Genomic DNA, 57,671 nt, shown 5'->3' with positions numbered 1-57,671 from the left:
CGCTCTGCCTTCTTTTTCAATTCATTAACTTCCCGTTCTTTTACCGCCAATCTCGTTTCCAAATCAGTAACCTTCGCGTCTTTTTTGTCCGTCTTCGTTTCTTCTTTTTCAGATGGCGAACGCTCTACCGCAGCGTCAGGAATTAATTTTTCAATGACAGGAACCTTATTCAATTCTTTGGCAAGTATCCCTACCACATTGTAACCGAACATTTGAGCAATGATGGCTGAAAGTACAAGAGTAAATAATAGCGGAATAAAAATGATGTAAAAAAACCATTCCAGCCTGCTATATGAACGCTCTTCTGCTATTTCTTCCATGAAAACACCCCTAGTGCGGCTTCACTCTTTGCCTGTAATACCGAGCCACCGCTATCTCATCCAATTCTTTCTGCTCTATTTGTAGCATTCTTTCTTTATATTTGTTGAAAGAGTGCTCTTTGAGCTTCTCCCATATTTTCTGTTCCATTGCCCGCTCTGATAGGATACCTTGCTTTGTTTCTACGTCTTTTTCCGCTTGTACCTTTGTCTCATTAACCTGTACGATCATACGCTGTAGATGTCCAACGTACTCATAGTTCGTTTTCAGTTCTGCAAGGGAAATGTTTTCTTCTTTCCGCACCATACGTTCCTCTACCTGCTGTTTATTCTTTACAAGCTCAGAGAGGCGCTTTTGTTCACGATGCAACGCCTGCATTGACTTACTATAGCTAATCTCTGCCTGCTCCTTTTCTTTCTCCTTCATATCCAGGATTTTTTGAAAGGAATAAATAAACGACACGGTGATCACCCGCCTAATTTGGAGTAAAGGTTGCCGTCAACGCTTCGATCGATTCCTCAAGATTCGATCGTTCATCCACGCTTTGTCCTGTATACCGCATAATTGTATCCTTATATCGAATTGCCTGATCAATATCACGATTTGCCCCACTCTTATATGCGCCAATATTAATTAAGTCCTCGGCATCACGATACACCGCCATCAACCGCTTTAATTCATTGGCTGCCATATAATGCTGTGGTGTAACGATTTCTTTCATTACCCGACTCACGCTTGCCAGAATGTCAATCGCAGGATATTGTCCTGTATGGGCGATTTTTCGGCTAAGAACGATATGCCCATCCAGAATACCGCGCACAGAATCGGCAATCGGATCGTTCATATCATCCCCTTCTACAAGTACGGTATAGAAAGCGGTAATCGAGCCTGCTTCTGACGTTCCCGCCCGCTCTAGCAATCGTGGAAGCAATGCAAATACTGATGGCGTATATCCACGGGTAGCAGGAGGTTCGCCAATAGCCAGTCCCACTTCCCGCTGCGCCATGGCAAAACGCGTGACGGAGTCCATCATCATCATGACATTCAGCCCTTGGTCGCGGAAATACTCGGCAATCGCTGTCGTCAGCAATGCTCCTTTTATCCGGATAAGCGCCGGCTGATCGGACGTGGCAACGACAACAACTGAACGTTTCAGACCCTCTTCGCCAAGGTCGCGCTCGATAAAATCAGCCACTTCTCTGCCGCGTTCTCCGATAAGGCCGATTACGTTCACATCAGCCTCTGTATTGCGGGCAATCATACTAAGCAGCGTACTCTTCCCGACACCACTTCCCGCAAAAATGCCGATGCGCTGTCCTTTTCCTACCGTAAGCAGCCCATCAATGGCGCGTACTCCCACAGAAAGAGGCTCACGAATTCGCGGGCGGGAAAGCGGGTTAGGTGGCTGGCTATCAACCGGATACTCTACCATCGCATTTGATAGAAGCCCTCCGTTCATTAACTTACCGCTGCCATCCAATACTTGTCCGAGCAACTCCATGCCTACGCGCACAGTTAACGGCTTACCAGTCGCAACCACATCACAGCCGGGACCGATGGCCCCCAGTTCCCCAAGGGGCATTAACAACACCTTATTGTCTTTAAAGCCTACTACTTCAGCCGGAACAGGGATCAAAGATGCCACAGGATAAATATGGCATACTTCCCCGATCTTCACGTTCGGTCCCATAGCCTCTACCGTTAATCCGATGACTTGCGAAACTTTCCCATTAACCCGAAACGGATCTGCCTGTTGCAAAGCGGAAAGATATTTTTCAAACTGCAGCATGATTACAATTCACCTTCATTAGCCAGAACGGCCTGCAACGCTTTTTTGATTTCTTCAAGCTGAACATCCACCCTTGCATCTACACTTCCCATGGTTGTACGGATAACCGCTCCTCCGTCTGTGACGGCATCGTCTGGAATGATTGTTATTTCCACTTGACTGTCTAAAACCTCAAGCAGCTTGGCTCGATTCTCCTGCACATATGTATACGTATCAGGACTCACAGCTACTGTAACTGACTTGTATTCCTGCGTCCGCGACAATGCCTTACGAATTAACGCAATAACATTCTCTTTGTCGAGCATGAGCTGTTCTCCGATAACCTTGCGGGCAATTTCGATAGTTAGGTCAAGAACGAATGGCTCAGCTTCTGCAATCATGCGCCGCTTTATGCTTGGCGCCTCTTCCAAAATTGCAGCGGCTTGTTCAAGGGCCTGCGCATACTCTTCATATACGAGTCGGCGCCCCTCTTCCCTGCCCTCTTCCCTGCCCTGTTCCATCCCTTGCGCATAGCCTTCCTGCCTGGCAAAGTTCCGTGCTTCCTCATCTTCTACACGCTTTTGATTCCACCATGCATCAACTTCTTGTCTGGCTTCCTGTATAACAGCTTCTGCCTGACGCCGGGCTTCCGCGACGATGCGTCCCGCTTCTTCCTCCGCATTTTTAATTATTTCATCAGCCTTGGATATGGATGAACTCTCATCAGCAACCTTGCCAACTTCTTCTGCACCCATCTGTTCCTCAGATTTTTCCATAAGTCGGGTATCTTTTTGGTGCTGAAACTCGATCACTTTCTTATTTTCCATTGTCGAGTAAGAAGCGGATTTGATAATCCTAGACAATGATTTCATCTCCTCCGCCGCGGGCGATAATAATCTCGCCAGCTTCTTCCAGACGGCGAATCGTCGCTACGATGCGAGTCTGTGCCTCTTCTACATCACGCAGCCGTACCGGTCCCATATATTCCATCTCTTCCCTGAATGTATCCGCCATCCGTTTGGACATATTGCGGAATACTACATCGCGCACTTCCTCGTTTGCAACTTTCAATGCAAGCATAAGATCCGCATTCTCCACATCTCGAATAACGCGTTGAATGGACCTGTCATCAAGCACAACAATATCTTCGAATACGAACATTCTTTTCTTGATTTCTTCGGCAAGCTCTGGGTCCTGAATCTCAAGCGTATCCAAAATAACCCGTTCCGTACTCCGGTCAACATTGTTAAGCATGTTGACCACTGATTCGATGCCCCCGGCCTGCGTATAATCCTGTACAACGGTAGAGGATAGCTTCTGCTCCAACACGCTTTCAACCTGGCTGATTACGTCCGGTGACGTACTCTCCATCAGTGCAATGCGCCGCGCCACCTCTGCCTGTCTTTCCTGAGGAAGCGCGGATAGAATAGCCGCCGATTGTTCCGGTTCCAAATAGGAAAGAACAAGAGCGATAGTTTGCGGATGTTCATTTTGAATAAAGTTTAAAATCTGGCCCGGATCAGCCTTACGTGCAAAATCAAACGGGCGAACTTGCAGGTGTGCAGTTAAGCGATGAATAATATCAAACGCCTTTTGCTGACCGAGCGCTTTCTCCAGAATTTCTTTAGCGTAATTAATCCCGCCCTGAGAAATGTATTCCTGTGCCACACAAATTTGGTGGAATTCGGTTAAAACTGACTCTTTATCTTCGCCCCCCACCTTTCGCACATTCGCAATTTCAAGTGTTAGCTGTTCAATTTCTTCTTCACGTAAATGTTTAAAAACTTGAGCGGATACTTCCGGTCCCAGCGAAATTAAAAGAATCGCCGCTTTTTGCCTTCCGCTTAATTCTCTTGACGAACGTGTCATGTACATCCCTCACCCCTATTCGTCTGCTAGCCAGGTGCGCAGCAGGTTGACGAATTCTTCCGGTTTCTCGCCTGCCAGTTTTTCCAGTTGCTTGCGCACGATGACCTCTTCGCCTTCTTCTGCATACTGCAACTCCGGAACTTCGAACGGCTTCGTCTCCGCCGCTTCCGCTACAGCTTGTTCCTCTTGATTTCTCCGCCTGCGCACTACAATGAATGCGACAACAGCAACAATAAGCAGAAGTCCTGCGATGCTTGAAACGATAATAAGAGTCCAATTATTCCCTTCCACTACCACTTCTTGCTTACCATTAAACGCCTGCGCAAACACATTTATCCGCTGGTTAATCTGCTGCTGGGTAAACTCTGTTCCTTGTGAGGATAGGGACGTGCGTACAACGTTGCCGATAATCTGCTGGATATTCGCCTGCACTTCCCGGGTCAAACTTGCCGGATCATTTGCATTTGGCGGTTCCACACCAACACTGATTGAAATATCCTCAATCTTATATGGTTGTCCGACAATATTTTGCTTAATCCGGTTGACTTCCCGGTTTACACGATCCTCTACTTTTTCCGATTCAACGTTTTCGCCGCCAGTAGCGCCTGGATAGCCGGGGATTTGTGTTTCGCCCGTTCCGGCTGTTCCTCCGGCAGATGCCCCTTTACCTGAATATGTCTCCTGAATCTTTTCTGCGCTAATTATGATTCCTTCATTGTTTTCTTTATCTACCGGCTCGACAAGCTGTTCTTCCCGCTGCGTCTTATCAAAATTGAGCTTAACGTACGTATATACGAAAACTTTATCGCGGCCAAGAATCGTGCCTAACATGTTTTGCAAGTTCTTCTGGATATCCGTCTCGATGTCTTTTTTTATTTTGCGTTGCTTCTCATATTGATCCAGCGAATAAGCGTTGTCTCCCTCATCTGCCATCTCAAGCATCTCGCTGTATTGATTCATGATGGCAATTTTATCTTTCGGCAAGTTCGGCACGCTTTTGGATACCAGGTTATACAGCGCGTTAATTTGCTGCGGGCCCAATTGTTTGCCCGGCTCAACATCGACTACAATCGAAGCGCTCGCTGTCTCTCCATTCTCGCGGGCAAACACAGTTTCCTGTGGCATAACGAGGGTGACTTTCGCATTTCGAACGCCATCGACCATTTTCAGCAGATCCGCCAGTTGGGTTTGCATCGCGTCACGCTCAATTACATCAAACTGCCGATCCGTCATCCCCATGCCGATATTCTGGCTAAAAATATCTAAGCGTACGCCGTCGCCTTTCGGTACGCCTTTAGCTGTTAAATCGGCTGCCAGATTATATTTATCCTTCTCAGGCACAAGCACGCTGTTTCCTTGAATTTGATAGTTGGCGTACCCTTTTGCATCCAGCTCCGTTTTAATCTGGGCCACATCCACTTCAGTTAAATTTCCGCTAAAGAGGGGCACATAATTTGGTCTGGAGGCTATATAAATTGCTAAGGTTGCCGATATAATAAGAAACGCGGCAATTGCGCCTATCATCATTTTCTGTTTTTTTGAGAAGCGGTTTGAAAACTCCGTGAGATTCTCCCGCCACTGCTGCAATCTTTCGTTCATCCTCCACCCCGCCAATTGCCTTTAAATTACTAGATTTGCATTCGCATAATTTCTTGATATGCCTCTACAGCCTTATTGCGCACCTGCATAGCCATATCAATTGCTATGCCCGCCTTCTGCGAGGCAATCACTACTTGATGTATATCTTGAACTTGTCCCGCAGCCAAACCCTGGTTCAGCGTGTCACTCGCCTTTTGCAGCCCGTTTACATCCTGAATCGCATTCTTCAAATAGGCCGAAAAAGCGGTGGTCGCTTCATAAGGTGTTGGGGCAACCTGTTTCCCATCTCCCTGTACAACTTCTACCGGAAGACCCATCCCGATTTTTTCTATCATATTCTCGCCCCTTACTTACCGATCTCTAAGGCTTTCGTAGCCATCGCCTTCGCTGCATTAATTGCCGTTACATTCGATTCGTATGCCCTGATTGTTGACATCAAATCCACCATTTCTTTCAGTATATCGACGTTCGGAAATGCGACATATCCTCGTGCATCTGCATCTGGATGCGTTGGATCATACATCCTTTTTGGCTCCGTCCGATCTTCCATAATCCGTGTAACACGCACGCCATTTGTAACCGTTCGGCCCGTTTTGTTGGCGGCCGTCTGAAGGAAATTCTGAAAGCTCAAAGTCTCTTTCTTTGGTTCAATGATTGCTACTTTTCGTTTATAAGGCTGCCATCTGCCGTTCACATACTCGCCACGCGTCGTATTCGCATTGGAGATATTGCTTGAAATAACATCCAGCCGTAACCGGTTGGCCGTCAATGCAGATGCGCTACTATCAAAGCTTCCAAACAATGCCATCGTTACTTCCCTCCTATTACGGTCCGCAGCTTGTTGTATTGACCACTCGCTTGCTGTACAAGTGCGTTATACCACAGTTGGTTTCTTGCCAGGTTCGTCATCTCAAAGTCCAAGTCGACATTATTCGCGGCATTTTGCATAGGTCCTACAGCCTCATCAATCCGCAACTTTGGCCCAACACTCTGAAGAGATGGCATGCCAAAAGATATATGCTTCTCGTTTGTCCTATAAGCGGTAAATGCGGTAGAACCTTTAGCCATCGCTTTCTGAAGCTCATCTTCGAACGCAACAGACTGGGTCCTATAATGAGGGGTATTCACATTCGCAATGTTATTACTAATGGCCTGATGACGCAACGTAGCAGCATCAAGCGCCTTTTCAAAAATTGACATGGTTGGTGTTGAAAGCATATTTCTTCCCCCTTTCATCCTATGTATGAAATGGTTTGAACTATAATGTTCCATATCAGGAAAATCAAATCCTGCCAATTCGACAAATTATGTGTAATTCGTACAACAATCTTTATATTAGCAGATTGTATTAAACGAACAAAGCCCTATCTTAAAGATAGGGCTTTGTTACCTGACATAAAATAGGATTTTACTACGAACAAAATATTTTCATTAGAAAGCTATGAATATTCAACTACGAAGTCTTCAGCTTTTCCAGTTCCGGTAATAGTTTTTCATTCAGGATTTTAATGTACGTTCCTTTCATACCGAGCGAGCGTGATTCGATGACACCGGCGCTTTCCAGTTTACGGAGCGCATTTACAATAACCGAGCGCGTAATGCCTACGCGGTCAGCAATTTTACTTGCAACCAGTAGACCTTCTTTTGCATCCAACTCTTCGAAAATATGTTCTACAGCTTCTAATTCACTATAAGATAATGAACCAATCGCCATCTGCACGACCGCCTTGCTGCGTGCCTCTTGCTCAATCTCTTCTGCACGCTCACGCAGAATCTCCATACCTACTACCGTTGCACCCACTTCAGCCAGCACCAAATCATCATCTGTAAACGTTTCGTTTACACGGGCCAGAACAAGTGTACCTAGACGGTCTCCGCCTCCGACAACCGGAACAATCGTCGTTAGACCTTTCTTGAATAAATCTTTCATCTCTACCGGGAACGCCGTATATGGACTTTCGATATCCAGGTTCGCCGACGTTTCATCCAGACGGAGCAATTGCGTGCTATAATCCCCCGGGAAGCGACGTTCATCAAGCATTTTGCGAATGCGCTCATTATCTACTTCCTGTGCATTCGCATAGCCAAGAATCTTTCCTTTGCGGCTCAACACGAAAATGTTAGCCTCGATAATCTCACTTAATACTTCTGCCATTTCCATAAAGTTTACCGGATGTCCCGCCGTCTTCTGCAGCATACGGTTAATACGGCGAATTTTTGTTAGTAAATCCATTGTTGTAATTCCTCCTTCAAAGTTTACAAAATATAACGACTCAAATCTCGATCTTCTACGATGCCTTTCAATTTATCCCTTACATATTCCGGGGTGATAACGATTTTTTCCAGTGTCACATCGGAAGCTTCAAATGACAGGTCTTCAAGCAATTTCTCCAAAATGGTATGTAATCTCCTGGCACCGATATTATCCGTGTTCTGATTCACCTCGGCTGCAAGTTTAGCAATCTCTTTAATAGCATCGTCAGAAAATTCAACTTTTATTCCTTCTGTCTCCAATAAAGAAATATATTGTTTGATCAAAGCGTTTTTCGGTTCGGTTAAAATTTGGACGAAATCTTCTATACGTAAGCTATCAAGCTCCACGCGAATCGGAAAACGTCCCTGCAGCTCTGGAATTAAATCGGACGGCTTCGCCATATGGAAGGCACCGGCCGCAACAAACAGCACATAGTCGGTTTTTACGGGACCATATTTAGTCATAATCGTAGAGCCTTCTACAATCGGCAAAATATCCCGCTGCACTCCCTCACGCGATACTTGGGCGGAATTCGATTCTTTACCGGCAATCTTATCAATTTCATCAATGAAAATAATCCCGCTCTGCTCGGCCCGTTCTATGGACTCCTGAATAACTTCGTCCATATCAATCAGCTTTTGGGCCTCCTGCATCGTTAGCACCTTGCGCGCTTCCCGAATCGGCAGCTTTCGTTTTTTCATTTTTTTCGGCAAGAAATTCCCCAGCATCTCTTGCATATTAATACCCATTTGATCCATACCTGAACCTGAAAACATGTCAAACATTGGTGGGGCAGCATCTTCAACCTCAATTTCAATCACAGTATCTTCTAATTGCCCCATAGCGAGCTGATGCGCTATCTGGCGCCGCTGCTGTGACAACGAAAGATCTTCCGTGTCATCAGTCGAAGACTGATACGTGTTCTGATTGCCAAACAACATCTCAAGCGGATTTTTATACGCCTTGCCACCTTGCTTACCGGGAACGAGAACATGCACAATGCGCTCATTCGCCATCGTTTCCGCTTTATCCTTTACCTGCTCCGTTTTTTCTGCTTTCACAATACGGATTGCCGTTTCTACCAGATCTCGAACCATTGATTCTACATCGCGACCGACATAACCAACTTCGGTGAATTTCGTAGCTTCCACCTTAATAAAAGGAGCCCCAGTCAACTTAGCCAATCGTCTGGCAATTTCCGTCTTCCCAACTCCTGTCGGTCCGATCATTAGAATGTTCTTCGGTACGATCTCATCGCGAATCTCGTCCGGAAGCAAACTGCGGCGATACCGGTTACGCAGGGCGATTGCGACAGAACGCTTCGCCTGCTTCTGTCCGACGATAAAGTAATCCAGTTGTTCAACAATTTGTTTGGGTGTTAAACGTTCAGGATTTTTCAAGGCATAGCCTCCTCGTCATTCATTGATTTCTTCGACAACCAGGTTGTGGTTCGTATAAACGCAAATATCAGCGGCCGCCGTTAGGGCTGCAGTGGCGATTTCCCGTGCTGTCAGGTTGGAAGCATGCTGTTTAAGGGCACGACCTGCTGCAAGTGCATAGTTGCCGCCCGATCCGATAGCAAGAATGCCATCATCCGGCTCGATAATCTCTCCCGTTCCCGAGATGAGAAGCATGTGCTCTTTATCCATGACAATCATGAGTGCTTCCAGTTTGCGCAGCACTTTATCCAACCGCCAGTCTTTCGCTAATTCCACAGCCGCGCGCTGCAGGTTACCATGGTACTCTTCAAGCTTGGCTTCAAACTTCTCAAACAGCGTAATCGCATCGGCTACAGAACCGGCAAATCCAGCCACGACTTTTCCATGATATAGCCGACGTACTTTTTTAGCTGTCTGCTTCATCACTACTGTATTGCCTAATGTAACCTGACCGTCACCGGCCATCGCCGCATTTCCGTCATGACGGACAGCAAAAATCGTAGTGGCGTGAAAGGTCATCTCCATCGAGTTCCCTCCATTATATTATTTTACGCCCGTGGATGAGCTTGGTTGTACACAAGCCGCATTCTCTCTCTCGTCACATGAGTGTAGATTTGGGTTGATGAAATGCTGGCGTGCCCCAGCATTTCCTGTACGCTCCGCAAATCGGCTCCATTCTCGATTAAATGGGTGGCAAACGTATGGCGGAAAGTATGCGGGCTTACTTTCAGCAGTTCGCTCGCCTGCTCTACATACTTGTTTATGATGCGGCGGACGCTACGATCCGTCAGCGGCTCTCCTCGAACATTCACGAATAAAGCATCATTTTTATTATGTTTGCACAGAAGCGAACGTCCCTCCCGCATGTAATGCTCATACGCACACAGAGCGTGCTCCCCAAGCGGAACGTATCTTTCTTTTGCACCTTTTCCGAATACTAATGCGGTGCCGGCCGACACGTCTACCGAACGTATGGTAAGTCCGATAAGCTCCGATACCCGCATGCCGCTTGCATATAACATCTCCAGAATCGCTCGGTCCCTGCAACCGAGCGGGCGGGTCGTATCCGGTAAGGCAAGCAGCGACTCGACTTCTTTCGGGAATAAAAATCCCGGGAGTTTCTTCGCAAGCTTCGGTGTCGATGCCATAGTAAAAGGATTGTGCTCAAGCATCTCCTCCCGTACCATAAAACGGTAAAAGCTTCGCAAACTTGATAGCTTGCGTGCAATGGAACGCCGTGCATAGTCTCTTTCATGAAGTTCCGTAAGATAGCTGCGTACATGGACATAAGAAACAGCAGCATATTCCGTTACGCCATGCTGCTTCATAAACGCTGTAAAAGCCCGGATGTCCTTCTCATAGTTTGTGACCGTCAGAGGGGAAGCATTCTTCTCAATCTGCAGGTACTGCTTAAACAGCAGAAGCAACGCATCAGGATGCAGACCTTCCATCCGTGTACCTCCTAACCGAGTACCAACGCATACGGGACGCGGCAACACCGCATCCCGTTCGCAATTCTTCCAGCAAAAAGTTTCCTAACAAGGTAACCCCAGCTTTTAACCGTCGTTAGTATATCATACCCTAAATGTCAACTGCAACTTAAATTGTGAACGTTCTGGGAAAAATTCTGAATCTTGTTTAATGCACGTTCAGCATATTGCTCATACCGTTCTTTTTTGTTGCGAATTTTCCTCTCAAGCGGCGGGAACAATCCAAAATTTGCGTTCATCGGCTGAAAGCTATCCGGATTAGCGGTTGTAATATAGTGCCCCATACTACCCATAGCAGTCTCAGCTGGAAATACCAGTGCTTCGAGACCACGTGCAAGTCTTCCTGCATTAATCCCTGCAATGAGTCCTGATGCAGCTGATTCAACATATCCTTCCACACCAGTCATCTGTCCCGCGAAGAACAGTGTACTCCGGTCCTTATATTGATATGTCGGTCTCAATAAGCGCGGCGAGTTGATAAATGTATTGCGGTGAATCACGCCATAACGTACAATTTCCGCATTTTCAAGCCCGGGAATCATACTGAATACCCGGCGTTGTTCAGGCCACTTGAGATGAGTTTGGAACCCTACAATATTATAAAGCGTGCCCGCACTATTGTCCTGGCGCAACTGTACGACGGCAAATGGTTGTTTACCTGTGCGCGGATCGATTAGACCAACTGGCTTCATCGGGCCGAACAGCATGGTCTGTTTTCCTCGCTTTGCCATAACCTCGATAGGCATGCAGCCCTCGAAAAAGACCTGTTTCTCGAATTCTTTTAACGGCACTTCTTCCGCCGTAATAAGCGCTTCATAAAACGCATTGAATTCCGCTTCGTTCATCGGGCAATTTAAGTACGCAGCTTCTCCCTTATCGTAGCGTGAAGCAAGAAATACTTTTTCCATATCGATGGTTTCTTTTTCGATAATCGGTGCAGCTGCATCATAAAAGTAAAGATATTCCTGTCCGGTTATTTTCTGCAATTGCTTCGATAAGTCCGGCGATGTCAGCGGGCCGGTCGCAACCACTACAATCCCATCGGGAATTTCTGTAATTTCTTCGTTGCGCACCTCGATGCGTGGATGATTGCGAATGCTATCTGTCACCGCATCGGCAAATTCATGCCGATCTACCGCAAGCGCCCCTCCCGCAGGAACCGCACAATTATCCGCAGCCCGGATAATAACGGATGAAAGGTGGCGCATTTCCTCTTTTAAGATGCCGACCGCATTAGTCAGCGAATTGGCGCGAAGCGAATTACTGCATACTAGCTCCGCAAATTTATCTGTATGGTGGGCTGGGGTATTGCGTACAGGACGCATTTCATATAGGATAACATCTACGCCCTGTTCGGCAATCTGCCAAGCTGCCTCACTGCCAGCCAAACCGGCTCCAATCACTTTTACTTTTTCCATGGCTCCATAAAGCTCCTTCTTACGATGTTTCTTCCTGATAGTCACATTCCGAGCAATGGACTACAGGACCTTTATTCTTACCCTTGCCTTTTTTCTCAACAAGCATCTTGCCGCATTTCGGACAGGCCCGGGGCAACGGTTTATCCCATGAGACAAAATCGCAGTCCGGATAGTTATTGCACCCATAGAAAAGTCGGTTCTTCTTACTCTTACGTTCCACAATCTCCCCGGTTTCACATTTCGGGCATTTCACGCCGATTTCTTTCACGATAGGCATCGTGTTGCGACAATCCGGGAATGCAGAGCAAGCAAGAAACTTGCCATAGCGCCCAATTTTGTATACCATGTGGCTGCCGCATTTATCGCAGGTCACATCAGAAACTTCATCTTTAATCTCCACTTCCTGCATATGCTTCTCCGCCACTTCTAGGCGCTTGGAAAAACCTTGGTAGAAATCATTAAGTACCTTAACCCATTCAGCTCTGCCTTCTTCAATATGATCCAGATCATCTTCCATCTTGGCTGTGAATTTCGTGTCAAGAATTTCCGGGAAGAATTCTTCCATTAACCCAAGTACGATTTCTCCTAACTCAGTTGGAATAAACCGACGATCCTGCAGTGCCACATAGCCTCTCTTCTGAATCGTATCAAGCGTCGGCGCATATGTGCTGGGTCTGCCTATCCCAAGCTCTTCAAGCGTTTTTACCAAGCGTGCTTCCGAATAGCGTGGCGGCGGCTGGGTAAAATGCTGCTTCGGATCCATTTCCGCAAGCGCTACCTCCTGCTTCTCTTCAAGCGGTGGCAGCATCTTGTCATCCTCTTTCTGAACATCATCGGTGCCCTCTACATATACCTTCATAAAGCCTGGAAATTTCACTTGTGAGCCGTTGGCACGGAACAGGGCATCCCCGACCGTAATATCTGCTGTTACCGTATCAAGCACCGCTGCAGCCATTTGGCTCGCAATGAAGCGCTCCCATATTAGGCGGTACAGCTTCATCTGATCTCTGGACAAATATTCCTTCAGCGAAGCAGGTTCTTTGGCTACAAGGGTCGGACGGATCGCTTCATGCGCATCCTGAGCCCCTTCCTTCTTGCTGAACTGACGCGGTTCACTAAGCGTATACTCTTCCCCATACGCTTCCGCAATATACTTTTTCGCTTCTTCCTGCGCTGTCGGCGAAATACGAGTCGAATCCGTACGCATATACGTAATCAAACCGACCGTACCTTCTTTACCGATATCGATTCCTTCGTAGAGTTGCTGTGCAACCATCATCGTTTTGGCTGCACGGAAGTTCAGTTTGCGGGCTGCCTCCTGTTGCAGTGAACTGGTTGTAAACGGCGCAGCTGGATTTCGTCTTCGCTCCCGCTTCTTAATCTCGTTAATTACATACGCTTTGCCTTCGATCCTATGCAGAAGTTCCTGTACTTCCGATTCGGTTTTCAGCTCAACCTTTTCGTTTCCGTAGCCGTAAAACTTAGCTTCGAATACTTCTTTATCGGACTTCAAATGCGCGGTTACTGACCAATACTCTTCTGGAATAAAAGCGTTGATTTCCTTTTCACGATCGATAATGAGCTTTACAGCCACCGATTGTACGCGCCCGGCACTCAGGCCCTTTTTTACCTTTTTCCAGAGCAATGGCGATATATTGTAACCGACCAGCCGGTCAAGAATACGCCGTGTTTGCTGAGCGTTCACCAGATCCATATCGATTTTACGCGGATGCTTAAACGCCTCTTTCACCGCTTGCTTCGTAATTTCATTAAATACGACACGGCACGCTTGTTCCTCGTTTATGTTTAAACTATGTGCCAGATGCCAGGCAATGGCCTCGCCTTCACGGTCGGGGTCCGCTGCCAGGTAAATGTTTTTTACCTTCTTAGATGCATCCCGCAGTTCTTTCAATACGTCTCCTTTGCCGCGAATGGTGATATATTTCGGTTGAAATCCTTTTTCAGGATCGACTCCCATTTGACTTTTCGGTAAATCCCTCACATGGCCCATCGATGCTTTTACAATATATTTCTTACCGAGATATTTCCCGATTGTCTTCGCCTTTGCGGGAGACTCCACTATTACCAGTGAATCTGCCAAGCATGTTTCCCCCTTTTCTGAAAGAAAAGAATTCCTCCTATTATTAATTACAAAACTTGCGTTTGTCAAACATCTTTCTTATTTCCCAGCCGGATAAAAGCAGGTCCGGGCAATTGTGCAATTTGCTGTTTTACTTGCAAAGATAACAAAAGATAGTGTAAATAGCCAGAGGAAAACGAAGTTCGACATAAAATGTCTTCATATGACATCGCATCCCACCCAATGACGGACAATACACTTTTCTCCTCTGAGGTAAGAGAAGGAACAGTTGTATTGTCTGCATAGATTGTATTTTCATTTGTATCCGAAATTAAACCTGTATATTCGCTTAGTATATCATGAGTATTTTGTACTAATTTTGCTCCCTGCTGAATCAGCCAATGACAGCCTGCGCTCCTTGGAGAAAAAATCGAGCCCGGCACAGCGAAGACATCCCTTCCCTGCTCAGCGGCCAAATCGGCTGTAATGAGCGAGCCGCTGCGCGAGGCCGCCTCGACAACAAGTACGCCGCGTGCAAGTCCGCTAATAATGCGATTTCGTTCAGGGAAAAATCCCCTCATCGGCTCCATATCCGGAGGATACTCAGACAAAATCGCTCCCTTGCGTCTCAGTTCCGCAGCCAAGACTCGGTTCTCGGAAGGATAAACAACATTCACGCCACATCCAAGTACGGCTACTGTGGCACCATCAGCGGCTAAAGCCCCTCTGTGAGCTTCACTATCAATGCCCCGTGCCATGCCAGATACAATCATCACATCTCGCTCTGCTAACGTACGTGCCCATTGTAGGGCGACGTTTTTGCCATAGGTCGTAGGCCGACGCGCACCTATGACTGCAATAGCAGGTCGATGTAAAAGCTCCTTGTTACCAGTTATGTATAAAATCTCAGGCGGGTCAGGAATTTCTCGCAACAGGTTAGGATACTCGGAATGATGCTGGGTAAGTATATCAATTCCTTGCGCTGCCCATTTCTGTGCGCGCATTGCAGCATCTTGCAAACTAAATTTATTCTTGATATGCTCTGCTACCTCTGGTGTGACCTCTAGCATCTTTTGTATATCCCTTAGGGTACAACAAGAGAAATCTACCGCCTCTCCAAGCAGACGCGCAAGACGAAGTGTACGGCGCCCTACCCGGTTAATATGTGATAAAGCCAATAGCATATACGCTTGTTTTTCCATTCTTCCTCACTCCTTCATATTCTTACTAATGAATTTCGAGGTAAAATATGGAAAATCCTTCCTTGTAAGTACGAATTATAAGAAAAAGGAGCGCTTATGCAGCGCCCCTTTTTTATACACTTATTTAATTGTTTTGCATACTTCAAGCAGACCATGGGCTTTGAGTGCTTCGATCATTGTCTCGCCCATAACAGCAGGTGTTTTCGCTACACGGATGCCGCAAGCTTCCATCGTCTTGATTTTTTCCGCAGCTGTTCCTTTACCGCCGGAAATGATGGCACCAGCATGTCCCATACGCTTTCCTGGAGGTGCAGTTTGACCACCGATGAAGCCTACAACTGGTTTCTTCATGTTAGCTTTTACCCATTCTGCCGCTTCTTCCTCTGCTGTACCACCAATTTCACCAATCATGATAATCGCTTCGGTATCCGGATCTTCGTTGAAAAGCTTGAGACAATCAATAAAGTTCGTGCCATTAACCGGGTCTCCACCAATGCCTACGGCAGTGGATTGGCCGATACCGTTCGTTGTAAGTTGATGAACCGCTTCATATGTCAGGGTTCCGGAACGGGATACGATCCCTACTTTACCCGGTGCATGAATATAGCCCGGCATGATGCCGATTTTGCATTCGCCTGGTGTGATAACGCCTGGGCAGTTCGGTCCGATAAGACGGGTTTTGCTGCCTTCCATGTAGCGTTTTACTTTAACCATATCAAGTACAGGGATACCCTCAGTGATGCAGATAACCAGATCAAGTTCTGCATCCACAGCTTCCATAATCGCATCTGCTGCGAACGGCGCTGCAACATAAATAACAGATGCGTTCGCGCCTGTTTCTTTCACTGCTTCATTTACTGTATCAAAAACGGGGAATCCGTCAACTTCTGTGCCACCTTTTCCTGGTGAAGTACCGCCAACCATTTGCGAACCGTATTCGCGGCAACCTTTTGCATGGAATAAACCAGTAGCACCAGTAATACCCTGAGTGATTACTTTTGTATCTTTATTGATAAGAATACTCATAACTCTCCAGTCCCACCTTTCTTATTTCACCAAGGAAACGATTTTTTCCGCGCCGTCTGCCATCGATTCTGCCGCTACGATATTGAGGCCGGATTCGTTAAGGATTTTCTTGCCAAGGTCTACATTTGTGCCTTCAAGACGCACAACCAGCGGACGGTCAAGACTTACTTGTTTTGCCGCTTCTACTACACCCTCTGCAATAACATCACACTTCATAATACCGCCGAAAATGTTAATGAAAATACCTTTTACATTTTCATCGGATAGAATCAGCTTGAAAGCAGCCGTAACCTTTTCTGCAGTAGCACCGCCCCCAACATCAAGGAAGTTCGCCGGTTCGCCGCCGTAGAATTTAATAATGTCCATTGTAGCCATCGCAAGACCAGCCCCATTAACCATGCAACCGATGTTACCACCAAGTGCAATGTAGTTAAGGTCATAGTTGGAGGCTTCGATTTCTTTTGGATCTTCTTCATCAAGATCACGCAATTTCATCACATCTTGGTGACGATAAAGTGCATTCGAATCGAAATTCAATTTCGCATCGAGCGCCATAACATTACCGTCGCCTGTTACAACAAGCGGGTTAATTTCTGCGATCGAGCAATCTTTATCAACGAACGCCTGATATAAGCCCATCATGAACTTCACAGCTTTATTTACCAGTTTGCTTGGAATGTTAATCGAGAAGGCAAGTTTGCGTGCTTGGAAAGGCAGAAGTCCTACAGCCGGATCAATCACCTCTTTGAAGATTTTTTCCGGTGTTTTTTCTGCTACCTCTTCAATTTCGGTACCGCCTTCTTCAGATGCCATCATTACTACGCGGTTCGTATTGCGGTCAACAACAAGTCCTACATAGTATTCTTTTTGAATGTCGCATCCTTCTTCAATCAGCAAACGCTTTACTTCTTTGCCTTCCGGCCCTGTTTGATGTGTAACAAGGACCTTACCGAGGATTTCCTGCGCATATGTACGAACTTCGTCCAGGTTTTTGGCGATTTTAACTCCACCTGCTTTACCGCGTCCACCCGCATGGATTTGCGCTTTCACTACATATACGTTCGTATCCAGTTCCTTCGCCGCTTCTACCGCTTCGCTTACCGTGAACGCTACTTTTCCATTCGGTACGACAACGCCGTACTGCTTAAGTATCTCTTTGCCTTGATACTCATGGATATTCATTCTCCATCCTCCTAACCACATTTTGCATAAAATAAACGCATCAAGCTTCTCTCTCATAAGCTCGTCTGCGCAATACAGTATAGCTTATTCGGCACGATTCGGCAAATACCTGCATGCTTTCTTTAATTTTTCTGATTTTTTAACATGCTTTTTGTCCACAAAAAAAGCAGATGTAGGGCATCTGCTTGTCAATGAGGCGGTACATGTAAGTCCCGCTTATTTATTTCTTCCATCAAAAGTGCAATAAATTCCTGTTCCAGACCAAGGTGCGTCGCTTTCACATAGGCATCAAGCAACGCTTCATCCGAAAGTAAGTGCATAGACGCTCCTCCTCGTTTTCTACCATTTTCCATATTGTAACATTCGCTTTTTTGCGGAACAAGCGTTCTGTTATCCACAACTCCTTGTGAATAAGTTGTGCACAAACATTCAGACTCATCTTGAAACCTGGCTTTTTCTTGTAGATATTGTTATCCACAGAGATTTATGTCGAAAAATTTTTATTATATTTCCTCTTTCCATTGCTTCTGATCAAGAGCTCGGTACTGAAAAGCCTCGGCAACATGTTCTTCACGGACATGTTCGCTATCTTCCAAATCAGCAATCGTACGGGCCAGTTTGATTATCTTATCATAGGAGCGATTGCTTATGCCGCTCGTCTGATACAGTGCAGAAAGCCACGCCTGCACCGTATCAGAGAGAGGAATGTAGTGTGTAAGCCACCGTCCCGATACTTGTGAATTAACCTGGATTTGTGTTCCGGAATAACGATGTGCTTGTCTCTCTCGTGCCGCCTGTACCCGCTCACGCATCATATCCGTCGTGATTGACCCCGCTTTTTGCATATCGTCGATGCGTACTCTTGGAACCTCCACTTGAATATCCATGCGATCAAGCATCGGACCGGACAGTCTTTTCCAATATCGCTTAATCTCATTTACCGAACACTTACATGGTTGACTCTCTGTTTCAAAACGATAAAACCCGCAGAGGCACGGATTAAACGAGCTGACAAGCAGCAGGTGGCAAGGAAATGAAAACTTTCCCTCCTTGCGTACGAGTGTAATATGTCCGTCCTCAAGCGGCTGACGCATCGCTTCCAGTACATTCCGTGAGAATTCAGACCATTCATCCAAAAATAATACGCCCAGATGCGAAAGGCTCATCTCTCCCGGTATGGGAAAAGCGCCTCCTCCAACCATGCCTGCACGAGTGATGGAGGCGTGTGGAGCACGAAACGGAGGATACGGTGTTTGCTTCCATCGCTCTGAAAGCAACCCGCAGGCACTGTAAATTGTGTCAACAATAAGCGACTGTTCCTCATCAAGCGAAGGCAAAATGGCAGGAAAGCGACGTGCCATCATCGTTTTCCCCGTACCGGGCGGTCCCACCATCATTAAATGGTGCAAGCCGGAAGCGGCTACTTCCATTGCCCGTTTAACATGATACTGTCCTTTCACATCACTGAAGCAAGCTACCTCCATGATTTGTTCCGTCTGACTGAACCGCCTTCTATTCTTTTCATGGGAATGACAAAGCGCTTGCAGTTCATCATTCGACAGTGAACAGCATGCTACGCATTCCTGCAATGTAGCAATTCGCACAATCGGCAGCTTTGCCCGTTCGACATCCTCTTCACATGAAGCGGGAATAACTGCACCTGCAAAGCCAGCCTGTTTAGCAGCGAGAATCATCGGAAATAATCCATGCAACGGACGCAACCTTCCATCAAGCGACAGTTCCCCAAGAAATATCCAGTTAGCAAGCTCATTTTGAATGGTTACCTGCCCACTGCCAAGCAAAATACCAATCGCAATCGATAAGTCCAGCATAGAACCTGCTTTGCGAACGTCTGCCGGTGCGAGATTCACTGTAATACGCTGGAGAGGAAATGAGTATCCGCTGTTTTTTATCGCCGATTTAACTCGATTACGCGCTTCACGTACGGACGAGGCGGCAAGTCCGCTAATTTCGAAGTAGGGCAATCCGTTGGCGATATCCACCTCTACCTCTACATCTATCCCTTGAATTCCTAAAACTGTAGCGCTATATACTCGTGCGAACATCCTTCCCACTCAACTCCTTTTTGTAAAAAAATACCATATTATTTTTCGAATAGCTAGAGTTGATTTTTCTCCCTTTTTCTGTAATTAAATACCGCAATAAAAAAACACCTGCAAATTGCAGGTGTTTAAAAAGGAGGTGTTACACATCGAGTACACTATACTATATGCACAAAGGCGACATTTCATGTGGACAGGTGTCATGGGAAGATTGTTTTTCCGCTGCCTATTTATATGTCTTCAACAAGTGTGGTATGTCTCACTAAAAAGCATGCAAAATATGCATGACTTCCGGCTCGGAAAATGAAGCAGCCACCGTCACCACGATAACGTCAAATCGGATCGGAGGAACAGTCTGCTTTCCGTAATATTGCTGCAAATACTCAAGCGCTGTTCTGCGAATCGTGCGCTGTTTTGTAGCAGTAACTGCTTCACTGCCATGACCGTATATGTTGCTGGTCCGCATCTTAACTTCAATAAACACAAGCCATTCTCCATCATGCATGATTAAATCAATCTCTCCGGTACGCGTGCGGAAATTTTGCTGTGCAAGCTGGTATCCTTTCTGCTCCAAATAACGGCACGCAAACAATTCCCCGTCCTCACCCTTTTGCTTATTCGTTTTACGCGGTGGTATCATTTCCGTCCGCTCCGTTGATCTGTTTGATAGACAAAAGCGAGAATTTCCGCCACAACCTGATAAAGTTCCACTGGAATCTGTTCATTCAGCTCCAGACTACTCAACACTTCCACCAATGACGGATCCTGTTGAACCGGTACACCATGTTCTTTGGCCTGTTCCATAATCTTTTCAGCTATATGGCCCTGGCCTTTTGCGATGACACGGGGCGCTTCTGCCTCACCAGGTGTATAACGCAGAGCAACCGCACTTTTACGCTGATACGGCCGTTTCATACGCGGAAATCAACTCCTTTGTAATAAGCCACGCTTGAAGGCGGTAATGAAAGCGAAGAAACAGCTGTACTGCTCTCTCCTCCCTTGTTTTCCGGTACGGCTAACACACGCAGGCCCGATAAACGGTATCCTTGCTCAGACAGGCTTCGTTCTAATGAAGCACGCAAAGCACGCACCAAATCACCAAACCCCTCCTGGTTATTGTAAATTGTGACAGATAGAATCTTATTCACAATAGACACATCCAGCATGGTTTCACCTATATTCCGCATAGATAGATAAAAAAACATGCGGCAATTGTCAGGATCCAGTTCTCCTCTACCTTTCTTCCGTGATTCGATTTGGATAAGCGTGTTCTCCCCATTCTCCTGACCGGGCGCCGGAAGTTGGATAGCCACCTGGACGAAAGCATTATCGCCTGCTGGGCCTGCCATCATAAGCTGCTGGCCTGTTACTTGTTGCACAAACTGCTGCATTTGTTCGCGCAAAGGAGCAGGCAGCACTTCCGCTTTCGGGTGCTGCAACAAGTGAAGCAGCGTTGATTTAATATTTTCTGCTTCCGTGGTTACAGCTTTCTCTCCTCCTATAAGACCCAACGCTTTCTCATGGTTTAGCCCCAGTCGATCGAACAAATCTACAATCGCCTGTTTTATGCCAGAAGCCGGAAGGTTTTGTTTTTGCAGAGGAGATTGGGAAGGAGGCTCCTCCCTCTGCGATGCTGAGATTGAGGGAGAAGGCGAGACAAATGAGTTTTTCACCTGTGCCAGCCCGTCTCGAACACCTTCTATCCGAGCCACAAGCTGATGTAACCTTTCTTTTATATCTACTGGCAATCCTTCCGCTTGTACTATCGCCTGTTGTGCCAGGCGAGAGAGTTTGTCCATCTCACCTTCCAGACTGGCGTTACCCGCAAATGCACGCAGAGCGAGTACAGTCTCTTTTGTAAGGGGAAATCCTTTTTTTGCCGCTAGTATCATTGCATCTTCGATTGACGGGTCTGTTCCCACTTCCGCAACGACACGTTCAAACGCATGCAAAGATTCTGCACGCAACGGAATCCCCGCATCTACCGCTTTATTTAACAGGGAAAGCGACTCTTTTGTTATGGGGGCACCAAGTGCCTTTGCCAGCCCTTCCATGCTGGCTTCTGATGCCTGGTCTGGCTGTCCAGGCTGATTAATCACCCTGAGCGTCACAGGCTGTCCGCCTGGTTGTACTTGCAGCCACGTTCTTTGGCCGAGTTCAAGAGGTGTTTCCAGACGGGCCGTTACTGTTAAGCCTCCCAGTTGTACGGTTGCCAGATTATCGGGAAATAATTTCAGCACTTTGCCCTGAAATACTTGACCCGGCATCAATTCAATAAGAGACGCCTGTCTATTATTGAACTGCTGAAGGATTTGACTCGTCATAAACCCTTGAATCATATGTTTGCCTCCTTTCCTATGAATCGAAAGTTTAACATTAAGGAACCAACACGCCCCCAAAACTGCGGCGATGAATCCGACAAGGCCCCTGAACGCGCAGGGCGGCCAGATGCTCTGCCGTGCCATAGCCCATATTCGATGCAAAACCGTATCCAGGGTACTGTGTATCATACTCTTTCATCATACGATCCCGCTCAACTTTTGCGATGATAGAGGCAGCAGCAATGGAGATACTCTTACCATCTCCACCAATAATCGGTCGCTGTTCCACGGATAGCTGCGGAATGGTTACTGCATCATTCAGTGTAATGTCCGGTACAATGGACAGATTTTGCACGGCTGTTTGCATGGCCCTCAATGTTGCCTGAAAAATATTAATTTCATCAATTAGTGCAGCATCGCTTAACGAAACCGATACAGCCACCGCCTGTTCCATTATCTGTTCGTACATTTCCTCCCGTCTGGCAGCGGGTACTTTTTTCGAATCATCCAGACCGGGCAGATAAAAATCCGGTGACAGAATAACGGCCGCCGTAACAACCGGACCAGCTAACGGTCCGCGTCCTACCTCATCTACACCAGCGATATGTGCGTATCCTTTTTCCCACAACTCCTGTTCATGCGTGCTCATATCAAGCCAGCGCTGATGCAATTGTTGTGCCTTCTCCATGCGCCGGTGCCACTGTTTATACGCCGCCTGTACACCGCTTCGCACATCGGCCGCAAATAATGCTTGTGCCTCTTCCGTTAAGCTCTTGCATGTCAGCAAAAATTCTTTTACTTCTTTTATCGTCATTTCATGTGGATTCAATAAGAACTCTCCTTATATTCACTTTAATATACCAGCACCTTTTTATAACTGTAACCACAAGTCAAACAAACAGCATGTATAACAAAAACGTGCAGCTCTGGCTGCACGTTTACGTTATGAAAATATAGCAAGGCTTATTTTCTCTTAATACGGCGTAATTTCATCCATGCTTACGCGCGCCATATCAATCGTAAATCTGTCATCAGGACGTTCAAGCGAAATTCGGCCCAATTTTCCGCCGCGTAGCTCCCGCAGAATCAATTCAGCGACCTTGTCATAATCGATATGACCACCGCTTACCAGACACCCACGCTTACGTCCAATTTCGTCCAGGAGCGCAAGCTTGCTTTCTTCCAGATTGGACAACTGATATCGACTTTTCAACGCATCTTTATAGTGCATACGCAAGTAGGCGACCACAAAAAGCGCCACTTCCTGAAAGTCGATAATCTCATCTTTAATTGCGCCACTCGCAGCCAGGCGCAAGCCTACTAAAGGGTCTTCAAACCTCGGCCATAAAATTCCCGGCGTATCCAACAGTTCGAGCACTTTGCCTACTTTCACCCATTGTTGAGCTTTCGTTACCGCCGGACGGTCACCCGTTTGCGCTACTTTACGTCCTGCCAGCCGATTCATCAATGATGACTTGCCGACATTCGGAATACCAATAATCATTGCACGAATGGCTCTGTCCTGCATTCCTTTGGCACGGCGCTTTTCCATCATCTCTTCCACCAGAGCCTGACATTCTAGCGGCAGTTTATTTACTCCACGACCGGATAGTGCATCGATTGGCAACGCTGTAACCCCATGGCTAGCAAAATATTGTACCCAGGCCTTCGTTACAGCTTCATCAGCCAAATCAGATTTATTCAATAAGATTAGACGCGGCTTGCCGGAAACAATCTCATCGATCATCGGATTGCGGCTTGATAATGGAAGCCTTGCATCGAGAAGTTCGATGACAACATCGATGAGTTTCAGTTTCTCCGTAACCTGCCTGCGCGCTTTGGCCATATGACCGGGAAACCATTGAATCGTCATATGCCTCACCTACATTTCTTTATGAATTCAAGCTAGTTCAAGCGAATTTTGTCATATGGCCAGATAATAAGCTCTGAACGTCCTACCACATTCTCCACCGGTACAGGACCGATAACACGGCTGTCCGTGCTGTTACGGCGATTATCTCCCATCACAAACACTTCGCCTTGCGGTACTTTCTCAGGACCGAAATCATCCGTCAGCACATAGCCTTCCGCTTTCGCTTCTTCTTTATACTGTTTCAAATACGGTTCAGCAACCGGCTTTCCGTCTATGTATAGCTGGTCATCCTTCATCTCTACCGTCTGATTCTCCGTTGCAATCACCCGTTTAATATAATCCTTCTCCTTTGTCGCATGGAAAACGACAATGTCACCTGGCTTCGGCTCTTGGATATAATAAATCAGCTTGTTTACAATCAGACGCTCACCGTTCTCAAGCGTTGGCATCATCGATGATCCGTCGACAAGAAACGGCGCAAACAAAAAGGTACGGATAATGAGTGCAAGCACTACGGCAATGCCAAGCGCTTTAATCCATTCCCATGCCTCATTTTTTCCCTTCTTCTTTTTGGTTGGTTCAGAGGAGGTTTCGTCAACCATATACTTTCCTCCCTACAATGATGGACTTATCCTTTTTTAACCTGCAAAAAAAGGAGCTTGCTACCAAGCTCCCTTTCTCTCGCATTAACGGCGAATTTCTTTAATGCGTGCTGCTTTACCCACACGATCGCGCAGATAATAGAGCTTCGCACGACGAACTTTACCGTGGCGTACTACTTCGATTTTGTCGATTTTTGGAGAATGAAGCGGCAGCGTACGTTCAACGCCGACACCATAAGAAACTTTACGAACTGTAAAAGTTTCGCTAATGCTGCCTCCGCGACGTTTGATTACAACTCCTTCGAACACCTGAATACGTTCCCGTTGTCCCTCAACTACTTTTAAGTGTACACGTACAGTGTCACCGGGACGGAAGCTAGGAATGTCTTGTTTCATGTTCGCTTGAGCGATTTCACGAATAACTTGTTGCATAAGTTTTCCTCCTTCCAACAGATGTTCATTCCATATGGGAAGTAGACGGCTTTATTCATAACCGCAACCTCACAATAGGAAGAGGACCATCCTAATCCGAACCAAGCTGGCTCACGAGAAATATCATATCATAACCAAATCCAGGTTACAACTCTTGTTTCAACTCTTCTACCATTTTTTTTATTTCCGGTGTTTGCTCGATTTCATTCAGCAAATCTGGCCGACGCTCCAGCGTACGACGCAACGATTCCTTTAGCCGCCATTTCTCAATGTTTTCATGGTGACCGGACAGGAGGACTTCCGGTACATCCCAGCCGCGAAACTCCGCCGGACGCGTATAGTGGGGATGCTCCAGCAATCCTGTACTATACGAATCTGTTACTGCTGATTGTGCATTGCCGAGCGCTCCCTCTTGCAGACGCACCACGCTGTCGATAACGACCATAGCAGGCAGCTCTCCGCCTGTTAACACATAGTCACCAATAGAAATTTCATCCGTTACCAAATGCTCCCGAATACGTTCATCGTAGCCTTCATAATGACCGCAAATAAAAATCAAGTGTTTTTCCTGCGCCAATTCTTCAGCTAGCTTCTGACTATAACGCTGCCCCTGCGGACAAAGCAAAATGACACGTGGACGACTTGTGAGACTTTCTTCTGCTTCCATAGCCGACACAGATTCTACCAAAGATTCCACCGCACGAAAAATCGGTTCAGGTTTCAGTACCATTCCCCCTCCCCCACCATATGGCATATCATCTACTTGACCATGCTTATTTTCAGAAAACTGGCGAAAATTTACGACTCGAAACGAAACAAGCCCTTTATGGTTGGCTTTTCCGACAATGCTCGCACCGAGCACGCCTTCAAACATCTCAGGAAACAGCGTTAAAATATCGATTTTCATGCTGTAAGCGAGCCTCCTAAATTAATCCTTCAAGCAACTGCACCGTAATGCGTTGATTTGTTATATCAACATGTTTAATGACTTCATCAATATATGGAAGAAGAATATCTTTTCCTTTTTCCGGCTTGACCACCCATACATCATTGGCCCCTGGTTGGAGAATTTCCTTGATAATGCCTAAGCGCTGTCCTTCTTGGGTGAATACTTCGCAGCCGATAATATCCTGAAAATAAAACTCCCCTTCAGGCAGCTCTCCGCGGTCTTCTGCTCGTACTTTTAACACGCCACCCTTATACTTTTCCACATCCTGCATATATGGATGGTTTTTAAAAGTCAGCAGGTGAAAGTTTTTATGCTCACGTACCGATGCGATGGTCAACGGCACCGGCTTTTTCATCGTCGGATGAAACAAATAGAGCACGTTGCCTTCCTTATATCGCTCCTCAGGAAAATCAGTTTCCGAAACAACACGCACCTCTCCCTGGATACCATGCGTATTTACCAACTTACCTACGGTAAAAAATTCTCCGCTCACGCCTTTGTTCTCCCTTCACGAATTTCTTTTATTATACCGTCCAATAATACAATTTCCGTTCCTTCCATTACTTTTCCCCAATTGTCCCCTACACTTACTTCTACTTCGCTTTCAACCGTCGTATAATGAAGCTCGCTGCCAAGCGGCAGATTCGCAAGTTGTTCTAATTGAAAAGAAATTCGGGAGATTTTTTCCTCACGCGCCTGCCTCTCCTGTGCAAGGCGACGCTGGACGACGTCAAGTGCTTCCCGCCCCTTACGCTGCGCCTCCTGCAAAAGTTTCTTTGCTTGGAAATTCAGTTGCTCCAGCTCTAATTCATAACGCTTATGCATAGCACCGAACTCTTCCTTCATCTCCTTGCGCGACGATTCAGTCAGTATCATCATGACATTTATTTTGCGCTTTATCTTCAGCATTACGAAAGGCTCCCTTCCTCTCTTCCGTTCTTTCTTCTCTCCAATGTTAAGAAAAGCTGGGATACATTCTCCCAGCTTTCTCATTACTTACTATACGATTTCAATTGTTACGCGCTGGTTTTCTTTTGTAGCCATTGCGCCTACAACGGTGCGAAGAGACTTAGCAATACGACCCTGCTTTCCGATTACCTTGCCCATATCATCCGGATGAACGGACAGGCGATATACAGTATTCCGTTCCTGCAGCACCTCTTCGATCGAAACAGCATCAGGATGGTCGACAAGAGCCTTGGCAATCACTTCAATTAATGATTTCACCTGCTAGTCCTCCCGCCTGCATAAAATAAATTATTTCTTGCTGTTTTTTGCTTCGTGGAATTTCTGCATCAGACCTTGTTTGCGGAACAGGCTGCGAACAGTATCTGTTGGTTGAGCACCCGTAGTAAGCCATTTTAACGCTTTTTCTTCGTCAATTTGAACTTGTGCCGGTTGTGCTACCGGATTATATGTTCCAATCTCTTCAATAAAGCGACCATCACGCGGCGCGCGAGAATCTGCTACTACTACACGATAGAAAGGGGCTTTCTTTTGACCCATGCGTTTTAAACGAATTTTAACTGCCATTTGTTATTCCCTCCATGTTGTGTTTTACACACTAATTAATTATTTTAACAAAGTCATCCATAAATGAAAAGACTTAGTTTCAAACACTTATTGGTTATCCAAGGAACGGAAATTTAAATCCGCCACCCTTTTTCTTTGCTTTATCTGTCATCTTCGTAAACTGCTTCATCATCTTGCGCATATCTTCGAATTGCTTAATGAGACGATTTACTTCTTGAACGCTCGTTCCACTACCTTTGGCAATTCGCTTACGACGACTGGAATTAATGATTTCCGGTTGCTGCTTCTCTTTCGTTGTCATAGAACGAACAATAGCTTCAACCCTATTTAAGGCACCTTCGTCAACTTTTAAATCCTTCATTCCTTTGACCTTGTTCATACCTGGCATCATATTGAGCAATTCATCAAGCGGTCCCATTTTACGGACCTGAGCCATTTGTTCCAGGAAATCTTCAAACGTAAACTCGGCGGTACGCATCTTGCGCTCCAGCTCTTTGGCTTTCTCCTCGTCTACATCCATCTGCGCTTTCTCAATGAGCGTTAATACATCACCCATTCCAAGAATCCGGCTGGCCATTCTATCCGGATGAAAAGGCTCAAGCGCATCCATTTTTTCGCCCATCCCGACAAATTTAATCGGTGTGCCAGTTACAGACTTGACGGAAAGCGCAGCCCCACCTTTCGTGTCGCCGTCCAGCTTGGTAAGCACTACGCCTGTCAACTCAAGCTGATTATTAAAGCTTTCCGCTACATTGACAGCATCCTGACCTGTCATCGCATCTACTACAAGAAGAATCTCATTCGGCTTTGTAATTTCCTTGATTTCCTGTAATTCGCCCATCAAAGTCTCATCGATATGCAGACGACCGGCAGTATCGAGCAATACGTAGTCCAGATGCTCCTCTTTTGCATGTGCGATTGCCTCTTTGGCAATTTCAACCGGACTCACTTTATCTCCCATAGAAAACACAGGAATATTCAGTTGCTTACCAACGACCTCAAGCTGCTTAATCGCAGCCGGGCGATAAATATCGCAAGCTACAAGCAACGGTTTGCGGTTTTGCTTGCCACGTAAATAATTGGCTAGCTTCCCTGTTGTCGTCGTCTTCCCCGCACCTTGCAGCCCCACCATCATTACGATCGTAGGGGGACGAGTAGCGGCCGCAAGCTTGCTTTGGCCTCCGCCCATCAGTTCCGTCAATTCGTCGTTTACGACTTTGATAACCTGTTGTCCCGGTGTCAGGCTTTTCAGCACATCCTGACCAATAGCCCTCTCCTTAACTCGGTTCACAAACTCTTTTACAACTTTGAAGTTCACGTCCGCTTCGAGCAAAGCAAGACGTACCTCGCGCATCGCCTTGGTAACGTCTTCTTCCGTAACTTTCCCTTTGCCGCGAAGCTTGTCAAACGTGGATTGCAGTCGGCTGGCTAAGCTTTCAAACGCCATGGTCCGCCTCCTAATCTATTTCCATTTCTAGCGCAAGAAGTTCATGCGTAAGCTTCATCGCACGTGAATCTTGCGGCGCTTCCATAGACAATTCCCGCTGTAGCTCTTCGAGCAGGGCGTGCCGCTTCTCATAACGGGCCAGTAAACCCAGCTTGCGTTCATACTCTTCTAACGTTCTAGCAATCCGTTTAACCTGTTCGAATACCGCCTGACGGCTGATATCTTCAATTTCGGCAATTTCGCCGAGTGACAGGTCGTCACGGTAATACATTTCAAAGTATTTACGCTGCCTATCTTTCAGCAGCCTTCCGTAAAAGTCGTACAGTAAATGCAGACGTGTGGTTTCCTCCAGCATGGGTTCTGTCCCCCGTGTACGGAAATTCGTGTAAAGCTTAAATCCTTTACAGGAAATAATCATACAGAAGCATTGCGTATGTGTCAAGCTTTTTCTCTTTACTCTTCAGCTTTTTCCACTTCTTCTTTTTCGATCGATGTCGCAAACAATGCATGAACAAATTGTTCAGCATCAAACGGCTGTAAATCATCCATTTTTTCCCCAAGGCCAACAAATTTTACAGGAACTTGTAATTCATTGCGGATGGCAATAACGATACCTCCTTTGGCTGTTCCGTCCAGCTTCGTCAGCACGATACCGGACAGCTCGGCAGATTGGCTGAACGCCTTTGCCTGACTGAGTGCATTCTGGCCAGTCGTCGCATCAAGTACGAGCAAGGTCTCGTGGGGTGCATCTGGAACTTCGCGAGAGATGACCCGTCTGATTTTTGCCAGTTCCTCCATCAGATTGACTTTATTCTGCAAACGGCCGGCAGTATCACATAGCAGAACGTCCGCTTTTCTCGCCCGAGCGTTATGGATGCCATCGTAAATAACAGCAGCCGGATCAGAACCCTGTTGCTGCTTCACAACTTCCACCCCGACGCGCTCACCCCACACCTCAAGCTGATCAATTGCTCCTGCGCGGAATGTATCGCCTGCAGCCAGCAGAACCTTTTTCCCCTGGTTTTTGAACATATGTGCCATTTTACCGATAGTGGTTGTCTTACCGACGCCATTCACTCCGACAAACAAAATGATGTTCAAGCGCCCTTCTTCGATATTAAGCGACGTATCCTCCTCCTTTTCTTGTAGGAGGCCGACCAGCTTCTCCGAAAGGATTGGTTGCAGGTCATGCGCATTCTCGATTTTCTGTTTACGCGCTTCGCTACGCAGCTCGTCTACCAGTTCCATTACTGTATTTACACCGACATCAGCAGAAATCAAAATATCTTCCAATTCCTCATAAAATTCATCATCAATCCGTTTATAACGGCGTACCAAATCTTCTACTTTCTCAAACGCTCCTCGCGTTTTCGTCAAACCTTCCTTAAACTTGTTTGTAATCGTCTGAGTCTGACCGGATATTTTTTCTTTCAGCTTTTTAAAGAAACTCATGACACGCTTCCTTTCCTCCTAAAATTTATCCCGATTTAATGAGCGGTAAGCTCTCAATACGTGCAACTAATCATCAGTGAGAATGAGCCCTCCACTGATAGAAATTTTACTTTACGATACCATCGTCTCGTCTTCTAAACGAACGGATACGAGTTTTGATACACCGGATTCTTGCATGGTCACACCATACAGAACATCCGCTCCCTCCATTGTACCGCGCCGATGTGTAACGACAATAAACTGTGTGTTGGCGCAGAATTCCCGCAAATATTGGGAGAAACGATTGACATTCGCCTCATCCAACGCTGCTTCTACTTCATCCAGCACACAGAACGGCACCGGTTTGACACGCAAAATGGAAAACAATAGTGCAATGGCGGTAAGCGCCTTTTCTCCGCCCGAGAGAAGTGCCAGATACTGCAACTTTTTCCCTGGCGGCTGCGCCACAATTTCAATCCCAGTCTCAAGCAGATTGTCCGGATTAGACAGCTGTAAATCTGCTCGTCCGCCACCGAATAACTGTGTAAAAACGGTCTGGAACTGTTCACGGATCGCCTCAAACGTATCCTTAAAGCGGCGTGACATCTCAGCTTCGATATCAGAAATAACATGGTAGAGCGTTGCTTTCGCTTCGCTCAAATCACGATGCTGGGACAGGAGAAACTCTTGCCGCTCATGCAAACGTTCATACTCTTGGATTGAACCGAGATTGACCGTACCAAGCGCGGCAATTCGCTGCTTGATGCCCTTCACTGTTTTTACGGCTTCATCGATATCATCCGGCGGCGAATAGCTCTCCTTCGCCATTTCATAGCTCAGCTCATATTCTTCACGCAACTTGTGCAACAGATTATCCAGTTCGACGTCCATCCGCTCTACTTTTACTTCGTGCTTATGAAGATTGTCTTCTATTTCTTTGAGCTGGCGGCGCATCTCTTTCGTTTCCGCTTCCTGCTGTGCCAGACGTGCCTGCACTTCCTGGCGCTTTTTGCGCTGCTCCTGGATATGCGTACCGTACCGCTCTTTCTCAGCCCGTAGCGTGCGAATTTCCAGATCAAGCTTCTCTTCCTCTTCATCGCTTGTAGCACTGCTAGAGTCAAGCATTAGCAGCGTTTTGCTGGTCACTTCCAACTCTGTAGTAACCTCTTGTAGATCTGTATCCAGACGGGCATATTCTGTCTGCCGCGCTTCGTATTGCTCCTTGCGTGTGGCGAGCTGAACCTTCAGTTCGGTGATGCGCGCATTTAGTGCTTCCTTGTTCGTTTCCTTCTCTTTTTTGCTGTTCTCTGCAGCCTCAATTTCCTGCTGCTTTTCCTGTTCTGCGATCGTTAATTCTTCAAGCTCTTCTTCCAATGCGGCAATGCGATGCTTAGCCTGCTTGCGTTCTTTATCAAGCACGGACTGATCCTGCTGGAAGAATTCCCATCGTTCCGCAATTGTTTTCTCTGCATTATCGAGCTCACGTAATAATCCTTTTATCTCCTGCTCTTTTAAACGAAGATGCTCACCAGCCGCCCGCATCTCTTCTTGTTGATGCTCCCACGATTCTTCTTCCACCGCCAGCGCTTCCAATCGGGTATAAATATCCTCATTCGCCCGTTTTTGCCGTTCGATTTCTTCTTCAAGCTGCTCCAGCTGACGCTGGCGGCCTAGAAGTTGATTCGATTTCTGTTGTACCGATCCGCCACTCATAGATCCGCCCGGATTTACAACATCACCTTCCAGCGTCACAATCCGATAGCGATATTGCAGAACCCTTGCAACTGCATTGGCCTGCTCCAGCGTTTCAGTAACCACCACGCTTCCCAGAAGGTTGTAGATGATGTTCCGGTAGCGTTCCTCATAATGAATTAGCTCCGCCGCAATGCCAACGACACCCTTCATCTCGGACACACGGACACGCTCGCCCGGTGGCAATTGGCGCGGTTTAATAACATCGAGCGGAAGAAACGTCGCTCTGCCGGCCCGGCGTTGCTTTAAAAGGCCTATTGCCTGGCGTCCTACTGTTTCATTCTCTACTACCACATGCTGTAGGGCACCCCCTAGCGCAATTTCAATCGCAGTCTCATGCTGCTTTTCGACCGATATTAATTCAGCCACAGCGCCTTCTATCCCTGCAAATCCATGCTCACGGGCTTTAAGGATTTCCTTTACGCCTTGCATAAAACCGGAAAAGTCAGCCTGCATCTCCCTCATCACATCGTGTCGTGAACGAAGGCTATTCAACTTGTGCTCACCTTCACGCAGCGCCTCAAGCCAGCGTGATTTTTGTTCAGCCTTTTCTTTTTGCGCGGCCATCTGCCTTTTAAACGAATCGATGCTTTCAAGAAGCTCGGCTGATACTCTTTCCAGCTCTTGTGTAAGCTCTGACCTGCGTTCCGTCAAGCTCTCCTTCTGCTCGATGAGCTGCTGATTGCTTGCCTCAAGACGCTCCCATCGCTGCCGATTGGTTTCGATCGCTTGTTGATGATGACGAATTTCATTTCGCATTGATGCCATTTGATTTAGAATATCGAAATAATCGGCCTTCAAACGCTCGATGTCTCCATCGGAGAACCGGGCAAAGTTCATATATCGCTTCTGTTCAAGCTGAAGCTCTTTTTCCAGTCTTGCCACTTCTTTGCCCGCAACTTCTACTTGTCGCCCAGCCTCTGCAATAGCGTTGCGCAATGCCTCCTGCTTTTGGTTGAGCGCTACTGCTTTGCCACGTGCATCTTGCTTGTTCTTGCTGTAATTGCGCAGACGCTCACGTAATACTTCACGCAGGCCTTCTTTTTTCTCCCCTTCTTCGGTAACATCAAGCAAACGTTGTTGTAGCTCTTCAAGCACTTGATCCTGCTCGTTCGCAAACGCGCGCAGGTCAGCGGTCTTGGCATCCATGCTATTAATACTTGCGGAACGCTCAACCTGCTCGCCTTCCAGCTTGTCCACGAATGCCTTCATCTCTTCCCACTCGCTATGCAACAAATCAAATTGCTTAACGTATAGACCGATTTCATGTTCAGCAAGCGTTTCCTTCAGCGAGAGATATGACCTTGCCTTTTCTGCCTGCTCTTCAAGCGGCTGGATTTGTTCTTCGATCTCCCCCATAATATCCTGCACGCGCACCAAATTCTGTTCTGTCTCATCCAGCTTCTTTACGGCTTCTTTTTTGCGTGCTTTATATTTCACGATTCCGGCCGCTTCTTCAAACAATGCACGCCGATCCTCAGAGCGGGTACTTAGAATCTCTTCGATCCGACCCTGGCCGATAACCGAATACGCTTCCTTGCCAACACCTGTATCCATGAATAATTCTACGATATCTCGCAATCGACAGCTCTGCCGGTTGATGGAATATTCACTTTCACCGGAACGATAAACTCTACGAGTGACAGTAATCTCAGAGAAGTCCATCTTAATCCGTTGGTCGGTATTATCAAGCGTTAAAGACACTTCACAGAAGTTCACAGGCTTGCGTGAATCGCTTCCCGAGAAAATAATATCTTCCATCTTCGCACCGCGCAGTGATTTTGCGCTCTGTTCGCCGAGCACCCAGCGGATAGCGTCAGAGATATTGCTTTTGCCGCTACCGTTCGGTCCGACAACAGCTGTTACGCCCGGCACAAATTCCAATTCTGTGCGGTCAGCGAACGATTTAAATCCTGTAATTTCGAGGCGCTTTAAATACATAGATTCACTCTCCATCCTCCCTGATCACTATATGTAAACAGGTCATCCTTGCCATGAACGTTTTTTCTATATAAACCGATAGTAACCTACTGATATATTATCGTTGTATTCTTTCATCACACACACCAACATAGCACATAAATATTTATATAAAAAATGTATCATTGTCCTGAGAGGATGTCACTACACGCTGAAAAAAGAAAAAACGGTTAAAAACGAGGCCCTGGCATAACCGGTAAAGATGTTCGTCCCCAGGTGTCCAGGTGGCCTCGTTTTTCCCCGTTTCAAACCGGCTGCAAGCCGGATACTTTATATACACATTACAGGTCAGTAAAAGCAAGGGATTGTACAGGCCCCTCTTCCATCTGCCATCTCAATTGCCTGCGGGGAAGACTTCTGTCTAGCATCAAGGAAGCTTTACCGCCCGCATCCACAAGAACGGAAATGGCCTGTTTCCAGCTTTCACCTTTGCGGCCTCGCAACGCGGTCTCATCTGCCGGATGAATCGAGACTTGAAGCGAAGCTGTTGAACCGTACATAACCCTCTCCATCATTCGCTTCAGCAACCGACGAAACAGCTCCTCTTCCACCAATTGGCGAAACGAAGGATGGAACGGACCAGCCAATACAGTACCTTCCCCCCGCAAATCGTCCGACGCATGCAGCCCCATACGGATAACCGGAATATCGGCTTTCAACAACGGCAGCCAAATCTCCGCTGTCCATCGCACCGCTTCTTCTATCGATAATGGCTTATATTGATGTGTTGCGTATAACCACTCAAGCTCCGTACCGGAAATGACTAACGCAGGATAAATACGCGTAAAATCAGGCGCAAGCTCCACGATCGCTTCAGCAGTACGCACGCTTTTCTCAAGCGTATCTCCTGGAAGACCCGGCAAGATCTGCAAGCCCAGCTGTACGGACGGATACTGCCGAATGACCCGGACCGCTTGCTCTACTTGTGCTGCCGTATGACCTCTTTTAGACAAGTGGAGCACTTCATCATCAAGCGATTGACAGCCAAGCTCTATCGTAGTAACTCCGTATGAGAGGAGATATTCCATGATATGTGGCGCGATGTAGTCTGGACGCGTGGACAAACGAATGCCATGTACCCGGCCCGCCACCACATACTCTTTTGCTACCGTCAACAGCATTGTCTGATAACTACGGGGCAGGCCGGTAAAGCTCCCGCCAAAAAACGCGATCTCCGCTTCCTGCCCGCTGTGCACAGTGGTTAGCTGCTCCTCAATTGAACGCCGCACCGCTTCTTCCGTTAGCATGTTCTCCCTCTTCCGTCCGGTAATCCGGGCTTGGTTGCAAAACACGCAATCTTTTGGGCAACCTTGATGCGGCACGAACAATGCAATGTTTATATGCTGTTTCATATCGTTTTTGTCACCTTCATTACTTTACGGCAAGATGCTTCATAGCCATAGCGGCCGCATGCTGCTCGGCTTCTTTCTTCGATCGGCCTGTACCTTGACCAAGCACGTTACCATTCAGCATTACTTCGGAGACGAACTCGCGGCTGTGCGCCGGACCTTTCTCCTGTACGATCCTGTACTGGATTTCTCCGAGGCCATCGCGCTGTACGTATTCTTGCAGTTGACTTTTATAATCTGTAACCCGGGTAAATTCTCCATTATTGATTCGCGGATATACATATTTCTCCAAAAAACGGAACACAATGCCCAGCCCTTGATCAAGATACAGAGCTCCGATAAAGGCTTCAAACACGTCCGCAAGTAGCGCAGGACGAAATCTGCCCCCGGTTAACTCCTCCCCCTTACCGAGAAGAATAAGCTCACCAAATTTAAGCTGATTCGCGAACATAACCAGAGACGGCTCACAAACGATGGCGGCTCTTAGTTTGGTTAACTCCCCTTCGGACATTTTGGGAAAATGGGTATAAAGAAATTGGGAAACAGTCAACTCCAGCACCGCATCGCCGAGAAATTCAAGACGCTCATTGTCCTGAAACAGCTTGCCTCGGTGCTCGTTTACATATGAAGAATGCGTAAACGCCTGTCGGAGAAGTTTTTCATTTTTAAAACGGACCCCAATTTCCTGTTGGAATCGTTCAAAATCCACTGCCTTATTCACCACCAAAAGTGTATCAGTCTATATACTTTTTAAAAACAAGGGTCGCGTTATGTCCACCGAAACCAAGTGAATTAGACAATGCCACGGTAACATTCATCTTTCTTGCTTCGTTCGGCACATAATCAAGATCACATTCAGGATCCGGTGTTTCGTAGTTAATAGTCGGAGGTACAATTTGATCGCGAAGGGCCAGTACACAGGCAATCGCCTCGATACCGCCAGCGGCCCCAAGCAGATGACCCGTCATCGATTTAGTAGAGCTAATGGCTACTTTGTATGCATGGTCCCCCAGCGATTTCTTAATAGCCATCGTTTCAAACTTATCATTATAATCAGTGGATGTGCCATGTGCGTTAATGTAGCTTACTTCTTCCGGCGCTATTTCTGCATCCTTGAGAGCTGCCGTCATCGCCCGTGCTGCACCTTCACCGCCCGGAGCAGGTTGGGTTAAGTGGTATGCATCTGCACTCATACCGTAGCCGATGATTTCAGCGAGAATGTTCGCACCACGCTTTTTCGCATGTTCCAATGACTCAAGCACAAGAATACCTGATCCCTCTCCCATAACAAACCCATCACGCTCATTATCAAACGGACGACTCGCTTTCTTCGGAGCATCATTGCGTGAGGAAAGGGCCTTCGCATTGGAGAAGCCAGCCACCGCCATCGGACGAATCGAAGCCTCTGTTCCTCCGGTAATCATAACATCAGCAATGCCACGTTCGATGATTTTAAATGCATCACCGATCGAGTTCGTCGCGCTGGCACACGCCGTAATCGCTGCACTGTTCGGTCCCTTAGCCCCAAGAACGATCGATACCTGGCCAGATGCCATATTCGCTATCATCATTGGCACGAAAAAGGGGCTTACGCGCCGAGGACCTTTTTCCATAAGGAGGGTATGCTGCTCTTCCCACGTACCCAGGCCGCCAATGCCTGAACCGATATATACGCCTATGTTTTCGGCGTTTTCCTCAGTAATCTCAAGACCTGCATCCTCCACCGCCATTCTTGCTGCAGCAATCGCAAATTGCACGAAACGGTCCGTACGCTTAATGTCCTTCTTATCCATATATTCTTCCGGGTGGAAGTCCTTTACTTCAGCGGCAAATTTCGTCGAAAAGCCTTCTGTATCAAACGCGGTAATGTAGTCCACACCGGATTTACCCGTAAGCAACCCTTCCCAGAATTCCTTTACGTTATTGCCGAGCGGTGTGATGGCTCCCACACCTGTTATTACTACACGATTTCTCATGGTTTCACCTCGGAATATGATAACAATGGAATAAAGCAGCGTCTTTTTTATAGGAAGCTGCCACATAACCCACAATGAGGAGAAAGTCCCGCATACATATACGGGACTTTTCCTGAAGCTGCGTGCTTCACCTTACTTGTGGGCTTGTATGTATTTAATTACATCACCCACAGTCGTGATTTTCTCTGCGTCTTCGTCGGAAATTTCCAGATCGAACTCATCTTCAAGTTCCATCACTAGCTCTACGACATCAAGAGAGTCTGCGCCGAGATCGTCTTTGAAAGAAGCTTCCTCTTTAATCTCAGATTCGTCAACGCCGAGGCGATCCACGATGATTTTTTTCACACGGTCAAATGTATCTGCCACTGCTTTCACCTCCTCTCAAGCGGTGATCATTTGTTTATTATACGCTGTCTTACATGTACATGCCACCATCAACATGGAAAACTTGGCCTGTAATATATTCAGCTTTTTCTGAAGCAACAAAGGCTACCATATTAGCGATATCCTCCGGCTTGCCAAGACGGGCGAGCGGTATCTCACCAAGCAATGATTCTTTCGTGTCTTCGCCAAGCACAGAAGTCATATCTGTTTCGATAAATCCCGGAGCAACTGCATTCACGGTAATGCCGCGGCTGGCCAGTTCACGGGCAACTGACTTCGTCATCCCGATGACACCTGCTTTTGCTGCCACATAATTCGCCTGTCCTGCGTTACCCATAACGCCGACGACCGAAGAGATATTGATAATACGGCCGGACCGCGCTTTCATCATTGGGCGTGTTACCGCTTTAATACAATTGAACACTCCCTTTAGATTGATGGCAATAACCTCATCAAACTCCGCCTCTTTCATGCGCATTAGCAGATTATCCCGGGTGATGCCCGCATTGTTTACCAGGATATCCAGTTTGCCCAGCTCATCTATTGTTTGCTTCACCATCGTTTCGACTTCGTCTGCATCCGCTACGTTTGCCTTTACTACAAGAGCACGTCGGCCCAGCCTGGCAATTTCGTCCGCTACGTCCCGGGCAGCTGCTTCATTGCCTGCATAATTAATGGCTACATCTGCGCCCTGGCGGGCCAACTCAAGCGCAATCGCGCGCCCAATCCCTCTGGAAGCACCGGTAACGAGCGCAACTTTTCCTTCAAGCATCCTCTCTCCCCCTTATTTCTGTACCTGTAACTGTTCAAGCGCTTTTTCTAGTGTCACCATATCCTGAATGCTTATCGTCCGTACCTTGCGATCAACCTTCTTAACCAATCCGGATAATACCGTACCTGGTCCAATCTCGATAAACAAGTCAACGCCTTCATCCAGCATAAAGCGTACACTATCTTCCCACAGTACCGGAGAAGCGACTTGCTTAATCAAGGAGGCCTTAATTTCTTCTTTCGCCTGTACAACATTCGCAGATACGTTAGCTACTACCGCCACCCCGGCATCTTGAATCATATATTCGTCGAGCTTACGAGAAAGCTTCTCCGCTGCCGGTTCCATCAGCATAGAATGAAACGGGCCGCTTACATTTAACGGAATGACTCGCTTAGCACCGTTGGCTTTTGCCACGTCCCCTGCCTGTGCTACCCCTTCCGCACTGCCGGAAATAACGATCTGTCCTGGGCAATTCAGATTGGCAAGCTGTACAGGATAGCCTGCTTCTGTAGTGCTTTGGCATATTTCTGTCAAAGCTTCACGATCCATGCCCATAACAGCAGACATGGCCCCCTGTCCCGCAGGCACAGCTTCTTCCATATATCGTCCGCGTGAACGTACAATTTGTACAGCATCCGCAAATGATAATGCCCCCGCCGCCACTAACGCTGAATATTCACCCAGGCTATGACCGGCAACATAATCGGGAGTCACGCTCGCTTTCTCTTTCAGCACGTTAAGTATAGCGATGCTGTCCGTCAGAATAGCTGGCTGCGTGTTAGCCGTCAAGCGCAATGTATCTTCCGGTCCCTCAAAGCAGAGAGCGGATAGTGAAACGCCTAGCGCTTGATCCGCTTCATCAAACACCGCCTTCGCAGCCGATTCCTGCTCGTATAAATCCGCCCCCATACCTACATATTGCGATCCCTGCCCGGGAAAAATGAACGCGATCTTGCCCATTATTCCCCCTCCTTTTTTTCCTTGGTCGACCATTTTATAACCGAGGCTCCCCATGTTAAACCGCCGCCAAACCCTACAAGCACTAGCGTATCTCCATCTTTGATCCGCCCTTCGCTAACCGCTTCGTCGAGCGCGACCGGGATCGATGCAGATGACATATTGCCGTAACGGTTCAGGTTCACGACTACCTTGTCATACGGCAGGCCTAAACGTTTGACCGCCGAATCAATAATGCGAAGGTTCGCCTGATGCGGCACTAGGAAGTCGACATCCTCTTTTGTAATGCCAGCTTTTAGAAGTGCCTGGTCAGATGCAGTATTCATAGCCCGAACCGCAAACTTGAATACTTCTCCGCCTGCCATGTGAATGTAATTCTCAGGGCTGCCCGGCTTTACTTTCGGAACCGGAATACGCGATCCCCCTGCTTCAAGCTTCAACAGTTCTGCACCGCCGCCATCTGCTCCCAATTCAAAGGATAGAAACCCATTTCCTTCCTCCACAGGACCGATAACAGCCGCACCCGCTCCATCGCCAAAAAGCACACATGTACTGCGATCGGACCAATCAACAATTTTGGAGAGCGACTCTACGCCAATGACCAGTGCGTAACGGTATGTTCCACTGGAAACAAATTGCGCTGCAACAGATGCACCGTATAAAAACCCGGAGCATGCGGCAGATAAATCAAATGCAGCTGCACGTTTGGCTCCTAGCTTTTCCTGTATAATGCACGCCGTAGATGGAAAGAACATATCCGGGGTAACTGTCGCCACAATGATAAGGTCGACTTGTTCAGCAGCAATACCGGCTTTCTCCAGCGCCTGCCGCGCGGCGGCCGCTGCCATATCAGAAGATGTTTCATCCGGGCGAGAGATTCTTCTCTCTTTAATCCCTGTGCGGGATACAATCCATTCATCTGATGTTTCCACCATCTTCTCCAGATCGGCATTCGTTAACACTTTCTCCGGCAAATAACGCCCCGTCGCCAAAATGCCTGCTGTCCGACTTGTCTTAAACATGGTTATCCCCGCTTTCTCCTTGAATTTCTCGCGCGATAAGACTGTTTACGTCCTGCTCTACAAATTTCTTTGCTTGCTTGATAGCGGTATAAATAGCACGCGCATTAGAAGAACCGTGCGCTTTGATACACGTACCCTGTACCCCCATAAGCAACGCTCCGCCATATTCTGCATAATCCATCTTCATTTTCATGCGCCTAAGTCCCGGACGCAACATCATCGCCGCTAATTGGCTAGTAACTGTACGTGTAAACTCTTCTTTCATGACAGACATCATCGTCTTCGCCATGCCTTCCATCGTCTTAAGTAGAATATTTCCGGAAAATCCGTCACAAACGACAACGTCACATACATGCTCCATTACATCTCTTGCTTCCACATTGCCAACAAAGTTTAGCGAACTTTCCTGTAGCAAGCCATACGTTTCTTTCGTCAGGTCATTCCCTTTTCTTTCTTCTGTGCCTACATTAAGCAAACCAATACGAGGTGATTTTACACCCATCACTTTTTCAGCATATATACTTCCCATAATTGCATACTGCAACAAATTTCTCGGATGAGCATCCATATTAGCACCGGCATCAAGAATCATCGCGCCCCCAGTGTCTATCGTCGGCACAATCGGGCTTAACGCTGGACGGTCAATGCCTTTAATACGACCGGTAATCAAAAGGGCCGCTGTCATAAATGCACCGGTATTACCAGCGGAGATAATAACATCCGCTTCTTTATTTTTCACCATGGTTACGCCGACCACAAGTGATGAATCGCGTTTTCTTCGCACCGCTTTCACCGGTTCTTCGTCGGCTTCAATAATCTCGCTTGCATGTCTAATCTCAATGTTTTTTGGCGCCTGCGCTAGCATGGGTGCAAGTCTTGCTTCATCACCCACAAGCACGAGACGGATGTCAGGCATCTCTCGCGCCGCTTCAATAGCGCCTTCAACATTCGAGGCGGGAGCCAAGTCTCCCCCCATCGCATCTATTGCAATAATCATACTTCCTCCTGTTTGCGGCCGGTCTGCGCGTCAAAGTCCCTCATGCGGAATACGCGAAACGTGCCGCTGAATACGAGCTCATCCTGCACTCTCGTCTCCACCCGTACTTTGCTCTGATCACCCTTTGTCTCGCGGACAGCGGCCTTGGCCACTAGCCTTTCGCCGAGACGTACCGGACGGATGTAGCGGATTCGCGCTGCGGCCGTTAGAACAACGTCCGCATCAATGACCGCGACAGCCAGCGAATTGGCCTGAGCAAATATATGATGCCCGCGGGCAATCTGCGTTCGAGAAAAAATGTGTTCCTCCATAATCTCAAGTAGGGAAATCCCCGAACGGTCCAGCTCGATATCAAGCAATTCCCCTACCATTTCTTCCAGCGGAAGCGACTTTACTTCATCCAGGGACTTTTTAGCCACACTCTTAATACGCTCCCGCACCTCCGGAATGCCGAGTTCCAAACGGTCGAGGCGAATGGTCTGGATGCTGACGCCAAAATGCGCGGCAAGCTCTTCGTCCGTATAGAATGGACTTACCGCAAGCAAATTGTGCAGTGCTTCCTGGCGAGCTTTCTTCGCAAGGCGAGCCATCCTACTTCACCACCTATAGTCTTTCCACATGCTCAGCCGTTCTTATTACCAGCTACTAATAGCAGTATATAGAAATTTTTTTGAAATAACAACGTTCTTTTTTGATTTTTGCCATGTTAATTTCTCGCGTCAAAAAACAAATTCCTGCTTCTACAGAAAACTAGTCAATATTCGGTAAAAACAGACATAAGTAATACAATTTCATTTTTGCTTAATACATCGAAAAACAAAAGGAGGCAGAATGGTATCATCCATCCTGCCTCCTGTGCGTTTGAAATTAAGCGTTATTCACAACCTGGTTTCCTTTGTATGTGCCGCAGCTTTTGCATACGCGGTGAGCCAGCTTCATTTCGCCGCACTCAGGGCATTTTACCATGCCCGGCACTTCCAGTTTGAAGTGAGTCCGACGCTTATTTTTGCGAGTTTTTGAAGTCCGTCTTTGAGGTACTGCCATTTATCCCACCCCCTTCACAAGATTACAGTCAAAGCATCTATTTGATGGGACAAGTTATCCATCAAAACACAACAATCATCATACCTGATTTTCAGGTAAATGAAAAGCTTTTATTTGTCTAGCTTTCCAAAAAGTTCACCCAGCACAGCAAGACGCGGGTCGATCCGCTCCACTACGCAACCACAGCTTTTCTCATTGCGGTTTGCACCGCATTCCGGGCATAGCCCTTTACAATCCTCATTGCATATGAGCGTGTGTGGCAACGATAACAGCACAGCTGCCTCCAAGTATGGTGTTATATCAATCTCGTCATCTTCAAGCGGATGAATCTCCATCTCCTCGTCCACTTCAAACTCGATTTGATTTTCATCCATAAACGTTTCCTTAATCGCTACATCATAACGGTACGGAAACTTAACCAAACAACGGGCACATTCCATCGTCAGTTCCCCCGATATCCGGCCTTCGACGATAAATAAACCCGAAGTCGCATACGCTTCCCCGGTAAAGCGGGCAGGCTCCGCCGAGATAAGTTGCTGGTGCTTTCGCCCAAGGTTCAACTTCACCGTCTCATCAATCGGAAGCGTGCCGCCTCGCAGTTGAAGCAGCTGATTTTTCTTCAATTTCATACATACGCCACCTCGTTTCGAGCAACAAAAATTATTATACTTTTCCCAGAATAATATGTCAAGGAAACAATATTGACACCTTATTTATTTAACATGATATTTATTCATAATTGCCTTTGTTTTCCCTCATGCTTTATCATGGAAACAAACCAATCGCAAAGGAAGAACCATATGAAAACAGTTGGAATTGTGGTCGAATACAACCCCTTGCATAATGGACATACATACCATTTCACCGAAGCTAAAAAGCAAACTGCCTCAGACGCGGTCGTCGCCGTGATGAGCGGACACTTCCTGCAGCGTGGCGAGCCTGCCATTGTAAACAAATGGGCTCGCGCGGAAATGGCTCTCCATATGGGTGTAGACCTCGTGTTGGAAATTCCATTCGTCTATGCTACACAGAACGCTGAGCAATTCGCTTTCGGATCTATCGCCACTCTGCATGCCACCGGAATAGTGGATGAAGTATGCTTCGGCTCGGAGAGCGGCGACATCGCCTGGATTGAAAAACTTGCCGCCGTACTGGCGGAGGAACCATTGGCTTTTCAGGAAGCTCTGCACAAAGGGCTGGCTCAAGGCTGGAGCTATCCTGCCGCATACGGAGCAGCCATTCAGGCTCTATTCCCTTCTCCGGCGGCTGATGCGTTGCAGGATTATGCAGCGGAACCGAACAATATTCTCGGTTTGAACTATTGCCTGGCATTGCACCGTCTGCAAAGCCCGATGCGTCCCACCACCATCAAACGCCAAAAAGCCGGTTATCACCAGGAGACTGTCACAGATCAACACATCGCAAGCGCTACTGCTCTGCGAAAATTAATTGTCGACCATGCTAACGACGGCCTTCATACCATTCGCCCTTATGTTCCGCCGAGCACGTTTGAAATATTGCAGGCAGAGAAAACAGCCGGCCGCTTCCCCTTAACATGGGAACGCTTCTACCCGTACCTTCAACATCAATTGCTCACTCGCTGGCCGGGAGAACTTACCGCTATTCATGAAATGAATGAAGGTATTGAACACCGCATCTTACAGGCGCTGCCTCGGTCTACCTCGTTTGATGATCTGGTAGAGACGGTAAAAACAAAACGCTACACCTGGGCCCGGATACAACGGCTGCTCCTATATAGTATGCTCAACCTGACACGCAGCAAAATGGCTGCAATAAATGTAAAACAGGGCCCCGCCTATATTCGCGTATTGGGTTTCAACCGGACCGGGCAGCATTTATTAAAAAGGATGAAGAAAACAAGTTCATTGCCCGTTATTACTCGCATCGCGAAAGATAAACACCCGATGCTTATGCTTGATGTCCAGGCCGGAGCGCTGTACGCGCTAGGATTACCTGAAACGTTGCGCCAAAATGAAATGCAGCGGGAATATTGGCAACCTCCGCTGCATCTTGATCATGCTTGATTTTATTTTCCATTCTTCGGCGGAAGACCTTCCAAATATTTTATAGCGTCATCCACCGTACGTACCGGCACAATTTTCATTTTGGTGCCAAGCTTTTCCGCCTCGGCTTTTGCATCTTCATAATTGGAACGTTGCTTGCTGCCTGCTGGAACAGAATTATCTGGCGCAAAAAAGATATCGGCTTTCATTTTATCCGAAGCCCGTACTTTGTGTTCGATTCCGCCAATCGGACCGACTGTTCCTTTTGCGCCGATCGTGCCTGTTCCAGCAACACGGTAGCCTTTTGTCAAATCACCTGGTGTCAACTGGTTTAGAATTTCTAATGTAAACATCATCCCGGCAGATGGGCCACCTATATTTTCAGATGAAATTGTTACCCGTTTAGGCAGCTCAATTTCCCTTTTCGTTACCGGGCCTTCCGGGTTCGGATAAGCAATGCCGATGCCGGCCCTTGCTTCTTTCTCACCCGGTACTTTCGGGAAAGCTTTTAGCGTAATTTCCGCCTTGCGCGTCTTGCCGTCCCGGTCATACGTGAGCGTAACTGTCTCTCCGGCTTTCTTTCCTTTAAGCGAGTTCAGCAGTTGCTGGGCATTTGTAATCTTTGTCTCATCTACCTTCGTAATCACATCTCCGATTTTCAGGTAGTTCTTTGCCGGCATATCTGGTACGAGAAAGACGACATTTGCTCCCTTTTCTTTGATCTTCACAGGCAATCCTGCTTTGCGAAACGCAACAATCATCGCATTCTCCTGCGAGTTTGTCATCTCTTGTAACTCGCGAAGATTATACTGCTCGTCCGTTTCATGCGGACTGTGGATTGCGCTTTCCTTTACAAGCTCAGAATACGGATCGGCCTTTGCATACAAATAACCTAATACGTTCGCTTTACCCATCCGTACCGTAGTTAGCATGAGAACGCCCTTTTCGTCCTTATGTCCACCCTGGACAGTCACCATGGGCTGAAGCTCGATTGCCGATCCCGGACGGATAATATAATAGCCTGTCGGGCTCAGCGCAACGGCGAGTAACGCTACTGCAATAAGTGCAGCAGCAATAAAAGGTGCGAATCTGCTCTTAAAAAAATGTCGGCGTCGAGTCATGCGTGCCTCCTCCAATCTTCCATCTTCTCCTGTATATGCGGTATCATTAATCGTGCCGCCTTTCTGCCTTCTTCAATAATTATGTCAATATTCGTAAACGAAGTGGAACTGAAGCGTCCGACATCCGGTCGAATCATTACATCCGCGTGTATCGTACGATGGAGGAATATTTCCCTCTCCATTACATCGATAGTCTGAAAAATAACATCAAAAAATGTACGCACCGGGCTGTTGGAAGGAGCCAGCGATACGTCGACCCCGATGGTCAACTCCGAACCCATCGTACGAACAAGCTCAATCGGCACCCGATCCACAACCCCCCCATCCACCAACAGTTTATTACCCAGTTTATACGGTACAAAAATGCCCGGTATGGAGACGCTTGCGCGTACCGCTTCATGAATTGGCCCTTCTGTAAACACTACTCTTTCTCCTGAAGCCAGATCAGTAGCGACAATGGAAATCGGGCGTTCCAGTTCTTCTATGTTCTTGCTACGAGTTAGTAGCTTCACAATATGGCGCAACTTCTCTCCCGTAACAAAGCCCATACCGGGAACGCAAAGATCCAGCCAATGCTTTCGCTTTAGATTAATAGCAAGCTTCTCCATCATCTGTGGCGTAAATCCACATGCATACAGTGATGCAATAAGACTTCCCATGCTGCTGCCTGATAAATAGGCAGGCATGATACCATGCTCTTCAAGTATTTCCAGTACGCCGATGTGCGCAAAACCGCGCGCGCCGCCTGCGCCTAAAGCCAATCCGATGTGCGGCATACTTCTCCCCCCGATTTTTGTTTTCCTTTCGCTTACGCTATTGTCCTGCAGTCAGGTCTATTTTGTCTCCTTGTCCCGTACATATAAGGATAGGCCCTGTCTGTCCCGGCAGGATAACAGCGCCCTACACAAGAGAATAAGGAGAAATGCTTATGCGTGCCATAAAGCCATACGTGATTACTATTCTGTTCGCCGTCTGCTCCTTCGTATTGGCGGCAAGTCTGGTGCTATTCCCAGATACGTCGTTTTTGGCGGCGCTAAGAGGGCTGAAAATCTGGTGGGATGTTGTCTTCCCTGCATTGCTTCCATTTTTCATTACATCGGAAATACTTCTTGGACTTGGTTTGGCCCACTTTATGGGAATATTACTCGAACCGCTCATGCGTCCTATCTTTAATATTCCTGGTCCCGGCTCTTTCGTTTGGACAATGGGCTTCGCTTCCGGGTATCCCATCAGCGCCAAGCTAACCGTTCGTTTACGCGAACAAAAGCTGATCTCTCAGGCTGAGGGTGAACGCCTTGTATCTTATACTACGACGGCTGATCCCGTTTTTATTACTGGAGCGGTGGCAATCGGCTTTTTTAGCAATGCTAAAGTAGGCCTCATACTGCTCATCTGTCATTATACGACAGCCATTCTTGTCGGATTCATTATGGCCCGCCATAATCGAAATGGGGAACGTACACCTTACTTGCCTGATACATCCCGCTCGACTTTATATCGAGCGTTGACCGCAATGCACCATGCCCGCCTGCAGGATGGCCGGGCATTCGGCAAACTGATGGGTGATGCCGTGATGACCTCCCTGCATACACAGCTTTTACTTGGCGGTTTTATACTGTTTTTTTCCGTGTTGCTTGATTTATTTACGAAGTTGAAAGTGATTGCACTGCTGTCGGTGTTGCTTGGCAATGTACTATCTTTTTTCGGTTATCCGGTTGAAGCTGCACAGGCATTCATCTATGGGTTATTTGAGGTAACGCTCGGAGCTAAGGAATCAAGCGAGCTATTCGTCTCCCTTTCCCCGGCATTCGTTATGGCGACCGCAAGTGCCATACTTGCCTGGGGAGGATTATCCGTGCACGCCCAGGTAGCGAGCATGCTTGCAGAAACAGACATACGTTACCGTCCCTTCCTGTTCGCACGTCTTTGCCATGCCGCTTTTGCATTCTTGTTCACTTACACCATCGGTGCATTTTTGTATGGCAAATTGCAGAATACCGCGCAAAGTGCGCTTCCTGTATGGCTCTCATACGATCCGACACGAGATTCGCTCTGGACGCTTTCCTCTTCATGGCAAGCACTCTCGCTTCTAGTATGTGCCGGAACACTCCTATTCACTATCATATCGGTACGTATCGGTGCCTGGCTTACTGAAAAATAGTGAAAAAAACACGCCTGTTGATTATCCATAAGGTAGAAGAAAGAAGGTGCACGCATCGCAAGCTTTTCAGTAGTACAATCGAAAGAAAGTAGATGTCGCTTTCTTATCCATCATCGAAAAAACCCCGTACTAGCGGGGTTCTCCAAATTTTTCACGCAGCGCTTTTTCTACCACGGGCGGTACAAGGCTACTAACATCGGCGCCATATTTACCGACTTCTTTCACGATGCTGGAGCTCAAAAAGGAATACTGGTTGTTAGTCATCATGAAGAATGTCTCAATTTTGTTATCTAACAGACGATTGATGGATGCCATCTGCATCTCATATTCGAAGTCCGATACGGCGCGCAACCCTTTAATAATGGCTCTGGCGCCTTTTTCGTGCATATACTCCACAAGCAGACCTGTAAACGTATCCACTTCGACATTCGGCATATCCTTTGTTACTTCACGTAAAAGCTCCAGCCTTTCTTCAATCGTAAACACTGGGTTTGTTTTATTACGGTTGATGAGTACAGCCACAATGACTTTGTCGAATACTTTTGTTCCTCGTTGAATGATATCAAGGTGTCCGTATGTAACCGGGTCGAAGCTTCCTGGACATACTGCAATGCTCAATAGTACCCCTCCTTCTCGCTATCCTTCGTTTCGATAAACTGTAATCATTGTCTGTCCGTATGTTACTTCTCTTATTTTATCCACACTGCCAATCTGATTACATAACTCATCCTTTACATCATGCTCAGCTACAATCATGGCATTTGGTGCAAGCAAGCCATGATCAACCATAATGGCGATTTGGCTTTCGATCTTCTGTTCGGCATATGGGGGATCAAGAAATACGATATTGAACATAAGCTCTCTTTTTTTCAGCGCGTTAAGAGCCCGGTTTGCGTCGTTACGATACACTTCTGCCTTCTCATTCATCTCCGTAGAACTCAGGTTCTGCTGAACAATTCCGATCGCCTTGCGGTTTGCATCAACAAAAATACATTTCTCCGCTCCGCGACTCAATGCCTCAATGCCGAGTCCTCCCGTTCCTGCATATAAATCAAGAACCAGTCCTCCGTCAAAATAAGGACCGATCATATTAAAAATGGACTCCTTCACTTTATCCACTGTCGGACGCGTGCCCTTTCCTGGCACGGCCTGTAGCGGATGTCCTTTTTTTGAGCCTGCTACCACTCGCATCATTTCCACTCCACTGTTATCCGTTTTTAAACGTCGTTAGTATATCATAAACCAATATTTCGGTAAATAATTAGAACGCTTTCTTACATCTCATGTATATTATGGACAATCTCCGTCCAAAATAAGGGTAGCGGCACGGATATTCCGTGTTGCCGACAACCGCGGAGAAGACTTACGTTTCCCCATAAGCTCTTCCTCCGGTTTCTCCTCTCCCATTATGCAGGCCAGGCGCATCGCGTTTGGCGTGCCCGTCCGGTTTGTTGCCGGGCGGTTTTTTTTTGCTTTTCGCTCATAGAATATGATGATAAGATTAAAAACAATAAAGGAGGGGTGAAAGCAACCGTGAATGGATTTATTGATCAAATCACCCGGTCCGTGCTCGAATTTGAACACTGGGAGATGTACTTGCGCCTTTCATTAAGCGCCATCTTCGGATTTTTTATCGGGCTAGAGCGTACGAGCCGCTCTAAACCTGCCGGCATTAAAACATATACATTCGTAACTGTGGCTTCTACATTATTAACACTTGTCTCTATTCATACTGTCGATAGATATTCCCTACCCGGCCGTACGATGATGGACCCGATGCGCCTAACCGCACAAATTGTCAGCGGACTCGGCTTTCTTGGCGCGGGCCTTATCATTCAGCGCGGCCGTTCTGTCAAGGGGCTTACATCGGCAGCTATGGTATTCTTCTCTGGAGGCATCGGTATTGCAATAGGTGCTGGCTATTATGGTATGACTGCATTTACTATGTTTTTGATGTATGCTGTACTGCGCATCGGCCACCGGCTGGAACATTCTCCTCGCTGGTTCAACCAGACTGACGACCCGGACGAAGAAATAGAGATTGACAAGCGGAAGGAAAAAAAGCCCTAATCTTTAATTTTCTCCAAAAAATACTCATCCCGCTTCAAGTAATGACGCAACGGGGCATATTCAGGACCGACCCAGAACGAAGGTTGACTAATCAGGTCAGCCGCCTCCTGGCGTGCCACTTCAAGCATACGGTAGTCCTGTACAACATCGGCAATTTTAAATTCCGGCAACCCGCTCTGCTTTGTACCAAAGAAATCTCCAGGTCCGCGCAGTTCAAGGTCGCGGCGCGCCACTTCAAAACCATCATTCGTCTCTGTCATAATCCGCATCCGCTCTTTGCCGACTTCCGATTTCGGGTCGGCAATAAGGATGCAATACGATTGTTCCGCTCCCCGTCCAACACGTCCACGTAATTGGTGCAGCTGGGCCAGCCCGAAGCGTTCGGCATCGTAGATGACCATTACCGATGCATTCGGCACGTTCACCCCGACTTCTACTACCGTCGTGGAAACAAGGATTTGTACTTCTCCACCGCTGAATCTCTGCATAACTTCGTCCTTTTCTTTTGAAGGCAGACGTCCATGCATTAATCCTACATTGTATCTCCCGGCAAAGTAATGACTAAGCTGCGCGTGAACATCCATCGCATTCTGTAAATCAAGTTTCTCCGACTCCTCAATAAGCGGCGAAATGACATAAGCCTGGCGACCTTTGTCTAACTCCTTGCTTATAAATGCCAAAATGCGATCCAGCATATCATGCTTAACCCAGTACGTCTCTACCGGCTTGCGACCCGCAGGCAGTTCGTCAATTGTCGATACGTCCATATCCCCAAACGCCGTAATAGCCAGCGTACGTGGAATCGGCGTTGCGGTCATGAACAGTACATCCGGATGCATGCCCTTTTCGCGCAAAATACGGCGCTGTTCGACCCCAAACCGGTGTTGCTCATCGGTAATAACGAGCCCCAAATTCCGGAAATACACATCTTCCTGAATAAGTGCATGTGTACCGACAACAATGTGAATAAGACCGGATTGTAATCCTGCCAGAATATCACGGCGTTGTCGTATCGTCGCACTGCCTGAAAGAAGGGCAAGCTCTATACCGTACGGTGTAAGCAAGTCCTGCAGCGTCGTATAATGCTGCTCAGCCAGAATTTCCGTAGGCACCATTAATGCACCTTGATAGCCTGCTGTAATAGTCGCGTATAACGCAATAGCAGCCACCACTGTTTTCCCGGATCCTACATCCCCCTGTAGCAAGCGATTCATCCTGTATTCAGCTTGCATATCACCCAGAATTTCTTTGACGACCCTCTCCTGTGCACCCGTTAACGGAAACGGCAGCCCTCGGATAAATTCCTGTACCTGTGAAAGCAATATATTCTGCGTCATTCCGTCGCTTGCCCTTCGGTTCACTGCATGATATGCATGCAGCTTCAATTGAAACAAAAATAATTCCTCAAATGCCAAGCGGCGGCGTCCCTGTTTGCCGCCTGCTACACTATCCGGGAAGTGTATATTCCGGATAGCTTCTGCCCGAGGAGCCAGCTTGTATTTTTGTACTAAATACGATGGCAAAATCTCTTCCACTTTGTCTCCATAGTCCTTAAGCGCATCAGCTACCCAGCGACGCATTTGCTTTACCTGAACATTGGCATTGGTCGAATATACCGGCTGAATTGACCCTTCCTGTGGTGTTTTCTTGTTGCTATCAAGAAAATGATGCTCGCTTACAGTCATCTGAAGTCGCGCTCTCTCGAATTTCCCGGATAGCATAATCTCACGGCCAGCACGCAGTTGCTGTTTAAGGAACTGGCGGTTAAACCAAATCGCGGTTACCACTACCCTGTCCACCACGATTTTTACAGTAAGACGTGACTTCTTCTTACCGTAAAACCGAACAACCGGTTCTCCATATACCGTTCCTATAATTGTAATCTTCTCCCCGTCTTCCACTTCACTCAAATCACGCACTCGATAGTCTTCATAACGGTATGGAAAATGCTCTAGCAAGTCCTGCACCGTATGAATATCGAGCGAGGCCAGGTCAAGCGCTCTTTCTGCCCCGATTCCTTTCATTGCGGTAACAGGTTGCTGTAATTGATTACTCACTGCTCTCGTCTCCTTATAAGAAAAACTTACGGGCGTAGCCGCCAATCCAGTTCAGTTCTCCCTTCGCGTCATGCACCTTGCACGTTTTTCAAATAATACGATTGGACAAAACATGTATATGGCTTTCTGCTTTATGGCGACATACATATTCTTATCCCTTAACAAAACATTCCTATCTCATCCGAGATAGGAATGTCTATATACATCTGATTTGATAAAGCGACACATTTTTGTGGTGGAAGGTAAGAAAAAAGGAAGGGCGGTGGGCGGGCGGAAAAAGACAGCTGGCCTTTCTTCTGCTGGAGCGCAGGGCGCATCCACCCTCTTCTTTCTTCCGAATCTCCTCCTTTCAACCACGCTGCTCTGTCAAAATATCAAGTGTAATTTATATATACGATCGTACTAGACTTTATACAGCATGACAGCCAGCAATCCCGGGCCGCCATATGTGCCAATGACTGGACCGAGTTCGGTCACGACAATATCTTCTGTTATATTTAATGTTTCTGCAACCCGCACCTTCAGTGCCTCTGCCTCCTCATGGCTAGTGGCATGGACAACCGAAGCGACTACCGGCTCACCGGCAGCGTATTCATTAATCAGATCCACGATGCGGCCCACCGCTTTTTTCTTGCCGCGCACTTTTTCTACCGCAGCTACTTCTCCTGCCTCATCAAACGTCAAAATCGGTTTTACATTCAAAAGAGAACCGAGTACAGCGGAAGCCTTGCCAATACGTCCACCCTTTTGCAAATACATAAGCGTATCCATCACGAAAAACGCCTTGTGATTGGCGATAAGTCGCTGTGTCAAATCAAGGCAATACTGTAGTCCATTGCCCACGCGTGCTGCCCGCGCTACCGCCACTACAATGGCTCCTAGCGCATACGATGCCGTCCGGCTATCAATTGCGTGCACGTTGATTTTTTCCCTTACCATATCTTTTGCCAGATTGGCTGTCTGATATGTACCGCTCAATGCACTTGATAGATGAATGGAAATAACTTCGCCATCCTCTTCTCTGGCAGCCAGCGATTCATACACATCGACGAAATCAGCTGGTGAAGGCTGAGAAGTGCGAGGCAGCTTGTCCGCTTGTGCAAGCTTCTCGTAGAATTCACCAGTAGACAGTGTCACACCATCCAAATAGGTCATATCCCCAATATGCACTTTCAACGGAACAATATGAATATCTAATTCGGCAGCCAATTCTTTTGGAATATCAGCCGTACTATCTGTTACAATATAAAGTTTCATAATGAACTCGCCCCCTTTCTAATGTGCGGTTTACTCGACTGCAATGATGAACGGGTAGAGGGATTGTCCTCCGTCATGCACCTCCACTTCATAAGCGTCATACAAGGATGCAAGCCGTTTCTCGAGCTCCTTCATATCCTCGCCCTTGACATCCGTGCCATAAATAAGCGTGATCAATTCGTCCTCTTCACCGACCATTTCCGTAATGAGCCGAAGCGCCGTTTCATATGGATCCCGCCCTGATACAACAATGTTACTATCGAAAATTCCGATGAAATCGCCTTCTTTAATAACAATCTCATTCAATGTCGTATCCCGAACAGCATATGTGACAAGACCTGTTTTTACGTAGCCTAGCGCCTCACTCATACGTTCACGATTTGTCTCCAGCTGCTCATCTGCTGAGAAAGCAAGCAACGAAGACATGCCTTGTGGAATACTTGTAGATGGAATAACCGCTACTTGAACCCCTGCAAGATCGGCAGCCTGTTGAGCAGCCATGACTATATTTTTATTATTGGGCAGAATGATCACCCGTTCCGCATCCGCCTCTTCAATAGCATGCATGAACTGTTCCGTACTCGGATTCATTGTCTGACCGCCTTCGATAATTATCTGAACGCCCAGACTTCTAAAAATTTTGGCGATTCCCTTCCCGCTTGCTACAGAGATAATCGCGTACAGTTTGCTTGCTTTCTTCGGCTCGGACGAAGCGGAAACCCTCTCAAGATCATCATCCGGTTTCTGTGCCTGAGCTATCTGTTTCGTTTCCTGTCGACGCAGTACTTCTTCATGTTGAAGGCGCATATTTTCAATTTTAATTCGATCAAGAGCGCCATAGCGATGTGCAAACGACAACACGTCTCCCGGTTCTTCGGCATGAATATGGACTTTCACCAAGTCGTCATCCGCAACGACAAGCAGCGAATCCCCATAGCTGCCGATCCGCTCCTGAAACTCCTGTTGCAAAAACGGCGTGTCAGGCTTCAAATGCACCATAAATTCCGTACAATATCCGTATTGAATATTCGTCTGGTCAATGACATGGTGCATTTCCTCATGCGCTTCGCCGAACAGTGAGGTACCTCCTGCCACAACCGACTCGGCTTCCATTTCTGGTTTGTCAAAAGTAACGTCGGCTTTTACCGCGCTCAAAAACCCCTCGTAAATATAGACGAGACCTTGACCACCCGAATCAACGACACCAACCTCCTTCAGTACCGGAAGCTGGTTTGGCGTATTAGCCAAAGCTTGTCTGGCCGCTTCTACCAGCGTCTCGATGACGTCTTCAACAGAACAACTGCGTGCCGCTTTACGTGCAGCTGCCGCAGCTTCCCGTGCGACAGTCAGAATCGTTCCTTCTACTGGTTTCATAACCGCTTTGTAGGCCATCTCGACTCCCTGCTGAAATGCCTCGGCCAGCCGGTAGCTATCCGCCTCGGACACACCCGAAAGCCCTTTGGCAAACCCTCGGAAAAGCTGTGATAGAATTACTCCTGAATTGCCCCGTGCCCCCATTAATAGGCCGCGGGAAAATATGGCCGAAATTTTTTCGACTGTCTTCTCCTGCGACTTTTCTAGCTCAGTCACGCCTGAAGTAAACGTTAAATTCATATTGGTTCCCGTATCGCCATCCGGCACCGGAAATACATTGAGCGCATCTACCTTTTTGACATGTTGCGTCAGACGCTCTGCGCCCGCTTTATACATTTGACGAAGAGCTTGTCCCGTCAATGTGTTGCTTCTCACGTATGGTTTCCTCCCTTATCCCCTAGGAGCTCATCTCTCCACGAACACCTTGCACATATATGTTCACTTCATCTACAGTTAAACCTAGCGTTTTATCTAAAGCGTATTTCACACGTTCCTGTACGCTATGGGCAACCTCGGAAATTCTTGTTCCATAACTCACGATGATATACAAATCGATAACAGTCTGATTATTTTCATCCCGCACTTCCACACCGCGTGATAGGTTTTCGCGGCGTAGAATGTCGGCGATGCCGTCCTTCATCGTACGGCGCGACGACATACCGACCAACCCATAGCATTCCATGGCAACTGCTCCGGCAAACGTGGCGATAACTTCTGTATCTATCTCGATTTTCCCGAGTTCCGTGCTAATTTGAACGCTCATTTCCCTGCCTCCTCTTTTCCATTGCTGCAAACCGTAGATGCCTAAACCCTTCATTATTTTACTATAAAGGAATTTGTTTTGAAAGAAGGTCTCCCTCTCATGTAAAGGGTAAATTCTTGACAGATCTCTTGCTTTTGCTATAACCGTATGATATCATACTTGAGTATGTAAAGAGAGTCATCTCGATTGACTGCATCTCAGGGAGGTGGAATAGAATGGCACGTGTATGTTACGTAACTGGTAAACGGTCAAAAACCGGCAACAAGCGCAGCCACTCCAACCGTGCAAACAAACGCACATGGGGCGTAAATGTACAAAAAGTACGCATCCTGGTGGATGGTAAACCGAAGCGCGTATACGTAAGCACTAAAGCATTGAAATCCGGTTTAGTTGAGCGCGTATAATAAAAGATAAAAAAAGCACCCGCTTTGTGGTGCTTTTTTTACGTCTTATGCCGCCTCATCGCTTTCCCCCGCCAAGAATTGCGCGAATCAATCCTCCTAAAAACTTTGGTAGCTTAATCGTATAAAAACGCATGATGACCCCTCCCATATTCAGGTACATTTTAGTATATTCACCTGCGTTTACTATATACATCCGACTTGATAAATCGACATACTCTTATAGTGAGAGGTAAGAAAAGAAGGAGAAACTCAGAGGCTGGAAAAAACGAGGAAGCACGCCTGCATGTGCACCTTCTTTCTTCCATCTTATGCATAATCAACGGACGTGGTACAAATGTCGAAATATCAAGCACGATTTATATATGTATATCTTCCTAGGGGAAACTAATGAAGAAAGATGAACGTTCACTCGTTCTAGATTATGTGAATTACAGCAAAAATATGAACATCAAAAAAGAAAGAAGTTAAGAATAAAAGTTGGGCATGCTAAAGGTATTTATTCCTTAAGGCATGCACCCGTACCTGTAAGATTCGCGCCCCCAATATTTACTCCTGTAAAATCAGCATCATGTAAATCAAGACCCTCTAAATTACAATTTCTTATATCCTTATTTACTACCTTTTGCGGGTCAATCTTTGCACCTGTATCTTTCAGATTAGCCCCTGCAATATAAACATCCGTAAAGTCAACATTTTTTAAATCAAGGCCTTCCAAGGTCACATTCACTAATGTTAAATCACTGATTTTTTGTGGATCTATTATTGCTTTTGTATTAAAAAAATTGCTTCCTTGTATGCTTACCCCTTGAAAATCAATATTTGTTAACAAAACATTTTCTAAATTACACTCAACCAAAATTTTGGGCGGAAAAAAATCTGGATGAATGACTGCATTTCGCAAAGTAACAAATCTTAATTCGGCATTCCTAAAATCAATATCTGTTAAGTCCATCCCTGCCAAATCCAATTCATAAAGCAATTCATTATTTTTAATTAAATTCCATACTTGTGCTTTTTGTATTTTTTTCAATTACGTCCTTTACTCCTTTCATACAAATTGTAAAAAACAGCTTCTCCATTTCTATAGAAGCTGTTTTTATTCATAAATCCGAATTATTGATTAAACTTGCCGTTTTCCCATATTAATGTTTGACTACCTTGAAAAGCCGTTCCACCACCGTCAGCAATTGCTACAATTGTAGCTTCAAATTTAACATAATTGTTTTTAACATGTCCTTTGCCAACAGATAATGAACCCATGCTTACTGATTCTGCAGAGCTTATTAGCTTTTGAGTAACAACAGATGGTCTAGTATATTTATTTCCATTTTTATCGTATGCATTAATTGTGACAGTAATTGTTACGGGTTCAAATATAATATTGTTAGCAGTTTTCGCATTACAAATAACATTTGTTGAATTTTGTTCTCCTTTTAAAACAAGTGTACCAGAAGCATACATTGGTTGAACATCTGAATGCTCCTGAACAGGTGTGTTGTCTTGAGCAAATATACTTGTTGGTAACAAAACACACAGAAGACTTAAAATAAGCAATACTTTCTTAAAAATATACAACATGGTAATCCCCCATTCGCCCACCGTCCTTCCTTCTTTTCTTACCTCTCACCACAAAAACGTGTCGATTTATCCAATCAGATGTATACAATCAAGGATGTTGATTATCCAGTATGATCCAGAGTGGATCGTCACCACACCGTGCCCCAAACGGGCGTCGGTTCGGCCCTAGCGCCACGCGGCCGTGTCTCTTTCTCGTGAGAAAGACGAGGGAACATGCCGACGCGTGTACCTTCTTTCTTCCCTCCCTTATGAATAGTCAACAGGTGTGGTATATAATAAAAAAATTCCCATCTTCACAAAGGGGACTGACCCCATAGAGTGAGACAAATAAAA

The 57,671-nt window shown here is 46.8% G+C and carries 62 protein-coding genes (1 of these 62 running past the window's edge); 4 read left to right on the top strand and 58 right to left on the bottom strand.

Annotation, left to right across the window (positions count from 1 at the left end):
* From HMPREF0083_RS11335 to HMPREF0083_RS11110, 47 genes are all read right to left on the bottom strand, one after another.
* On the bottom strand, nt 1-320 hold the 5' portion of the coding sequence (locus tag HMPREF0083_RS11335; RefSeq protein ID WP_021621496.1) for a MotE family protein. It extends 556 nt beyond the left edge of the window; 320 of the gene's 876 nt are visible here — the first part of the coding sequence; its start codon is at nt 318-320; its stop codon lies beyond the left edge, outside the window.
* A 10-nt stretch (nt 321-330) separates the two neighbouring features.
* A complete protein-coding gene (gene fliJ, locus HMPREF0083_RS11330; protein WP_040302425.1) occupies nt 331-780 on the bottom strand; it encodes a flagellar export protein FliJ in 450 nt (149 codons plus the stop codon).
* A 13-nt stretch (nt 781-793) separates the two neighbouring features.
* Nucleotides 794-2,107, bottom strand: coding sequence for a flagellar protein export ATPase FliI (fliI, locus tag HMPREF0083_RS11325; RefSeq protein ID WP_021621494.1), 1,314 nt, complete (start codon nt 2,105-2,107; stop codon nt 794-796).
* Between the two features lie 2 nt (nt 2,108-2,109).
* Nucleotides 2,110-2,949 (bottom strand): FliH/SctL family protein, encoded by an 840-nt coding sequence (locus HMPREF0083_RS11320; RefSeq protein ID WP_051354629.1) that lies wholly within the window; start codon nt 2,947-2,949, stop codon nt 2,110-2,112.
* Nucleotides 2,942-3,955, bottom strand: a complete 1,014-nt coding sequence (gene fliG, locus HMPREF0083_RS11315; RefSeq protein ID WP_021621492.1) for a flagellar motor switch protein FliG — start codon at nt 3,953-3,955, stop codon at nt 2,942-2,944. The genes HMPREF0083_RS11320 and fliG overlap by 8 nt, the downstream gene beginning before the upstream one ends.
* A gap of 15 nt (nt 3,956-3,970) precedes the next feature.
* Nucleotides 3,971-5,554, bottom strand: coding sequence for a flagellar basal-body MS-ring/collar protein FliF (fliF, locus tag HMPREF0083_RS11310; RefSeq protein ID WP_021621491.1), 1,584 nt, complete (start codon nt 5,552-5,554; stop codon nt 3,971-3,973).
* A 29-nt stretch (nt 5,555-5,583) separates the two neighbouring features.
* Nucleotides 5,584-5,889, bottom strand: a complete 306-nt coding sequence (fliE, locus tag HMPREF0083_RS11305) for a flagellar hook-basal body complex protein FliE (RefSeq protein ID WP_021621490.1) — start codon at nt 5,887-5,889, stop codon at nt 5,584-5,586.
* Between the two features lie 11 nt (nt 5,890-5,900).
* Nucleotides 5,901-6,362 (bottom strand): flagellar basal body rod protein FlgC, encoded by a 462-nt coding sequence (flgC, locus tag HMPREF0083_RS11300; RefSeq protein WP_021621489.1) that lies wholly within the window; start codon nt 6,360-6,362, stop codon nt 5,901-5,903.
* A 2-nt stretch (nt 6,363-6,364) separates the two neighbouring features.
* Nucleotides 6,365-6,772: a flagellar basal body rod protein FlgB gene (gene flgB / locus HMPREF0083_RS11295; protein WP_040302422.1), complete on the bottom strand. Its 408-nt coding sequence runs from the start codon at nt 6,770-6,772 to the stop codon at nt 6,365-6,367.
* 235 nt (nt 6,773-7,007) lie between these two features.
* On the bottom strand, nt 7,008-7,787 hold the full coding sequence (codY, locus tag HMPREF0083_RS11290) for a GTP-sensing pleiotropic transcriptional regulator CodY (protein WP_021621487.1): 780 nt from the start codon (nt 7,785-7,787) through the stop codon (nt 7,008-7,010).
* Between the two features lie 23 nt (nt 7,788-7,810).
* Entirely contained in the window at nt 7,811-9,208 is a 1,398-nt protein-coding gene (hslU, locus tag HMPREF0083_RS11285) for an ATP-dependent protease ATPase subunit HslU (protein WP_021621486.1), read from the bottom strand.
* Between the two features lie 15 nt (nt 9,209-9,223).
* A complete protein-coding gene (gene hslV / locus HMPREF0083_RS11280; RefSeq protein ID WP_021621485.1) occupies nt 9,224-9,772 on the bottom strand; it encodes an ATP-dependent protease subunit HslV in 549 nt (182 codons plus the stop codon).
* 23 nt (nt 9,773-9,795) lie between these two features.
* The gene (xerC, locus tag HMPREF0083_RS11275) at nt 9,796-10,698 is read right to left on the bottom strand and encodes a tyrosine recombinase XerC (RefSeq protein ID WP_021621484.1); all 903 of its coding nucleotides are present in this window, start codon (nt 10,696-10,698) and stop codon (nt 9,796-9,798) included.
* A gap of 137 nt (nt 10,699-10,835) precedes the next feature.
* Nucleotides 10,836-12,155, bottom strand: coding sequence for an FADH(2)-oxidizing methylenetetrahydrofolate--tRNA-(uracil(54)-C(5))-methyltransferase TrmFO (gene trmFO, locus HMPREF0083_RS11270; protein WP_040302420.1), 1,320 nt, complete (start codon nt 12,153-12,155; stop codon nt 10,836-10,838).
* A gap of 19 nt (nt 12,156-12,174) precedes the next feature.
* Nucleotides 12,175-14,256, bottom strand: a complete 2,082-nt coding sequence (topA, locus tag HMPREF0083_RS11265; protein ID WP_040302418.1) for a type I DNA topoisomerase — start codon at nt 14,254-14,256, stop codon at nt 12,175-12,177.
* A gap of 65 nt (nt 14,257-14,321) precedes the next feature.
* Nucleotides 14,322-15,437: a DNA-processing protein DprA gene (gene dprA, locus HMPREF0083_RS11260; protein ID WP_021621481.1), complete on the bottom strand. Its 1,116-nt coding sequence runs from the start codon at nt 15,435-15,437 to the stop codon at nt 14,322-14,324.
* Between the two features lie 120 nt (nt 15,438-15,557).
* Nucleotides 15,558-16,463 carry a succinate--CoA ligase subunit alpha gene (gene sucD, locus HMPREF0083_RS11255; RefSeq protein WP_021621480.1) on the bottom strand — a complete coding sequence of 302 codons (906 nt, stop codon included), beginning with the start codon at nt 16,461-16,463 and terminating at the stop codon, nt 15,558-15,560.
* 21 nt (nt 16,464-16,484) lie between these two features.
* A complete protein-coding gene (gene sucC, locus HMPREF0083_RS11250; protein ID WP_040302417.1) occupies nt 16,485-17,645 on the bottom strand; it encodes an ADP-forming succinate--CoA ligase subunit beta in 1,161 nt (386 codons plus the stop codon).
* A gap of 188 nt (nt 17,646-17,833) precedes the next feature.
* Nucleotides 17,834-17,965, bottom strand: coding sequence for a sporulation histidine kinase inhibitor Sda (gene sda / locus HMPREF0083_RS28020; RefSeq protein ID WP_139188857.1), 132 nt, complete (start codon nt 17,963-17,965; stop codon nt 17,834-17,836).
* 183 nt (nt 17,966-18,148) lie between these two features.
* Entirely contained in the window at nt 18,149-19,711 is a 1,563-nt protein-coding gene (locus tag HMPREF0083_RS11245; protein ID WP_021621477.1) for a YifB family Mg chelatase-like AAA ATPase, read from the bottom strand.
* 259 nt (nt 19,712-19,970) lie between these two features.
* Nucleotides 19,971-20,348: a YraN family protein gene (locus HMPREF0083_RS11240; protein ID WP_021621476.1), complete on the bottom strand. Its 378-nt coding sequence runs from the start codon at nt 20,346-20,348 to the stop codon at nt 19,971-19,973.
* The gene (locus HMPREF0083_RS11235) at nt 20,345-20,623 is read right to left on the bottom strand and encodes an EscU/YscU/HrcU family type III secretion system export apparatus switch protein (RefSeq protein ID WP_021621475.1); all 279 of its coding nucleotides are present in this window, start codon (nt 20,621-20,623) and stop codon (nt 20,345-20,347) included. Before HMPREF0083_RS11235 ends, HMPREF0083_RS11240 begins: the two co-directional genes overlap by 4 nt.
* Entirely contained in the window at nt 20,620-22,047 is a 1,428-nt protein-coding gene (locus tag HMPREF0083_RS11230; RefSeq protein ID WP_021621474.1) for a hypothetical protein, read from the bottom strand. The genes HMPREF0083_RS11235 and HMPREF0083_RS11230 overlap by 4 nt, the downstream gene beginning before the upstream one ends.
* 37 nt (nt 22,048-22,084) lie before the next feature.
* The gene (locus HMPREF0083_RS11225; protein ID WP_040302415.1) at nt 22,085-22,858 is read right to left on the bottom strand and encodes a ribonuclease HII; all 774 of its coding nucleotides are present in this window, start codon (nt 22,856-22,858) and stop codon (nt 22,085-22,087) included.
* A gap of 144 nt (nt 22,859-23,002) precedes the next feature.
* Nucleotides 23,003-23,902, bottom strand: coding sequence for a ribosome biogenesis GTPase YlqF (gene ylqF, locus HMPREF0083_RS11220; protein ID WP_021621472.1), 900 nt, complete (start codon nt 23,900-23,902; stop codon nt 23,003-23,005).
* 32 nt (nt 23,903-23,934) lie between these two features.
* Nucleotides 23,935-24,504 (bottom strand): signal peptidase I, encoded by a 570-nt coding sequence (gene lepB, locus HMPREF0083_RS11215; protein WP_021621471.1) that lies wholly within the window; start codon nt 24,502-24,504, stop codon nt 23,935-23,937.
* Between the two features lie 84 nt (nt 24,505-24,588).
* The gene (rplS, locus tag HMPREF0083_RS11210) at nt 24,589-24,936 is read right to left on the bottom strand and encodes a 50S ribosomal protein L19 (protein WP_021621470.1); all 348 of its coding nucleotides are present in this window, start codon (nt 24,934-24,936) and stop codon (nt 24,589-24,591) included.
* A 145-nt stretch (nt 24,937-25,081) separates the two neighbouring features.
* Complete coding sequence (gene trmD, locus HMPREF0083_RS11205; protein ID WP_021621469.1) at nt 25,082-25,843, bottom strand: tRNA (guanosine(37)-N1)-methyltransferase TrmD; 762 nt, start codon at nt 25,841-25,843, stop codon at nt 25,082-25,084.
* A gap of 16 nt (nt 25,844-25,859) precedes the next feature.
* Nucleotides 25,860-26,378: a ribosome maturation factor RimM gene (gene rimM / locus HMPREF0083_RS11200; RefSeq protein WP_021621468.1), complete on the bottom strand. Its 519-nt coding sequence runs from the start codon at nt 26,376-26,378 to the stop codon at nt 25,860-25,862.
* Complete coding sequence (locus HMPREF0083_RS11195; protein ID WP_040302413.1) at nt 26,375-26,794, bottom strand: YlqD family protein; 420 nt, start codon at nt 26,792-26,794, stop codon at nt 26,375-26,377. Before HMPREF0083_RS11195 ends, rimM begins: the two co-directional genes overlap by 4 nt.
* 90 nt (nt 26,795-26,884) lie before the next feature.
* Nucleotides 26,885-27,112 carry a KH domain-containing protein gene (locus HMPREF0083_RS11190; RefSeq protein WP_021621466.1) on the bottom strand — a complete coding sequence of 76 codons (228 nt, stop codon included), beginning with the start codon at nt 27,110-27,112 and terminating at the stop codon, nt 26,885-26,887.
* Nucleotides 27,113-27,142: 30 nt separating this feature from the next.
* Complete coding sequence (gene rpsP / locus HMPREF0083_RS11185; protein ID WP_021621465.1) at nt 27,143-27,418, bottom strand: 30S ribosomal protein S16; 276 nt, start codon at nt 27,416-27,418, stop codon at nt 27,143-27,145.
* Between the two features lie 94 nt (nt 27,419-27,512).
* On the bottom strand, nt 27,513-28,865 hold the full coding sequence (gene ffh, locus HMPREF0083_RS11180) for a signal recognition particle protein (RefSeq protein WP_021621464.1): 1,353 nt from the start codon (nt 28,863-28,865) through the stop codon (nt 27,513-27,515).
* Between the two features lie 10 nt (nt 28,866-28,875).
* Nucleotides 28,876-29,220 (bottom strand): YlxM family DNA-binding protein, encoded by a 345-nt coding sequence (gene ylxM, locus HMPREF0083_RS11175; RefSeq protein ID WP_040302448.1) that lies wholly within the window; start codon nt 29,218-29,220, stop codon nt 28,876-28,878.
* Nucleotides 29,221-29,318: 98 nt separating this feature from the next.
* Complete coding sequence (gene ftsY / locus HMPREF0083_RS11170; protein WP_021621462.1) at nt 29,319-30,317, bottom strand: signal recognition particle-docking protein FtsY; 999 nt, start codon at nt 30,315-30,317, stop codon at nt 29,319-29,321.
* Between the two features lie 111 nt (nt 30,318-30,428).
* Nucleotides 30,429-33,989, bottom strand: a complete 3,561-nt coding sequence (gene smc, locus HMPREF0083_RS11165) for a chromosome segregation protein SMC (protein ID WP_040302411.1) — start codon at nt 33,987-33,989, stop codon at nt 30,429-30,431.
* 320 nt (nt 33,990-34,309) lie between these two features.
* On the bottom strand, nt 34,310-35,380 hold the full coding sequence (locus HMPREF0083_RS11160) for an elongator complex protein 3 (RefSeq protein WP_021621459.1): 1,071 nt from the start codon (nt 35,378-35,380) through the stop codon (nt 34,310-34,312).
* Nucleotides 35,381-35,399: 19 nt separating this feature from the next.
* Entirely contained in the window at nt 35,400-36,086 is a 687-nt protein-coding gene (rnc, locus tag HMPREF0083_RS11155; RefSeq protein WP_040302409.1) for a ribonuclease III, read from the bottom strand.
* A 25-nt stretch (nt 36,087-36,111) separates the two neighbouring features.
* A complete protein-coding gene (fabF, locus tag HMPREF0083_RS11150; RefSeq protein WP_040302446.1) occupies nt 36,112-37,353 on the bottom strand; it encodes a beta-ketoacyl-ACP synthase II in 1,242 nt (413 codons plus the stop codon).
* A gap of 132 nt (nt 37,354-37,485) precedes the next feature.
* Nucleotides 37,486-37,719, bottom strand: a complete 234-nt coding sequence (locus HMPREF0083_RS11145; protein WP_040302407.1) for an acyl carrier protein — start codon at nt 37,717-37,719, stop codon at nt 37,486-37,488.
* Nucleotides 37,720-37,768: 49 nt separating this feature from the next.
* Entirely contained in the window at nt 37,769-38,509 is a 741-nt protein-coding gene (gene fabG / locus HMPREF0083_RS11140; protein ID WP_021621455.1) for a 3-oxoacyl-[acyl-carrier-protein] reductase, read from the bottom strand.
* Between the two features lie 12 nt (nt 38,510-38,521).
* Nucleotides 38,522-39,469 carry an ACP S-malonyltransferase gene (fabD, locus tag HMPREF0083_RS11135; protein ID WP_040302405.1) on the bottom strand — a complete coding sequence of 316 codons (948 nt, stop codon included), beginning with the start codon at nt 39,467-39,469 and terminating at the stop codon, nt 38,522-38,524.
* Nucleotides 39,469-40,488: a beta-ketoacyl-ACP synthase III gene (locus HMPREF0083_RS11130; protein ID WP_021621453.1), complete on the bottom strand. Its 1,020-nt coding sequence runs from the start codon at nt 40,486-40,488 to the stop codon at nt 39,469-39,471. The genes fabD and HMPREF0083_RS11130 overlap by 1 nt, the downstream gene beginning before the upstream one ends.
* A complete protein-coding gene (gene plsX / locus HMPREF0083_RS11125; RefSeq protein WP_021621452.1) occupies nt 40,481-41,485 on the bottom strand; it encodes a phosphate acyltransferase PlsX in 1,005 nt (334 codons plus the stop codon). The genes HMPREF0083_RS11130 and plsX overlap by 8 nt, the downstream gene beginning before the upstream one ends.
* A complete protein-coding gene (gene fapR, locus HMPREF0083_RS11120; protein ID WP_021621451.1) occupies nt 41,482-42,075 on the bottom strand; it encodes a transcription factor FapR in 594 nt (197 codons plus the stop codon). Before fapR ends, plsX begins: the two co-directional genes overlap by 4 nt.
* A gap of 277 nt (nt 42,076-42,352) precedes the next feature.
* A complete protein-coding gene (gene rpmF / locus HMPREF0083_RS27200; protein ID WP_043066021.1) occupies nt 42,353-42,529 on the bottom strand; it encodes a 50S ribosomal protein L32 in 177 nt (58 codons plus the stop codon).
* Nucleotides 42,530-42,639: 110 nt separating this feature from the next.
* Nucleotides 42,640-43,158: a YceD family protein gene (locus HMPREF0083_RS11110; RefSeq protein WP_021621449.1), complete on the bottom strand. Its 519-nt coding sequence runs from the start codon at nt 43,156-43,158 to the stop codon at nt 42,640-42,642.
* A 171-nt stretch (nt 43,159-43,329) separates the two neighbouring features.
* Between HMPREF0083_RS11110 and HMPREF0083_RS11105 the strand changes: the two genes are divergently transcribed.
* Nucleotides 43,330-44,574, top strand: coding sequence for a nucleotidyltransferase (locus HMPREF0083_RS11105; protein WP_040302404.1), 1,245 nt, complete (start codon nt 43,330-43,332; stop codon nt 44,572-44,574).
* Nucleotides 44,575-44,576: 2 nt separating this feature from the next.
* Here HMPREF0083_RS11105 and HMPREF0083_RS11100 read toward each other — a convergent pair whose 3' ends face one another.
* Both HMPREF0083_RS11100 and HMPREF0083_RS11095 read right to left on the bottom strand, forming a co-directional pair.
* Entirely contained in the window at nt 44,577-45,674 is a 1,098-nt protein-coding gene (locus tag HMPREF0083_RS11100) for a SepM family pheromone-processing serine protease (RefSeq protein ID WP_021621447.1), read from the bottom strand.
* Nucleotides 45,671-46,450: a patatin-like phospholipase family protein gene (locus tag HMPREF0083_RS11095; RefSeq protein ID WP_021621446.1), complete on the bottom strand. Its 780-nt coding sequence runs from the start codon at nt 46,448-46,450 to the stop codon at nt 45,671-45,673. Before HMPREF0083_RS11095 ends, HMPREF0083_RS11100 begins: the two co-directional genes overlap by 4 nt.
* Before the next feature lie 152 nt (nt 46,451-46,602).
* On the opposite strand from HMPREF0083_RS11095, the gene ylbJ reads away from it, so the two are divergent.
* Nucleotides 46,603-47,835 carry a sporulation integral membrane protein YlbJ gene (ylbJ, locus tag HMPREF0083_RS11090; protein ID WP_040302402.1) on the top strand — a complete coding sequence of 411 codons (1,233 nt, stop codon included), beginning with the start codon at nt 46,603-46,605 and terminating at the stop codon, nt 47,833-47,835.
* Nucleotides 47,836-47,964: 129 nt separating this feature from the next.
* On the opposite strand, the gene coaD is transcribed toward ylbJ, so the two are convergent.
* Nucleotides 47,965-48,453: a pantetheine-phosphate adenylyltransferase gene (gene coaD / locus HMPREF0083_RS11085; protein ID WP_021621444.1), complete on the bottom strand. Its 489-nt coding sequence runs from the start codon at nt 48,451-48,453 to the stop codon at nt 47,965-47,967.
* Nucleotides 48,454-48,471: 18 nt separating this feature from the next.
* Complete coding sequence (gene rsmD, locus HMPREF0083_RS11080; RefSeq protein ID WP_370950591.1) at nt 48,472-49,035, bottom strand: 16S rRNA (guanine(966)-N(2))-methyltransferase RsmD; 564 nt, start codon at nt 49,033-49,035, stop codon at nt 48,472-48,474.
* 321 nt (nt 49,036-49,356) lie between these two features.
* Between rsmD and HMPREF0083_RS11070 the strand changes: the two genes are divergently transcribed.
* Nucleotides 49,357-49,905 (top strand): MgtC/SapB family protein, encoded by a 549-nt coding sequence (locus HMPREF0083_RS11070; RefSeq protein WP_021621442.1) that lies wholly within the window; start codon nt 49,357-49,359, stop codon nt 49,903-49,905.
* Here HMPREF0083_RS11070 and recG read toward each other — a convergent pair.
* The 4 genes from recG to HMPREF0083_RS11050 all read right to left on the bottom strand — a co-directional run bounded on the left by recG (nt 49,902) and on the right by HMPREF0083_RS11050 (nt 55,356).
* Complete coding sequence (gene recG, locus HMPREF0083_RS11065; RefSeq protein WP_040302396.1) at nt 49,902-51,962, bottom strand: ATP-dependent DNA helicase RecG; 2,061 nt, start codon at nt 51,960-51,962, stop codon at nt 49,902-49,904. The genes HMPREF0083_RS11070 and recG overlap by 4 nt on opposite strands.
* Before the next feature lie 402 nt (nt 51,963-52,364).
* Nucleotides 52,365-53,219 carry a DegV family protein gene (locus HMPREF0083_RS11060; RefSeq protein WP_021621439.1) on the bottom strand — a complete coding sequence of 285 codons (855 nt, stop codon included), beginning with the start codon at nt 53,217-53,219 and terminating at the stop codon, nt 52,365-52,367.
* Between the two features lie 30 nt (nt 53,220-53,249).
* Nucleotides 53,250-54,968 (bottom strand): DAK2 domain-containing protein, encoded by a 1,719-nt coding sequence (locus HMPREF0083_RS11055; protein ID WP_327849004.1) that lies wholly within the window; start codon nt 54,966-54,968, stop codon nt 53,250-53,252.
* A gap of 22 nt (nt 54,969-54,990) precedes the next feature.
* Entirely contained in the window at nt 54,991-55,356 is a 366-nt protein-coding gene (locus HMPREF0083_RS11050; protein WP_040302394.1) for an Asp23/Gls24 family envelope stress response protein, read from the bottom strand.
* 215 nt (nt 55,357-55,571) lie between these two features.
* On the opposite strand from HMPREF0083_RS11050, the gene rpmB reads away from it, so the two are divergent.
* Nucleotides 55,572-55,760 (top strand): 50S ribosomal protein L28, encoded by a 189-nt coding sequence (gene rpmB, locus HMPREF0083_RS11045; RefSeq protein ID WP_021621436.1) that lies wholly within the window; start codon nt 55,572-55,574, stop codon nt 55,758-55,760.
* A 55-nt stretch (nt 55,761-55,815) separates the two neighbouring features.
* On the opposite strand, the gene spoVM is transcribed toward rpmB, so the two are convergent.
* From spoVM to HMPREF0083_RS11030, 3 genes are all read right to left on the bottom strand, one after another.
* Nucleotides 55,816-55,893: a stage V sporulation protein SpoVM gene (gene spoVM / locus HMPREF0083_RS28015; protein WP_139188865.1), complete on the bottom strand. Its 78-nt coding sequence runs from the start codon at nt 55,891-55,893 to the stop codon at nt 55,816-55,818.
* A 363-nt stretch (nt 55,894-56,256) separates the two neighbouring features.
* Entirely contained in the window at nt 56,257-56,790 is a 534-nt protein-coding gene (locus HMPREF0083_RS11035; protein WP_021621433.1) for a pentapeptide repeat-containing protein, read from the bottom strand.
* A gap of 83 nt (nt 56,791-56,873) precedes the next feature.
* Nucleotides 56,874-57,359 carry a hypothetical protein gene (locus HMPREF0083_RS11030; RefSeq protein ID WP_021621432.1) on the bottom strand — a complete coding sequence of 162 codons (486 nt, stop codon included), beginning with the start codon at nt 57,357-57,359 and terminating at the stop codon, nt 56,874-56,876.
* Between the last annotated feature and the right edge of the window lie 312 nt (nt 57,360-57,671).

The sequence above is a fragment of the Aneurinibacillus aneurinilyticus ATCC 12856 genome, from assembly GCF_000466385.1.
Taxonomy (GTDB): domain Bacteria; phylum Bacillota; class Bacilli; order Aneurinibacillales; family Aneurinibacillaceae; genus Aneurinibacillus; species Aneurinibacillus aneurinilyticus.
Note: the sequence above shows the minus strand (reverse complement) of the source record. Positions and strands in the feature narration are given on the sequence as shown.

Excerpts from the sequence above, each read along its gene's own strand:
- fliE (WP_021621490.1), bottom strand. The coding sequence starts at position 5,889 with ATGATAGAAAAAATCGGGATGGGTCTTCCGGTAGAAGTTGTACAGGGA.
- HMPREF0083_RS11110 (WP_021621449.1), bottom strand. The coding sequence starts at position 43,158 with ATGAAATTGAAGAAAAATCAGCTGCTTCAACTGCGAGGCGGCACGCTT.
- xerC (WP_021621484.1), bottom strand. The coding sequence starts at position 10,698 with ATGGAAGGTCTGCATCCTGATGCGTTGCTTCTGCTGTTTAAGCAGTAC.
- HMPREF0083_RS11060 (WP_021621439.1), bottom strand. The coding sequence starts at position 53,219 with ATGAAACTTTATATTGTAACAGATAGTACGGCTGATATTCCAAAAGAA.
- HMPREF0083_RS11095 (WP_021621446.1), bottom strand. The coding sequence starts at position 46,450 with ATGCCGCACATCGGATTGGCTTTAGGCGCAGGCGGCGCGCGCGGTTTT.
- sucD (WP_021621480.1), bottom strand. The coding sequence starts at position 16,463 with ATGAGTATTCTTATCAATAAAGATACAAAAGTAATCACTCAGGGTATT.
- rpsP (WP_021621465.1), bottom strand. The coding sequence starts at position 27,418 with ATGGCAGTTAAAATTCGTTTAAAACGCATGGGTCAAAAGAAAGCCCCT.
- HMPREF0083_RS11100 (WP_021621447.1), bottom strand. The coding sequence starts at position 45,674 with ATGACTCGACGCCGACATTTTTTTAAGAGCAGATTCGCACCTTTTATT.
- trmFO (WP_040302420.1), bottom strand. The coding sequence starts at position 12,155 with ATGGAAAAAGTAAAAGTGATTGGAGCCGGTTTGGCTGGCAGTGAGGCA.
- fabG (WP_021621455.1), bottom strand. The coding sequence starts at position 38,509 with ATGCTTGAAGGAAAAGTTGCGCTCGTTACCGGTGCTTCCAGAGGGATT.
- ftsY (WP_021621462.1), bottom strand. The coding sequence starts at position 30,317 with ATGAGTTTCTTTAAAAAGCTGAAAGAAAAAATATCCGGTCAGACTCAG.
- HMPREF0083_RS11195 (WP_040302413.1), bottom strand. The coding sequence starts at position 26,794 with ATGCTGAAGATAAAGCGCAAAATAAATGTCATGATGATACTGACTGAA.
- ylxM (WP_040302448.1), bottom strand. The coding sequence starts at position 29,220 with ATGCTGGAGGAAACCACACGTCTGCATTTACTGTACGACTTTTACGGA.
- sda (WP_139188857.1), bottom strand. The coding sequence starts at position 17,965 with ATGCACTTACTTTCGGATGAAGCGTTGCTTGATGCCTATGTGAAAGCG.
- fliF (WP_021621491.1), bottom strand. The coding sequence starts at position 5,554 with ATGAACGAAAGATTGCAGCAGTGGCGGGAGAATCTCACGGAGTTTTCA.
- rpmB (WP_021621436.1), top strand. The coding sequence starts at position 55,572 with ATGGCACGTGTATGTTACGTAACTGGTAAACGGTCAAAAACCGGCAAC.
- fabD (WP_040302405.1), bottom strand. The coding sequence starts at position 39,469 with ATGGGCAAGATCGCGTTCATTTTTCCCGGGCAGGGATCGCAATATGTA.
- ylqF (WP_021621472.1), bottom strand. The coding sequence starts at position 23,902 with ATGACGATTCAATGGTTTCCCGGTCATATGGCCAAAGCGCGCAGGCAG.
- sucC (WP_040302417.1), bottom strand. The coding sequence starts at position 17,645 with ATGAATATCCATGAGTATCAAGGCAAAGAGATACTTAAGCAGTACGGC.
- codY (WP_021621487.1), bottom strand. The coding sequence starts at position 7,787 with ATGGATTTACTAACAAAAATTCGCCGTATTAACCGTATGCTGCAGAAG.
- fliG (WP_021621492.1), bottom strand. The coding sequence starts at position 3,955 with ATGACACGTTCGTCAAGAGAATTAAGCGGAAGGCAAAAAGCGGCGATT.
- HMPREF0083_RS11240 (WP_021621476.1), bottom strand. The coding sequence starts at position 20,348 with ATGATACCACCGCGTAAAACGAATAAGCAAAAGGGTGAGGACGGGGAA.
- plsX (WP_021621452.1), bottom strand. The coding sequence starts at position 41,485 with ATGATTATTGCAATAGATGCGATGGGGGGAGACTTGGCTCCCGCCTCG.
- flgC (WP_021621489.1), bottom strand. The coding sequence starts at position 6,362 with ATGGCATTGTTTGGAAGCTTTGATAGTAGCGCATCTGCATTGACGGCC.
- fapR (WP_021621451.1), bottom strand. The coding sequence starts at position 42,075 with ATGGCTCGCCTTGCGAAGAAAGCTCGCCAGGAAGCACTGCACAATTTG.
- hslV (WP_021621485.1), bottom strand. The coding sequence starts at position 9,772 with ATGGAGATGACCTTTCACGCCACTACGATTTTTGCTGTCCGTCATGAC.
- ffh (WP_021621464.1), bottom strand. The coding sequence starts at position 28,865 with ATGGCGTTTGAAAGCTTAGCCAGCCGACTGCAATCCACGTTTGACAAG.
- fliI (WP_021621494.1), bottom strand. The coding sequence starts at position 2,107 with ATGCTGCAGTTTGAAAAATATCTTTCCGCTTTGCAACAGGCAGATCCG.
- HMPREF0083_RS11245 (WP_021621477.1), bottom strand. The coding sequence starts at position 19,711 with ATGTTCGCACGAGTATATAGCGCTACAGTTTTAGGAATTCAAGGGATA.
- HMPREF0083_RS11130 (WP_021621453.1), bottom strand. The coding sequence starts at position 40,488 with ATGTTTAAGACAAGTCGGACAGCAGGCATTTTGGCGACGGGGCGTTAT.
- rplS (WP_021621470.1), bottom strand. The coding sequence starts at position 24,936 with ATGCAACAAGTTATTCGTGAAATCGCTCAAGCGAACATGAAACAAGAC.
- HMPREF0083_RS11050 (WP_040302394.1), bottom strand. The coding sequence starts at position 55,356 with ATGAGCGTTCAAATTAGCACGGAACTCGGGAAAATCGAGATAGATACA.
- HMPREF0083_RS11105 (WP_040302404.1), top strand. The coding sequence starts at position 43,330 with ATGAAAACAGTTGGAATTGTGGTCGAATACAACCCCTTGCATAATGGA.
- dprA (WP_021621481.1), bottom strand. The coding sequence starts at position 15,437 with ATGGAAAAACAAGCGTATATGCTATTGGCTTTATCACATATTAACCGG.
- HMPREF0083_RS11235 (WP_021621475.1), bottom strand. The coding sequence starts at position 20,623 with ATGAAACGGCCGTATCAGCGTAAAAGTGCGGTTGCTCTGCGTTATACA.
- spoVM (WP_139188865.1), bottom strand. The coding sequence starts at position 55,893 with ATGCGTTTTTATACGATTAAGCTACCAAAGTTTTTAGGAGGATTGATT.
- flgB (WP_040302422.1), bottom strand. The coding sequence starts at position 6,772 with ATGCTTTCAACACCAACCATGTCAATTTTTGAAAAGGCGCTTGATGCT.
- HMPREF0083_RS11230 (WP_021621474.1), bottom strand. The coding sequence starts at position 22,047 with ATGATTCAAGGGTTTATGACGAGTCAAATCCTTCAGCAGTTCAATAAT.
- trmD (WP_021621469.1), bottom strand. The coding sequence starts at position 25,843 with ATGAAAATCGATATTTTAACGCTGTTTCCTGAGATGTTTGAAGGCGTG.
- smc (WP_040302411.1), bottom strand. The coding sequence starts at position 33,989 with ATGTATTTAAAGCGCCTCGAAATTACAGGATTTAAATCGTTCGCTGAC.
- lepB (WP_021621471.1), bottom strand. The coding sequence starts at position 24,504 with ATGGTTGACGAAACCTCCTCTGAACCAACCAAAAAGAAGAAGGGAAAA.
- rpmF (WP_043066021.1), bottom strand. The coding sequence starts at position 42,529 with ATGGCAGTACCTCAAAGACGGACTTCAAAAACTCGCAAAAATAAGCGT.
- fabF (WP_040302446.1), bottom strand. The coding sequence starts at position 37,353 with ATGAGAAATCGTGTAGTAATAACAGGTGTGGGAGCCATCACACCGCTC.
- HMPREF0083_RS11160 (WP_021621459.1), bottom strand. The coding sequence starts at position 35,380 with ATGAAACAGCATATAAACATTGCATTGTTCGTGCCGCATCAAGGTTGC.
- ylbJ (WP_040302402.1), top strand. The coding sequence starts at position 46,603 with ATGCGTGCCATAAAGCCATACGTGATTACTATTCTGTTCGCCGTCTGC.